The sequence below is a fragment of the Bacillus sp. FSL K6-1218 genome (genome assembly GCF_038006445.1).
GTDB lineage: Bacteria > Bacillota > Bacilli > Bacillales > Bacillaceae_G > Bacillus_A > Bacillus_A thuringiensis_S.
The window spans coordinates 3,554,661-3,612,331 of record NZ_JBBOVE010000001.1 but is presented as its reverse complement, the minus strand read 5'-3'; the positions used below and the strand labels follow the sequence as shown (position 1 = coordinate 3,612,331).

The window sequence follows — 57,671 nt, the reverse complement described above, 5'->3', positions numbered from 1 at the left end:
TCATCAATATAGAGATGCCTGTTAGCACCTCTGAAGATTTAAGAGGGAAATTCGAAATGGTTGTGGAGAAAAATACAGGGATTATATTGAAATTTCTTAGTTTTCAAGAAGGCTTGATTCAATATTCACTTACGACTGAATGGATACAAATAGATAAGGGATTGAAAGAAAGTATGTTTCAAAAGGATAGCGCTAAATATGAAAGAATGAAAAACATATTGGATGAATAGAAACAGGAGGAGAGTAAATGGGGAATCATTCATCTTTAAGAGAAGAGAAAAATAAGCAAAAATATAAAAAGAAAACGATAATAAGTTTACTACTAGCGGTATTGCTAATTGGTGGAATTGGCTATGGAGCCTATGTATATATGAAAACTTCTAGTCTCGTACAAAAATCTAATTTGAATTTAGCACGAGGTGAAAAATCTAATTTACGTGAGAAATCTGTAAAGCCAATTGCAAATCATGTTTCACTTTTAATTATGGGAATTGATGAAAATCAAGAACGACAAAAGGAGTATAATGGTGCATTTCATACAGATGCATTATTGTTAGCGACTTTTAATAAAGACGTTAAAACAGTGAAATTAACGAGCATACCGCGTGATACATATACATATGTTCCAGTTGAAAAGAAAAAAGATAAAATCACCCATGCATATGGAAGTGGTTTCGTTAAAAATGGTAAAGATGGAGGACCACAAGCTTCTGTAGAAGCGGTAGAAAAATTGTTACAGGTTCCTGTTGATTATTTTGTGAAATTTAATTTTGGTTCCTTTACTAAAATTGTTGATGGGTTAGATGGTATTGAAGTAGATGTCCCAGTTGAATTTACGGAGCAAAATAGTAAAGATGAACCTGATGCGATTCATTTGAAAAAAGGATTGCAAAAATTAAATGGGGAAGAAGCACTTGCACTAGCAAGAACGCGCCATATTGATAGTGATGCAATGAGAGGTCAGAGGCAACAACTTGTTATTGAATCGATTTTAAGTAAATTAAAAAGTGTAGGCTCGATTACGAAGCTAGAAAAAATGGTTGAGGCGGTTGACGGCGATTTTAAAACAAACTTAGTAATGGATGATATTTTATCTTTTTATAAATACGGTTTAAACGGTTCAGTTGAAAAAATACAACTAGCTGGTGATGATTTATATTTACCTAATGGTCCAAATGGGCAACGTGTATATTATTATAATCCTAATAAAAAAGATCTACAGAGTTTGAGTAATACTCTTAGAACACATCTAGGGTTAAGTGAAAAGCAAATTGAGGAGAATTGAAGCAGGCGAAATGTCTGCTTTTTTATTATGTTAAATAGTATGTCGTTTACTTTTAAATGTTATATACTATTTTAAAATTCGAGATAATAGTGTAACCTAATGTTAAGGTTCAAGTTAGATAGCAAGGGGGCTATTACATAGAATAAATGGTATTAATTATAATAGTTTGGGAGAAATGAAAAAACAGGGGAGTATTAAAAATGAGAATTGTAAAGAATTTAACATTCCAAGTTATCGTGGCAATTATTTGTGGTATTGCAGTAGGAGCAATTTGGCCGAGTGTTGGACAACAAATGAAGCCAGTTGGTGAAACATTCATCAATATGATTAAAATGGTTATTGCACCGATTATCTTTTTAACGATTGTGCTCGGTATTGCAAGTATGGGAAGTATGAAAAAGGTAGGCCGTGTTGGTGGGAAGGCACTATTATATTTTGAAATTGTTACAACAGCGGCTTTAATTATTGGTATCATCGTAGCGAATGTTGTACGTCCAGGAGATGGATTAGATCCCTCAAAACTAAAAGGCGGAGATGTTTCACAATATGTACAAAGCGGGCAAGAAATGAAATGGATGGATTTCTTTTTACATATTGTGCCGTCTAACATGTTTGAAGCATTTGCAAAAGGTGATATTTTACAAGTGTTATTCTTCTCCATTTTATTCGGCGCAGGGTTAACGATGTTAGGGAAAAATGGACAACCGATTATTGACTTTTTTGAAAGATTATCGAAAGTATTTTTTAATATTTTATCCATTGTTATGAAGTTAGCACCGGTTGGAGCATTCGGCGGAATGGCATTTACAATTGGTAAATATGGTTTAAGTACACTCATACCACTTGGTAAATTAATGATTTGTGTATATGCGACAATGGCATTATTTGTTTTTATTGTTTTAAATTTTATTTGTAAACTGTATAAATTTAGTTTGTGGAAATATTTAGCGCATATTAAAGAAGAATTACTCATTGTTCTAGGGACATCATCATCAGAATCAGTACTGCCGCGAATGATGACAAAGATGGAAGACTTCGGATGTTCGAAGCCGGTAGTAGGTTTAGTCATTCCGACGGGATATTCTTTTAACTTAGATGGAACAACGATTTATTTATCGATGGCTACTATATTTTTAGCTCAAGTCTTTCACGTCGATCTTTCACTAGGTCAACAATTAACTATAATAGCTATTTTGTTAGTTACATCTAAAGGAGCAGCAGCAGTAACAGGTGGAGGATTTATTGTATTAGCATCTACGTTGTCTGCAATGAATGTTATCCCGTTAGAAGGGTTAGCGCTATTACTTGGTGTAGATCGTTTCATGTCAGAGGCACGTGCTATCGTTAATTTAATTGGTAACGGTATTGCGACTGTAGTTGTTGCAAAAAGTGAAAATGAATTTGATGATGAGAAGTATACGAGAGTAATAGAGGAGATGAAAAGAGAAAAAATAGCCGGGTAAAAAAGTCAGCTTTGCTGACTTTTTTATTTTTGTAGAAAAGAGGTTTGTTACGATATACATTATTTATTAACAATAATTTACAAGTGTTTTGTAGTGGAGGGATATAAAGACTATTAAATCAATACATAGAATTCCATGAGGTATAGTGTTTCGAAAGGTTATGGAATTTTTATGAATATTACTGTAAAAAAATAATTTTTTAAAAATTTTCAATAATAACACTTTACAAAACTCAAAAAATTAGTAGAATAATAGTTAATAAGAATCTTCTGATAAATATATAAAGAAAAACAGAATTATCAGAAAATTCTTAAGTGAGAGCGTTAAGAATTAGGGAGGGTACAGAAAGTGAAAAAGAAAAAAATGAAAAAACTAACAGCAGTTGTAGCACCAGTTTTAGCAATGAGTATGGCATTAACAGCATGTTCTACATCAGGTGGAGATAAGAAGACAAGTACAAATTCTAGCTCTGGCGGAGATAGCAAATCAGAGGGGAAATTAGCAGCGAAACAAGTGTTCAATAAAACAGAAAATCAGGAAATTCCAACAATGGATACTTCAAAGAGTACAGATACTTTGGGTTCTCAAATTTTAGGGAATACAATGGAAGGCTTATACCGTTTAGATAAAGAGAATAAACCAATCCCAGCTGCGGCAGAATCAAGTACGAAGAGTGAGGATGGTAAAAAATATACATTTAAATTACGTAAAGATGCAAAATGGTCAAATGGTGATCCTGTAACAGCGAAAGATTTCGTATTTGCATGGCAACGTTTATTAGATCCAAAAACAGCTGCTGAGTATGCATTTATCGCATTCCCAATTAAAAATGCAGAAGTAATTAATAAAGGAGAAAAACCTGTAACTGAACTAGGGGTTAAGGCAGTAGACGATTATACGTTAGAAGTTGAATTAGAACAAGCAGTACCATACTTCTTAAATTTAGTAGCATTCCCATCGTACTATCCATTAAATGAGAAATTCGTAAAAGAAAAAGGGGATAAATACGGTTTAGAATCTGATACAACTGTATATAATGGACCGTTCGTTCTTACTGATTGGAAGCATGAGCAAGGTTGGAAACTGAAGAAGAATGATCAATATTGGGATAAAAAGACTGTAAAATTAGATGAAATTAACTATAGTGTTGTAAAAGAGCCAGCAACTAATGTGAATTTATATGATAGTGGTCAAATTGATTTCGCTTTATTAACAGGTGAATTTGTTGATAAATTTAGAAATAATAAAGAGGAATATGGGGTGTATAATGAACCAAGTACGTTCTTTATACGTTTAAACCAAAAACGTGGTGGACAAGATACACCATTAAAGAGTAAAAAATTACGTGAAGCAATTGCCCTATCAATTGATAAAAAGAATTTAACAAATGTTATTTTAAATGATGGATCAAAACCTGCAGATTATTTAGTGCCGAAAGGTTTAGCAGCTGGACCTGATGGGAAAGACTTCCAAGGAACGTTTAAAAACGGCATTAAACCAGATGCGAAAAAAGCAGCTGCTGCATGGGAAGAAGCGAAAAAAGAACTTGGAAAAGATCAAGTTACAATTGAGTTTTTAAACTATGATACTGGTAATGCGAAAAAAGTTGGGGAATATGTAAAAGATCAAATTGAGAAAAACTTAAAAGGTGTAACAGTAAATATTAAACTTCAACCGTTTAAACAAAAACTTAAATTAGAATCAGATCAAGATTATGATATTTCATATGGTGGATGGAGCCCAGATTATGCGGATCCAATGACATATTTAGATATGTTTGAAAGTAAGCACTCTCATAACCAAATGAGTTTCTCTGATCAGAAATATGATGAAATAATTAAAAAAGCTGGTGGGGAATTAATGACTGATGCGAAGAAACGTTGGGAGGAGCTAGGAAAAGCAGAGAAATTACTTCTTGAAGAAGATGTAGCCCTTGTACCTTTATATCAAAGTGCTAGATCTTATGTTATGAAACCGCATGTAAAAGGTGTTGTTAAGCATAATATTAGCCCAGAATACAGCTATAAGTGGGCATATGTTACTGAAAAATAATAAGAGTTGTGAAAGTGCTTCAAAGCAGTCTACCTGCTTTGAAGCACTTTTTTTATTGTACAATTCAATGCGAAAATGGAAGAGTAGAGAAAAAACGAAAGGTAGTAGATGGGGGATATCTGTAGTATGGTCATAGAAAACAGACTGTTAATGTTAAGCAAAATAAATTTTCTAAATATTTTAAAAATAACTTTACAAAACTAGAAAAAACGGTAGAATATTAATTAATAAGAATTTTCTGATAAATATTTATCAGAAAATCTCTCAAAATGAGTTTCGTACATATAATTGGGGGAGGGTACAAAAATGAAGAAAAAGATGAAAAAGTTCACGGCGGTTGTAGCGCCAGTTTTAGCGATGAGTATGGCGTTGACAGCGTGTTCTGGATCTGGTGGAGAAAAGAAAACAACTACGACGTCTAGTGGTGGGGAAGATAAAAAGTCTGATATTAAATATGCAGCGAAGCAAGTGTTAAATCGTACAGAGAATCAAGAAATTCCGACAATGGATACTTCTAAGTCTACAGATACGTTAGGGGCACAAATTTTAGGAAACACGATGGAAGGATTATATCGTCTTGATAAAGATAATAAGCCAATCCCGGCTGCGGCAGAATCTAGTACGAAAAGCGAGGATGGCAAAAAATATACATTTAAACTACGTAAAGATGCAAAATGGTCAAATGGTGATCCTGTAACAGCGAAAGATTTCGTATTCGCATGGCAGCGCTTACTTGATAAAAATACAGCGGCAGAATATGCGTTTATTGCCTACTATATCAAAAATGCAGAGGCAATTAATAAAGGTGAAAAACCTGTAACAGAATTAGGCGCAAAAGCGGTAGATGATTATACGCTAGAAGTAGAATTAGAAAAACCAGTACCGTATTTCTTAAACTTATTAGCATTCCCGTCATACTATCCGCTAAATGAAAAATTCGTAAAAGAAAAAGGAGATAAATACGGTTTAGAAGCTGACACGACAGTGTATAACGGGCCATTCGTTATGGCTTCATGGAAACATGAACAAGGATGGCAGCTAAAGAAAAATGATAAATATTGGGATAATAAAACTGTGAAATTAGAAGAAATTAATTATAGTGTAGTAAAAGAAGTTGCGACGAAAGTAAACTTATATGATACAGGATCAATTGACTTTACATTACTATCAGGAGAATTTGTAGATAAATATAAATCGAACAAAGATGAGTACGGTGAGTATTCAGAAGCAAGTACATTCTTCTTACGTTTAAATCAAAAGCGTAACGGACAAGATACACCGTTAAAGAGTAAAAAACTTCGTGAAGCAATTGCTTTATCAGTTGATAAAAAAGGATTGGCAAATGTAATTTTAAATAATGGATCAAAAGCAACTGATCAATTGGTTCCAAAAGGACTTGCGACAGGACCGGATGGTAAAGATTACCAAGATACATTTAAAAATGGTTTGAAATATGATCCGAAAAAAGGTGCAGCAGCTTGGGAAGCAGCGAAAAAAGAACTTGGAAAAGATCAAGTGACAATTGAATTACTAAGTTATGATGATGGAACTGCGAAAAAGATTGCTGATTATGTTAAAGATCAAATTGAGAAAAACTTAAAAGGTGTAACGATTAATACAAAGATTCAGCCGTTTAAACAAAAATTAAAATTAGAGACTGCACAAGATTATGAAATCTCTTATGCAGGTTGGAGTCCAGACTACGCGGATCCAATGACGTTTATTGATATGTTCGAGTCGAAGAGCCCATATAACCAAATGAGTTACTCAAATGCCAAATATGATGATATGGTATCAAAAGCAGGTAATGAATTAATGGGTGATGCGAAGAAGCGTTGGGAAACGTTAGGGAAAGCTGAAAAACTATTCCTTGAAGAAGATGCTGGGTTAGTTCCTTTATATCAAACAGGAAGAGCGTATGTAATGAAACCGAATGTTAAAGGAATTGTGAAACACAATATTAGTCCAGAATATAGCTTTAAGTGGGCTTATGTAACGGAAGGGAAATAATAAAAAAGAGCGTTTTAAAGGTAGATAAATGATTTTTAGAACGCTCTTTTACTATTGAATTAAATAGAGAAGAATAAGAAAAGTGGTACTTACATATAGTAGATGTGGGAGAATTCGTATAGTAGTAATAGATTGTTATTGAAGTAAATGAATTAATTATTATGAATATTATTAAAAATACTTTACAATTCAAGAAAAATTAGTAGAATAATAATTAGTGATAATTTTCTGATAATTTAAAATAGAAATCTCTCAAAGTTAGTTTCGTACATATAATTGGGGAGGGTACAAAAATGAAGAAAAAGATGAAAAAGTTTACGGCGGTTGTAGCGCCAGTATTAGCAATGAGTGTGGCGTTAACAGCATGTTCTGGATCTTCTGGTGGGGAGAAGAAAACGACTACGACGTCTAATAGTGGTGGGGAAGAGAAAAAATCCGATATTAAATATGCGGCAAAGCAAGTAATGAATCGTACAGAAACGAATGAAATTCCGACGATGGATACTTCTAAAAATACAGATACGTTAGGTTCTCAAATTTTAGGAAACACGATGGAAGGGTTATATCGTCTAGATAAAGATAACAAGCCAATTCCAGCAGCGGCAGAATCTAGTACGAAAAGCGAGGATGGCAAAAAATATACATTCAAATTACGAAAAGATGCAAAATGGTCAAACGGTGACCCTGTAACAGCGAAAGATTTCGTATTTGCATGGCAACGTCTAGTAGATCCAAAAACAGCTGCTGAGTATGCGTTTATTGCTTACTATCTTAAAAATGCAGAGGCAATAAATCAAGGGAAAGCAGAAGTTTCTACATTAGGTGTAAAAGCAGTAGATGATTATACACTTGAAGTCGAATTAGAAAGACCAGTACCATATTTCTTAAATTTAATGGCATTCGCGTCATACTATCCATTAAATGAAAAGTTCGTAAAAGAAAAAGGAGATAAATACGGTTTAGAGTCTGATACGACAGTTTATAATGGACCGTTTGTACTTACTGATTGGAAGCATGAGCAAGGATGGAAATTAAAGAAAAATGATCAGTATTGGGATAAAAAGACAGTGAAACTGGATGAAATCAATTATAGTGTAGTAAAAGAAGGGGCTACTAGAGTAAATTTATATGATACAGGTGCAATTGATTTCGCACTTTTATCAGGAGAATTTGTTGATAAATATAGAAACAATAAAGAGGAGTTTGGAGCATATTCAGAAACAAGTACGTTTTACTTACGTTTAAATCAAAAACGAGGTGGGCAAGATACACCGTTAAAGAGCAAAAAATTACGTGAAGCAATTGCTTTATCAATTGATAAGAAAGCTTTAACGAATGTCATTTTAAATGATGGCTCAAAACCAGTGGATTATTTAGTACCAAAAGGTTTAGCAGCTGGACCAGACGGTAAAGATTTCGCAGAAACGTTTAAAAATGGTTTAAAACAAGACTCTAAAAAGGCAGCAGCAGCCTGGGAAGAAGCGAAAAAAGAACTTGGAAAAGATCAAGTAACAATAGAGCTATTAAATTATGATACTGGTAATGCGAAAAAAGTTGGGGAGTATGTAAAAGATCAAGTTGAAAAGAATTTAAAGGGTGTAACAGTAAATATTAAACTTCAGCCATTTAAGCAAAAGCTAAAATTAGAATCAGACCAAGATTATGATTTCTCATATGGCGGCTGGAATCCAGATTATGCGGATCCGATGACATATCTTGATATGTTTGAGACAAAAAATTCGCAGAACCAGATGAGCTACTCAAATTCAAAATATGATGACATTATTAATAAAAGTAAGACGGAATGGATGGCTGATGCAAAAAAACGTTGGACAGAGTTAGGGAAAGCAGAAAAATTGTTACTTGAAGAAGATGTAGCGCTCGTACCTTTATATCAAAGTGGTAGATCGTATGTTATGAAACCAAATGTAAAGGGAATTGTGAAACATAATATTAGTCCGGAATATAGTTTCAAATGGGCGTATGTAGAAGAGAAATAGTAAAAGGAAAAAGCGTTTTCAAGTTGCAACATTGCACTTGAAAATGCTTTTTTTCTGTGCACTATTTTTTTCTGGATGAATATATGTATTATAGAAAACTTGAAGGAGAATCCCATGAAGCGAAACACATACATCGATTTCCTAGCTTATTACGGAATAGGAAGTGCTCATCCTGGTGGCTTTACGTTAACAAAACAATTGTTAGCACACCTGCCTTTTAAATATGGAGCGAATGTCCTTGAGATAGGTTGCGGTACGGGGAAAACAGCAGCGTATATGACAAGGGAATTTGGTTATAAAGTAACAACGGTTGAAAAGAATGAAATTATGATTCAAAAGGCAAAAGATAGATGGTTGTTTGAAGGGTTAGATATACAATTAATTGAAGGAAATGTAGAGAATTTACCGTGTTTGAATAACTCATTTGAGTTCGTACTTGGAGAATCAATCATCGCTTTTACAGACAAAGAAAGGGTTATCTCGGAGTGTTATCGTGTATTACAGCAGGATGGTAAGCTTGTTGTCATTGAAATGATTATTGATAGGCACATTGATAAGGGTGAGGAAGAAAAAATCGTCCAATTATATGGCATGAAAGAACTATTAACTGAGAATGAGTGGGTACAATTATTTCAGAAAGCAAATTTTAAAAGAATCACAATTGCTGGCGGTGGCACGATTGCAGAAACGATCTCTGGCTATGTAGAAGAGCCAGAATGGAATGTATCCTCACATATTCCGAATGAGTTATATGAGGCGTGGGTACAGCATGAAAATGTACGGCTTATGTACCAACACATTTTAGGGTATCGTATTTTTATATGTGAAAAATAAAGAAAAAGAGTTGGCTAAAGGTAGTCAACTCTTTACTATGTTAAATGAAAAATAATGCAGCTAATGTAATTCCGAAGATGAAACCAAATCCGAGTTCAACACCCCAGCCACAACCGCCGCCACCCCAGCCGCCGCCACCACAACTACCGCAACCACGGCCACCACATCCGCAACTGCTGAATCCACCACCGCATCCAAATCCGCAACTATCACATCTGCTAAGGCCGCCGCAAAGGTCACAACCACCGTTTGCATAAGCATCATAGTATCCGAATCCTGAATCAAAAGATGAGCGCTGTTGCACCGGTTCGATCCATACAGAGTTTTGTGTCAAATCGATTATTTTACCTAAATGTATACGGCCATCACGGTCTTCAATCCGAACAACTTTTCCGAAATAACGTTGGCATGTATCATAACATTTTTGTCTATGCATATTCTTTCCTCCTTCCGCATTACAGTAATACGATATGTAAGGGGGACAAGTGCGGCTTGTACGAATGCCCTATCTATCATAATTGTTATAGGAAAGGGGAAATATAAGAAGAGGATATATAAGGAGGAAAAGGCATGAAATCTACAGATCAGTTTCAGACATACGAAGTACCATGGGAAGATTTTATTGAAGCGTTACGAGAGGAAATGAAGAAGCAAGTAGGGGCAGATATTATTGATACAGTAGTTTGCAATTTAGAAGATGGTTTTGAAGTGTATACATATGTGCAGGGGGATTTAGATTTTGAATATAAGGAAGCGCTTGAGAGCAAATACGGAAGTGATGCGAAGACACCTAATGTGTTAACGATAATGTTATTAGCTAGTATTTATAATACAGGTGAAGAGAATATACGCTTGCATGCGGATAATAAAGAGAATCCGATTGTTGAAGTGTATGTAAAGCAATGAAACACGCTGTGAAAGGCGTGTTTTTTATTTGTCCCGCTATTTGTGGGCAGTAAGACCCCCACCTCAAAATTCAGCGGAAGCAAAGAAGTTAGGTAGGGGATCTACTGCCCGTAAATGCCCGATTGGTGAAGGCTAATAATCAGTGGGGGATGAACAAAACCCCATTGATTCAAGTTTCACTTTATATGATAAAATATTAGAAAATTGAGAAAGAAGGTGAAGGATTGGGAATTAAACATCTTAATTTAACAGTTACAGATGTAACAGCAGCTAGAGAGTTTTTAGAGAGGTATTTTGGTTTAATTTGTAGTGGAACAAGGGGGAATGCCTTTACAGTTATGCGTGATAATGATGGATTTATACTAACGTTAATGAAAGGAAAAGAAGTTCAGTATCCAAAAACATTTCATGTAGGATTTCCACAAGAAAGTGAAGAACAAGTAGATAAGATAAATCAAAGATTGAAGGAAGATGGATTTTTGGTCGAGCCTCCTAAGCATGCCCATGCGTATACGTTTTACGTTGAAGCACCTGGTGGATTTACAATAGAAGTGATGTGTTAAGTCAAAAATCAAACTTTTTGTTATGTGTTTTTAAAATAAAAAGTAGGAAAAGTCTGTTTTAAGTGTGGAGCTTAAACAGGCTTTTTTACTTATATAATTGGATAGAGAATGCTAGAAGGAATATTACCAAGTGTCTGATCTGTTTACATAATAAAGTTATGGTGGGTTAGTTGTCCTAAAATACAAGTCATATATCTTGTTTCCTCTCATAAATTTAAACATAGGAATTTGTCTACAAAGGTGGCGAAGCCTCATCATGAAAATCCGAATTTGTGCCACGTTCATGTTGTTTCTATTTATATGTTTACCTTTATCAGCTTTTGCAAAAGGAGAGGAGGCAAAGGAAAGGGTCGTTTCACTTGTATATGACGATTCGGGCAGCATGAGAAATAACGATCGCTGGAAATATGCCAATTATGCTTTGCAAAGTTTAGTTGCGCTATTAGATGAAAAAGATAAATTTTCTTACGTTCCAATGAGTAAGCCGAATGATCCATTAAACATTTCGTTAACGAAGGATAAAAGGCAAACAGAAATTGAGGGAATTGGAGCGTGGAAAACGTATTTAAATACTCCATTTAGCGCGGTAGAAACGGCGATGCAATCTATAAAAAAGGAAGCAGATATAGATGGAAAACGTGAATTTTGGCTTATTGTATTAACTGACGGGGCATTTAATGATTTAGAGAAAGATAAGGTTGGCGGAAAAGAACAAATTTTGCAGAAATTAGCCCAGTTTAAGAAAGAAATGGATGCAAAAAAAATATCGTTACATCCAGTCTTAATTACGATGGAAGAAGATTTAGGACAACAAGAAAAAGAACAATTAAACACGTTCAAAGAAATATGGAAGAAAGAGATAAATGGTGTTACGATGCCGTCAAGCGGAGAAGATGGCATTGTAAAAAGTGTAAATCAAGTGGCAGCATTAGTTGCAAATCGTGATCCATTCTCCTCTGTTGAATCGATTGTAAAAACGAAAGTAGTGGGGAAAAGAGTAGAGATTACAACACCGTTTCCATTAAAGCGTATGACGCTTGTACGACAATCGCCTTCTCTGCCCGATTATCAGGTCACACAAATTTCTAAACCATTACAATTACAATCTTCTTTTTCCATACATGCACCAGGAGAAGCAAAATTGTTCGGAAATATAGTTCATATAAGTACGGAAAATCAGGAAGTTATTAAACCAGGAACTTATACGATAGAAGTGGACCAGGACATTGAGAAAGAAGGACTACAAGTACTAGTTGAACCGGCGCTTAATTATACGGTTTCTACTTATGACAAAGATGATAGTAGTCAAAAAAATGTAGAGGAAATGTACGAAGGTGTTACTGCTGTTATTGAAGCGAAGCCTACGGAGTTGCCAGTTCAGTCTTCTTACTTTCAGGCAGAAGTAGAAATAGACGGAAAACAATATCCGATGAAGTGGGATGATAAAAGGCATGTGTTTTATTACGAAACTAAGCTTGGTAAAGGGTTAGTACGCGGGAAAGTTCATATGAATATAAAGGGGTTTTATAGACAGACGAAAGAATTTAAAATTGAAACAGCTGAGAAACCAAAATTATCACTTCAAACTGTTACAAAAGATTATGAAGAAAAAGTGACAAATTTAGAGAATAGTAAACCATTTGTTTTGCAGCCACAGTTAGATGGTAAGCCGATGACAGAAGAAGCTGTAAAAAAACTATTAAAATCTACTGGTGTCACATCTAAACAATCAATCAATTATGAAATAACGCAACATGGAAATCAGATCTATGTTTATCCTCGTCCCTATTACTCCGACACATTTAATTTTACAGATACCGGCACCGTAGAAGCTACCATCGTAATGCAGGATTCAAAATTACAAGAAGTAAAGAAAAACATAATATTCCATATTCAAGATGCTCCGTTTTATGAAAAATATGCGTTTATTTTTAAGTTTGTCATTCCTATCACTTTATTACTACTAGTAGTAGGAATCATTGTTTTAGGATGGATTGTTCGGCCAAGATTTCACCGGAAAGCACTACTGTATTATGAATGGGATCAAGAGGTAGCGAAAGATTGGCTATATCAATCTGAACCAGAATTACTTCGAAATAAATGGTGGAACCATTATTTTGGTATCCCATTTAGAGCAGAAAGAAAAACAGTGCAATCCGTTACGTTTATAGCGAAGAAAGGTTCGAAATCTGTCTTTGTAGCGAAAGAATCACAAGTAGTTGGAATGATTATTGATGGGATGTTTATAACAAAGGATGAAGTAGGAATGGAACATAAGACACTATATCCAAATGAACTTTTACTAATTGATAGAGGATATGGTAAGGAGATTTACAAGTACGAATGTGAATAGTAGATAGGGAAAAGAAGGGGATGGAGTATTGATTCTCTTTCCCTTTTTTCAAACAAGCAAGAATAGGAAGGTGGTTCACATGACATTACAAGTTCCAACAATATTAATTGGTTTAGGTGGAATCGGTAGTACTGTGACGCATCAAATATATGAAAAATTGCCTGAAGAGCGCCGGAAAAAGGTAGCAATGCACGTATTTGATACAGATGTGAATACATTGAGTAAATTTGATCATATTCGAAAGTTTAAGACACAAACGAGTTCTAGTAAAACGCCCAGGGAGTATATTGCAGGAGATCCAACAATCCCAGAGTGGTTTCCGATGGATCCGACTATACTTGATAAACCATTAACAGAAGGAGCAGGACAGTTACGCGTCATTTCACGTTTAGCGTTACGTGCTGCGATGAAAGAAGATAAATTAACGTCCTTTTGGCAAGAAATTGAGAAAATTTTTCCGGTTACAAGTGATCAAACAGAATATGGTGTGCGTGTCATTATAGTAACATCACTAGCAGGCGGAACAGGTTCGGGGATGTTTCTGCAAATTGCATTATATTTACGTGAAATGCTTCGGAAGAAATTGCAGCATCATAACATTTTAATACGCGGTGCGTTTTTAATGCCGGATGTTTTAGTAAAGACGAGAACAGTTAGTGCGAAAGAGTTTGAAACGGTGCAAGCGAACGGCTATGCATCGTTAAAAGAATTACATGCTATTACACTCGGTTCTACTGGGGAATTATCAAAACGCGGCGGTGTAACAATTGAATTAGAGTATCGCCCTGATCAAGTAGATGAAGACGGAAGAACGAATCATACAATTAAACAACATCATTTACCGTACAATTATTGTTTCTTATACGATTACGAAAACCTACATGGACACCATTTACACAATTTATCAGACTATATGGAACAGATGGCAAATACGATTTATTTACAGTTATTTAGCCCGATGTCCACAAGTCATTTTGCGCAGGAAGACAATCAAATTCAGCAATTGGCAGAATCGAGCGGAAAAGGGCGATATTGCGGAGCAGGAACGGCAAAGCTCATTTATCCATATGAACACGTGTTAAAATATTGTGCTTTAAAATGGGCTGTGCAAGGTTTAGATGAATCGTGGCTACATTTAGATCAACTATTTCAAGAGAAGAAGCAAAGATATGACCAAGATGTAAAACGTGGTATGCAGCGTGAAAAACCTGAACGTGGCAAAAGTTATTTAGAGGATTTGGAACATCTTGCTACCCGTCCAGAGCAAGCGCATATTTTCTATAGACAAATGTATAATGAAACGCGTGAAGGAGCAGAGGGTGGTAAGCTTGGAGTTGCGAAATCAAAACTATTTTTAGAGGCAGTAGAAAGTTATGTACAACGTACGGTGCAAAAAGATGAGGAATTAAATCGTCTGCAACATGAGTGTAAAATTTCAGCTGCGAAACTGAAAATGATGGAACAAATGAAAGGTGAAGTAGCAAGAGTGGATCATGCGGTTCGTTTATATGCCTATGCGATTCCGAGCCGTGTACATGAACATGTAACGACACTTTTATATGACATGATTGAATCAGATCGCTTTTCACCAAGTGGTTCTGAAGGGCAGTCCTATCAATTAAATACATGGTTTTTAAAAAAAACAGATCCAGTTCACCCAGTAGCAGCACGTTTTATGTTATATGAAATTCGAAAGCAGTTAGTAGAAAAAATGAATCGACTACATGAAAATAATGAACAAAAGCGTAATGTAATTCAAAACTACGATAAAAAATTTAATGTGGGTAATATTGATGGGACGGTAACGGCTGTACGCCGAGTGGAAATTGCTCAACAACAAGGCTGGTTTGGAAAAATGATTAATAATCAGCAACGTTTATTCAAAAGAGAATTTGAAGACATCGTAACGCAATATGTACACAAATTAAATGAATATCGAAAAGAAATGCTATTAGAACTTGTATATCAATCGCTATATCAAGCAGTGAATAAAATGATTCAATATTGGGAAAGATTTTTTGATAATTTACATGAAACACGTGAAAATTTACTGTTTGAAATCCAAAAGCGCAGTAAGGAATTTGAAGGAAAAACAAACCCGACGAATGTATATGTATTAGCTGAGGAACAGCTGCAAGAAAAGATATGGCAAGATATGCAGCAACATTTAAATTTAGGTGTATTACCGAAAGATATATCAGCGGAAATTTATATGAGTTTGTACGGGGAATATTGTCGTGATGCGAAAACAGAAGAGATTCAGTCGAAAAAGGTAGAGGATTTCTACCGCGAACATATACTGAGCTATTGTTATGACGAACTGCAAGTACGCTATCGTGATAAATTAGAACTGAATATTATTGAAGCGTTGCGAAAAGAAGCAGATTATAAGAAACGTGATCGCGATGAATACGTTCGTGAAAAAATTGAAGACCTGTTCCATTTAGCGAGTCCATTCGTTCCGAAAGTTGCTCATCATAGGGAATTACAATATTGGGGTATACATCCTTCTTTAAAGAAAGAGCTGCAAGAGGAATTAATTCAAGAAATGTTTAAAGAAAAAGATACAGTACATGAAGCCTTTTCACCATTTGAAGTGATCTGTTATCGAGCGCATTATGGCTTATCGCTGCAAGACTTTCCTAAATTATCATCAGGACATATTTCAAACGGATTTATGAATGATAAAGGTGACTATTTCCAATCGTATTATCGCCGTGTAAACAAATTAAATAGTAAAAAATCTAGTTTAACGCCGCATTTGGATAAGTATTGGCACTTACCAGCCTTTATGCCAGATTTAAACGCGACTCAAACAAAATTAGATTATGATAAATGTAATCGTGCATTACTATACGCATATATGTATCGCTGGATTAGTTTAGTTGCTGTTGATGGACAGTTTGTGTATCAATATAACGGTGTAGGACGTAGCTTTTTAATTCAGTCGATGGGGAAAAATATTTCAAGCGAAAGTTATAAATTACACAGAGCGTTGCTTCATAATCCGTTTATTTATGAAAACATCTTGTCACGATTTGAAGAAGAGCAAGAAAAGGCGATGATACAAGGTGGACATTTATATACACATCCGTTCGTATTAGGAGCCCAAGATGTAAGATGGCTTAGAAAAGAACATGTCCACAATCTTTTAGATATGATTTTAATGTATGACCGTGAAGCGAAGTATGATCCGACGTTAGAAGAAACATCAGATGAATTATTAAGACTATTCCTTGATGAAATCGAGTTGTATTTCCAGAACTATTACGGTACAGGTGCTGATATGGTGGCAAAGAAAGAGAAAGAAATGTTTATTAAACAATTGTGGGATCGCTCGCATGCGAAAGGATATGTAGATCCAAATAGCGCTCCGTATAAAAAATGGCAAAATTTATTAAGTGTTCAAGATGAAGAAGAAACGCCAAAAACGAATGTATAATGAATGAAAAGGGAATCCTTAAAAGTGGTAATACAACTTTAGAAAAGAGGGATTCTGATGCCGTTTTTAGGAAGTGTATATCAAATATTTGGGTTATATCCGGAACTTTATTATGGGATGATTTCAGCGGAGCTGCAAGAGGAAGCTCAGAAGGAGCATCTTGAAAATAGTAGTGCAGAAGCTGAAGTGGAAGAATAAAAAAAAGTGCAGATGAAAATCTGCACTTTTTTGTTAGTATTAAAATGGTGACATAACCCCAAACGAATTATTATTTTTAAATAATAATTCGTTTGGGGTTATTATGATTTTTATTGCATTGTATGTAATGAAAATTGTATGAAAATCAATGTAATAAAATGCGTATGAATATTAAGTTGGAAAACAACAATGTTTTCGAGAAAATAATTATGTATAAAAATAACATTTGATACATAATTAACTGATTATTTTTGAGTGATTTATTATTGACAATATAATTAATTGTATGATAAATTCAATCAGCATTCTTAATGGTTTTTTGGTACGATTAATATTTCGAAAATTCAATACGACATAAAAAGATTGATTTTTCTGTTTTTTGAGGTGGGTTACTAAGTCTATAGGGGAAGTGAACTATGTATATTTTTATTTTTAAAATAGAACAGTAATAAAGAATGTAACAAGTAAGAGATAAACTTGAAAAAGAGGTTTTAAAGAATGAGTCTTTTCATAAAGAAAGCAATGGATGAAGAAAAGAAAAAAGTATTGAATCAAACTTTAGGAGCGATTGATCTAACTCTTTTAGGTATTGGAGCAATTATTGGTACAGGTATTTTCGTATTAACTGGTATTGTAGCAGCGAAACATGCTGGTCCGGCGATTGTATTATCTTTTGTATTAGCGGCAATTATATGTGCATGTGTGGCTTTCTGTTATGCTGAATTTGCATCTACAGTTCCAGTTTCGGGAAGTGTATATTCATATACATATATGACACTAGGTGAGATTTTTGCATTTATAGTTGGCTGGTGTGTTATGCTGGAGTATTTATTAGCGACTTCTGCGGTTGCAGCAGGCTGGTCAGCATATTTTCAGTCATTGCTACTAGGTTTTAATATTCACATTCCTACGATTTTTGCTTCGGCACCAGGAATGGGGAAGGGTGGAATCATTGATTTACCAGCAGTTCTTATTATTTTAGTTGTTACATTTTTATTAAGCCGTGGTGCAAAAGAAAGTGCACGAATAAATAATATAATGGTTATTATTAAACTGGCTGTTATTGTAGGATTTATTGTTGTAGGGACACAATATGTAAGACCAGAGAATTGGCAACCATTTCTACCGTTTGGTTTTCACGGTGTGGTAGGGGGCGCTGCTACTGTATTTTTTGCTTTTTTAGGATTTGATGCAGTTGCAACAGCCGCAGAAGAAGTGAAGCGTCCACAACGTAACGTGCCAATTGGGCTACTTGTTTCCTTGTTCATTTGTACCGTTCTATATGTAGGTGTTTCATTCGTGTTAACTGGAATGGTTCCGTTTACGGAATTAAATGTTGCTGATCCGGTTGCATATGCGTTGCGCACTGTAGGAGAAGATAGAATTGCTGGGTTGTTATCGGTGGGAGCGATAGCAGGGCTAACAACAGTTCTGTTAGTAGCTATGTTTGCATTTGTTCGTGTATCTTACTCGATGAGTCGAGATGGATTGTTACCACAAAGACTTTCAAGTGTCCATAAACGTTTACAAACTCCATTTTTTAATACGTGGGTTACAGGTATACTAGCAGCTTTATTAGCAGGATTAGTGGATTTGAATTTATTAGCTAATTTAGTGAATATGGGAACGATAACAGCGTTTGTGTTTGTATCTATAGCTGTCATTGTATTAAGAAAGACACATCCTAATATGAAGAGGCCATTCCGTGCTCCTCTAGTACCTTTTTTACCTATCGTTTCGATAGTAAGTTGTATATATTTAGCTTTGAATCTTTCTAAGCTTACTTTAATTAGTTTTGTTGCATGGATTATAATAGGTGTTTTCATATATTTTGTATATGCTAAAAAACATAGTAATGTTAGAAATAGAAATAAAGTATAGTCCATTGAAATAATACTTGTAATGGAAATGCAAACACGCTACTTATTCATATAAGAACAAGTAGCGTGTTTTTGCTATTTAATAATCCCATTTTCTAAAATTTTAATAGTTGGTGCGACTTTCACATTAGCTTTTGAAAAGGCACTCGGCCAATCATCTTCAACTTGTTTCCATTCTTTATAGTGAAATGCTCTCGCATAATCACCAAATCCAAATGGATCAAGTTGCTGTTTTTGAATGTTGTGGATTAGATCGTTTAAATCTTTGTTTAGCTGTTTTGTAATAAGAGAAGTTAATTTCTTTCTATCTTTGTCTATATCCATGTTGAATGTAAGTTCAGATACGGAAACTTTAAAATCCATTGCAATATTAAATTTGAAGTGGTTATCGTTATAGCCTGTGTGAATGTCACGATTCATGCTAAGAACATTTATTGTTGCGAAATCTTTGCCGTCTGTATCTTTTAAATCACTATTATTTTCAACTTGAGTAGAAGGGATCTTCATTGTAAGAGAAACTGGTGTATTGGCCTTCTTTTGTAATAGAAGAAGGAGGGCACTTTCATATCGATTTAAAGACATCTTATAGATTCCGCGAGAAGTTAATAGTGCGGAACCGGTAACGATAATATCTTTCTTTCCTTTTTTTATTTCTGAGATAGCAGGTGTTATACCTTTATTAAAAGTTTGTCTATGAAATTCATGGAATGTCGTAAACACGGTCCGATTGTATAGTTTATTCGTATTAATTAAATCTGTTAAATATTCAGGAAGAGCAGGCTTATCTTTGAAATTATTATATATAACAGAAGAAATGGGGCCATCTACTGCAACCATGCGCATATTTCCTGTATTTTTAGGGTCGCGATACCAAACATCCAGATAAGGCATAGCTCCTTCTTGTTTTAAAAAATTCGTGCTAAACAATATGAGCTGTAACTTTTCTGTGGACACTAAACCGCTGCTTGAACTGTTAAACGTATCTTTTGCTTCTCGAGGTGTATGTACTTTCGCTTCATGAATTTCGTACTTTTTCTCTACATCTTCATTAAAAATAGGATTTACGTGATACACAATTAATTTTCCTTTTGCTTTTGCGTCAAAACCGTAAACTAATGAGATGGATTGTTTTTCTAAATCAAGCCGATCTTCACAACCTACTAAAAAAATTATGAGAAAACAAAATATAATAAAATGAATAAAGCGTCTCATTTAAACTTTTCTCCTTTTCCAATGCTGATAAAGTGTCATGTATAAGAGAAATACAACTGGGAATAGAAAAACGATAAAATAACTAGCAGTTCCCCAAAATTCCCGCAACGCACTTATCTGATAAGAAGAAGGGATATAAAAGAATAAGATGAAAATACACCCGAATAATAAAAAATAAATAGGTAATGAACTCCCTTTTTTGTTAAGTAATTGATTAATTCCATCTGAAGCAGTGAAAATATAAGGAATACAGGAATCAAAAATAATAAAGAGATAAAATGACAAAAAGATAATTTCAAATCGCTCAAGAAATGAGAAATGAAACGGTGTAACAAGAGAAAGAGTCGGCCATAAAAACTTTGTTATACCATCTGGACTAAAATAAATAAAAGAAACGAACGTGATTTGAAGATAAATAAATAACGTAATCAAATTCGCAATAATAATTCCTTTTTTTGCAGATGCTTTGTTAGTTAAATAAGGATAAAGGACAAATGCAAACTCGAATCCGAGAAACGCAATGATAGTTGATTTCACGGTGTTTAGAATTGGTAGCCATCCTTCCTTGATGAGAGGAAGAAGATATATGAAATACCCATCTTTAAGAGGAATAAATAATAATAATGGCATCCAAAGTGTAAAGATGACAGTAAAAACAGCAAAACGACTAATAATAAGTGCCCCTTTACATGCAAGCATAAGCATTGGAATAGATAACAAAATCATAATTAAAGACATAGGAGATCTAGGTAAAATCCAAATATGAATAACGTATAAGAGGGAAAAAATTAAGGAAACAGCTGCGAGTACGGCATATAAAATCCAAAAAATCATTACTACTCTTCCTAGCCATTTTCCAAGATAGCGTATCAGCACATCAAGTAAAGTATATCCTGGATGTTTTTCCATGATTTTTACAATACATAGACTGACTAAAGTAGTAATGACACATCCGATAATAATAGACATCCAGCCATCTGTATTCGCTCCTTGTGCAACTTCACGCGGAAGTGTAAGTACGCCGAACCCGACTTGAACACCACTAATAGTTAAAATGTATTGAAATAAAGTGATCTCCCTCTTTGCACGTTTTGTCACTTATTCTCCTCCTTTTCCTCAACATCTCTTTGCCGGTTATCTTGTTTTAATTGTAGAGATAGTGGCCGTTTCTTCATAATTTTCCATGGGAAACGTACAAGGGTATCTTTTAAATCCGAAGCATATGACGGAGAAAAAGGACTACCATATGGCACACCAAGTGATTCCATAGAAAGAATATGGATGATAATAATTGCCATTCCAACCATAATTCCAATGACGCCAAATAAAGAGGCGGCTATCATCATTGGGAATCGAAGAAGCCGAATTCCTGCTGACATTTCTAAGTTGGGAATAATGAAGGAGGCAACCGCAGTAATTGATACGACGATAACCATAACGTTACTAACAATCCCAGCTTGAACCGCAGCTTGTCCAATTACAATTCCTCCTACGACGCCGATTGTTTGTCCAACAGGCCCAGGAAGCCGAATCGCTGCTTCTCGGAGCATTTCGAGAACTAATTCCATTAATAAAGCTTCTAATATGGGGGGAAAAGGAATTTTGGCTCGAGATTCTCCAATCGTTAACAACAATTTGAGCGGAATCACTTCATAATGGAAGGAAATCATAGCAATATAAAGAGCTGGAGCAAATATTGCAATAAATAGCCCAGTGAAACGAAGGAGTCGTATAAAAGATGGAATCATAGGTCTGAAGCTGTAATCATCTATCGTCTGGAAAAAGGATGAAAAGGTCATAGGTCCTATTAATACGCCTGGTGAGCGATCTACAACAACAGCAATTCTCCCATTCAAAATATGATGTGCCGTTGTGTCAGGACGTTCAGTGATAGACAATTGTGGGAAGAGAGTATAAGAATTATCTTCAACAAATCCTTCTAATTCACCGGTAGTAAGAATAGCATCTACTTTGATTGATTCGATGCGGCATGCCATATCTTGTACAATATCTTCGTTTGCAACATCTGCAAGATAAAGTAAAAAAACTTTAGAGGTTGCTCGTTCGCCAACAGTGAATTCTTTCACTTTTAATTCGCGATTTGGAATATAGCGACGAATAAGTGCGATACTATCACTTGCCACTTCATTAAATCCTTCGTGTGAGCTTTTTATGGAAGTCTCTGTTGTAGGTTCTTCAATACTCCTTTTTGGCGCCGCTTGTGTATCTAGTTCTAAAGCTGATAATTGACCGTTTATAAATAAAATACTTTTGCCATGTAAGAGAGATTGCTCAATGTCTATCCACTTCTGAACTTTTTTAATATTCCCTATAGAAACAGAAGATTCCCAAAAATCATCTTCATTCCATTCTTTAAATAAGAGAGGCCGAAGAATATCTACATTAATAACAGTTTTATCTACAAGTCCTTCCATATATATAAGAGCAGCTTCTTTTCCGTTTTTTAACGGGAAAGTGCGTGTAATTAATTCTGGAATACCACTAAATAATTTGGATAAGTGTTTAAGATTAAGCGGCATGGAGGAAGAAATTTCTTTATTTAATACAGTTTCAGATTGCTCGTGTGTAGAGAAAGATTTTTCGCCCTTTATCCATTTTCGAAAAGATCCCATATATTCACCTTATTCCTCGTTGAACTTTATATGGGTTATTATGGATAGTTACATACAGACATATGCGCAGTTTAAAATTTATATTGTATATTTGTACATTTAACGCTATAATTATAGTGTTAAAGATGGAATCGTGATATGACCTGTTATGAATCTATCGTTTTATTTATGAATAAATGGATTGGTATTTTAGCAAGATGTGCTAATAAACTACTCCACCATGATGATAGCGTGCCCAAAATATGGTGCGTATATTTTCGTGGTGGAGTTTTTTTATTCTCAAAAAGGGGGAAAGACCATGAATGACAACATGGTTCATATTACAATTGACGGAAAAAAGTATACAGCGGAGCCTGGTTCGACGATATTGGGTGTTATTAATGAGAACGGGATTGAACATCCGCAAATTTGTTACGTGCCAGAAGTAGATCCTATTCAAACATGTGACACTTGTATTGTAGAAGTTGACGGAAAGTTAATGCGTTCTTGTTCGACGATAGCAACGGAAGGTATGAACATTGAACGTGCTTCTGTTGGCGCAAAAGAAGCACAAACAGAGGCGATGGATCGGTTACTAGAAAATCATTTATTATACTGTACAGTATGTGACAACAACAATGGGAACTGTAAACTGCATAATACAGCAGAATTAATGGAAATCGAACATCAAAAATATCCTTATGAACCGAAAGTTGATGTAAGTGAAGTTGATATGACGCATCCGTTTTATCGCTATGACCCTAATCAATGTATTGCATGTGGTCAATGCGTTGAGGTGTGTCAAAACTTACAAGTAAATGAAACGTTATCGATAGACTGGGAAGCGGAACGCCCACGAGTTATTTGGGATGAAGGAGTAAATATTAATGATTCTTCATGCGTTAGCTGTGGTCAATGTGTAACGATTTGCCCTTGTAACGCTTTAATGGAGAAAACGATGCTCGGTGAAGCTGGATTTATGACGGGATTAAAGCCAGATATTCTTGAACCGATGGTAGATTTAATTAAAGAAGTTGAGCCTGGGTATAGCGGTATTTTTGCGGTATCAGAAGTGGAAGCGGCTATGCGTGATACTCGTACGAAGAAAACGAAAACAGTATGTACATTTTGTGGTGTAGGTTGTTCATTTGAAGTGTGGACGAAGGGGCGTAAAATCCTTAAAGTACAGCCATCTTCAGATGCACCAGTTAACGCAATTTCCACTTGTGTAAAAGGGAAATTTGGTTGGGATTTCGTAAATTCTAAAGAACGAATTACAAAACCTTTAATTCGTAAAAATGGAACGTTTGTTGAATCTACATGGGAAGAAGCACTGAATGTAGTTGCAAATAAATTAGGCGCTATTAAAGAAGAGTACGGTAAAGGTTCTATCGGATTTATTTCTTCCTCTAAAATTACAAATGAAGACAATTATGTAATTCAAAAATTAGCTCGACAAGTATTTGGAACGAATAATATTGATAACTGCTCACGTTATTGCCAATCACCAGCAACGGATGGTTTGTTCCGTACAATTGGTATGGGCGGTGATGCCGGAACGATTAAAGATATTGCGCAATCTGGTCTTGTTATTATTGTAGGATGTAATCCAACGGAAGGTCATCCTGTTCTAGCTACACGTATTAAACGTTCACATAAATTACACGGACAAAAGTTAATTGTAGCTGATCTTCGTAAAACCGAAATGGCAGAGCGATCAGATGTCTTTATTAGTCCAAAACAAGGAACAGATCAAGTTTGGTTAATGGCTGTTACGAAATATATGATTGATCAAGGTTGGCATGATCAGGAATTTATTAATGAGAATGTAAACTTCTTTGAAGATTTCAAAGAAAGCCTAGAAGAATATACACTTGAATATGCAGAAGAAGTAACAGGTATTTCAAAAGAAACACTTATTCAAATGGCTGAAATGATTCGTGATGCAGATGGTACATGTATCCTTTGGGGTATGGGGGTAACACAAAATACAGGTGGTTCTGATACTTCCGCTGCAATTTCAAACTTACTTCTTGCGACAGGGAACTATCGTCGTTCAGGAGCAGGTGCATACCCACTTCGAGGTCACAATAATGTACAAGGTGCTTGTGATATGGGTACTTTACCAGGATGGCTTCCAGGATATCAGCACGTTACTAACGAAATGGAACGTGCGAAATTTGAAACTGCTTACGGAGTGAAAATTGATAGTGAACCAGGTCTTAATAATATTGAAATGCTTCACGCAATTGACGAAGGAAAAATGAAAGCAATGTATCTTGTCGGAGAAGATATGGCTCTTGTAGATTCTAATGCAAATCATGTACATGAAGTGTTATCGAGCCTTGATTTCTTCGTTGTGCAAGATGTTTTCCTTTCTAAAACTGCTCAGTATGCAGATGTTGTATTACCAGCAGCGCCATCTCTTGAGAAAGAAGGTACTTTCACAAATACAGAGCGCCGTGTCCAAAGATTATATCAAGTTCTTCCTACGCTAGGAGACGCGAAACCAGACTGGTGGATCGTCCAGGAAGTTGCGAATAAACTAGGTGCAAACTGGAATTATAGCCACCCAAGTGAAATCTTTGCTGAAATGGCAAGTTTATCACCATTGTTCTCGCAAGCGAGCTATGAAGTGCTTGAAGGATGGAACAGTTTCCATTGGGGAAGTTTTGATGGAACGAATACACCACTTCTGTTCCAAGATGGATTTAACTTCCCAGATAAAAAAGCTCGTTTTGCGATTGCTGACTGGGTACGTCCAGCTGAATTTCCAGCCGAGTTTGACCTTCACATTAACAACGGTCGTATGCTTGAGCATTTCCATGAAGGGAATATGACAAATAAATCAACAGGTATTCAAACGAAAGTACCTGGTGTTTTCGTTGAAATCTCTCCAGACCTTGCAAAAGAACGTGGCGTAAAAACAGGTTCGTTAGTTCGTCTTGTCTCTCCTTTTGGAGCATTAAAATTACGTGCACTCGTTACAGATCGTGTAAAAGCGAATGAGTTATATTTACCGATGAACTCTACAGATAACGAAACAGCAATTAATTTCTTAACAGGTCCTGCTGTGGACGTACGTACGAATACACCTGCGTATAAACAAACGAAAGTACGTATGGAAGTGTTAGAAGTTGATGGCGAAAATCCGATGCCAAAAGCGAACCCACGCAATAAAAAACGTCACCCTCAAGCTGGCATTGAGGTACATCGTAAGTGGGCACGTCCAGGGTATGTGCATTTAACGGATAAGTAGGAGGAGAAAACTATGGCTGCACCTATAAAAATGATTCAAAAACAAGAATTAACTGAGGAAGAAATAAAACAGCAAAAATTAGATGATTTAAAAGAGCTTCTAACTAATAATGAAGAAGCTCTAAATCAGATGTTTAATATAGTAGGGGAATTAAATGACATTGGAATGCTAGAAGCTGCAAATTCTATGCTAAAAGCGAAAGAACCAATTGCAAAGATTGTTCTAGGTCAAGTAACTCGTGAGCCTGTTACAAATTTAATTAATAATATGATGGGCGCTGCAGGTGCGTTAACTGAACTTGACCCAGAACTTACGAAAAAGCTTATAGGTAGTTTATTAGTCGGGCTAGAAGAAGGTAATGAACATCTAGAAAGTAATAAAAAAGTAGGGGTATTCGATCTTATGAAAGTATTGAAAGACCCAGATATTAACCGTGCTATCGGGTTTGGGCTTCATTTCTTAAAAGGTATGGGGAAAGGGTTAAAAGACGAATAAACTTCATGAAGTGAACCTTTTCGCCCAAATATTTGTACGAAATAGTTTGGGCGGAAGGCTCATTTTGGTAAAATATATAATAAAGTAAAATGAGGCTTTTGGGAGGTATGATTGTATGTCAAAAAAAGTACATGAATTTAATGATATGATACGAAAACTTCGAAAGGAACTTTTCGGAAAAGGACCAGAACGAATTCATACTGTTTTTGCAGAAAATATGGCTATAGCGACTCTTTATGGAAACTTAACACCTACTGAAAAATTCATTTCAAGTACGATGGACGGTGCGGAAATGGTTCATATGGCTAGAACGAAAATGATTCAAGAAGTGTATGCTGCGAATTCCCGTGAACATTTGGAGGAACTTGTTGGAGCGAAATTAGTGAATTTGTTTTCAGATATGAAAGTAGAAGAAGATATTGCAGTTTCGGTATTTGTTTTTGATAAAAATATAACGTGAGAGAAGGATACTGATCGTGAAACCGATACAGGTAGAAAGAGAAATCTTTCGTTATGAACAAGGGGCATTTAAACATATAGAGGACAGCATTGTAACAGAGTTTCCTGTCACCATTAAAATGAACGGACAGGAGTTTGTTACAATGGTTAGTACTCCAGAATATATAGAAGATATGGTGATAGGCTTCTTAGCGTCTGAAGGAATCATTCGGAAGTATGAGGATATTGATAGCATATGGGTACAGGAAAAAGAAGGATTTGTACATGTAACAACGACAAAAGTAAATCCGTATTATGAACAAATACAGAATAAACGATATATTACGTCTTGTTGTGGTATGAGTAGGCAAGGATTTGTTTTTGCCAATGATGCACTAAGTGCAAAAAAAATGCAGGGTGTCCATGTACAGGTTGCGGCAGAGGATTGTTTTCGGTTAATGAAAGAAATGCAGCAATCTGCGGATACGTTTCATCATACTGGCGGGGTTCATAATGCAGCTTTATGTGATGTGAATGGTATTATTTTAAGCCGAATGGATATTGGTAGGCATAATGCACTAGACAAAATTTACGGTTATTGTTTAAGAAACGATATTTCTATAAAAGATAAAATCATTGTTTTTAGTGGTCGTATTTCTTCGGAAATATTATTGAAAGTTGCAAAAATCGGTTGTGAAATTATACTATCAAAATCAGCTCCAACTGAGTTAGCTTTGCAACTAGCGGAAGATTTAGGTATTACGGCAATAGGATTTATTCGTAATCACGCCTTAAATGTATATACCCATTCAGAACGTGTTTTAAATATAAAATAAAAGTGAGGCAATGAAGATGAAATCAGTTACATTAGACAAGTTGCAACGTCCGTTAAAGGATTTACGTATTTCAGTTACTGACCGCTGTAATTTTCGTTGTCGGTATTGTATGCCAGAAGAAATATTTGGTCCTGATTACTCGTTTTTGTCTAATGACAAAATTTTATCTTTTGATGAAATTGAAAGGATAACTCGTATTTTCGTATCTTTAGGTGTGAGAAAATTACGGATTACTGGCGGGGAACCGTTACTTCGAAGAGATCTTCCGCAGCTTATTGAGCGGCTTCATAAAATAGATGGTGTGGAAGATATCGGTTTAACAACAAATGGTTCACTACTGAAAAAGTTTGCTCCTGATTTATATAAGGCGGGACTATCACGTGTAACAGTTAGTTTAGATTCCCTGGAAGAAGAGCGGTTTTTCTATTTAAATGGTAATAGGAGCAAAGTGCAAAGGGTTCTGGAAGGAATACAGGCTGCAGCTGAAGTTGGAATGAAAATTAAAATAAACATGGTCGTTCAAAAGGGAAAAAACGAACAGGACATCTTGCAGATGGCGCAATATTTTAAGGAAAACAAGCATATTCTTCGTTTTATTGAGTATATGGACGTTGGAAATTATAATGGGTGGGATTTAAAAGAGGTCGTCTCTAAACAAGAAATAGTAGATACGATTCATCAAGTTATGCCGTTAGAACGGATAGAAGCAAATTATTCTGGTGAAGTGGCTACTAGGTATCGTTATATAGGAAGCGATGAGGAAATAGGTATTATTTCATCAGTAACAGATTCTTTTTGCTCATCATGTACGAGAGCTCGTATTTCTGCAGAAGGAAAATTATATACTTGCTTATTTGCTTCTAAAGGAAATGATTTAAGAGAATTGCTTCGTTCTGAACATACAGATGAGGACATTACAGATGTAGTACGCGATATATGGAATAATAGGGAAGATCGTTATTCAGATGAACGCTTAAATCATACAAATAAGAAAACAATACCTAAAATTGAAATGTCACATATCGGTGGTTAATATATAAAGCTAGCGTCATAGTGAAAAATGGAAAATTTACAAGAGTTGTGGATTTTCTATTTTATAGTAAAAGTGATGATTGATATCTCTGTAAAAGATGTGCAGAGAAATTAAGCAGCATTCAAAAACCTTTATTTTGAGGAGGTTTTTTGAAGCTGCTTTTTTATTTGGAGAAAATGGAGGAATGGGTAATGGCATTTCATAAGCCGGAACAAATTGCTGAGCTTGTCATTGAGGCCGGTGTTCAAAAAGTAAGACAGACATTGCCAGCGATGCTTATTCTCGGTTTTTTAGGAGGAGCGTTTATTGCGATAGGTTTTTTACTTAACATTCGAGTTTTAGGGAATTTACCTGAGCGCTGGGGGAGTCTAGTGAATGTTTTAGGAGGAGCAGTATTTCCTGTTGGACTCATGCTCGTAGTATTAGCAGGAGGAGAATTAATTACGGGAAATATGATGTCACTGTCTATGGCGCTTTATGCAAAGAAAATTACATTGATAAGTGTACTGAATAACTGGGTTTGGATTACTCTCATGAATTTTATTGGGGCAATTTTCGTTGCGTATTGCTTTGGACATCTTGGTGGATTAACAGAGGGAGAGTATTTAAATAAAACGGTAGCGATAGCGGAAGGGAAGTTACATGAATCATTTGGGAGAACTTTAATTTTAGCAATTGGTTGTAATTGGCTCGTTTGTCTTGCTCTTTGGCTCGCTTACGGGACGAGTGATTTTGTCGGAAAAATCATCGGAATTTGGATTCCAATTATGGCATTTGTAGTGATTGGATTTCAGCAAGTAGTAGCAAATATGTTTGTCATTTCCGCTGTTATTTTTGCTGGTCATCTAACGTGGATGGATTTGGCTAAAAATTTTGTTCCTGTTTTTATTGGAAATGTAATTGGAGGAGCTGGGTTTGTTGGTTTTGCTTACTTTGCTTGTTATCAGAAACAACATTCTAATATGAAATAGAGTTCTTGAGAGGAAGGGTATGTAATGGCTGATCGGTATTCACGACAACAGTTGTTCAAACCAATTGGGAGTAAAGGACAAGAAAAAATTCGAAATAAACATGTGTTAATTGTAGGGGCAGGCGCATTAGGAAGTGCAAGTGCCGAAAGTTTCGTACGTGCAGGTGTTGGCAAGTTGACGATTATTGATCGTGACTACGTTGAATGGAGTAATTTACAAAGGCAACAATTGTACTCTGAACAAGATGCGAGAGAGAAAATGCCGAAAGCAATTGCTGCAAAAAATCGGTTAGAACAAATTAATTCGGAAGTACAAATACATGCTTTCGTAATGGATGCAACTTCAGAAAATATGGAAGGTCTATTAAAAAATGTAGATGTAATCATTGATGCAACAGATAATTTTGATATTCGATTTGTAATAAATGATTTATCACAAAAACATAATATTCCTTGGGTATATGGTTCTTGCGTTGGATCGTATGGTATGAGTTATACAATTATTCCACAAGAGACACCGTGTTTACATTGTATGCTGAAAAATATTCCTGTTACAGGTGTGACATGTGATACCGCTGGAATTATTAGCCCGACTGTTCAAATCGTCGCAGCATATCAAGTGGCAGAAGCACTCAAAATTTTAGTGGAAGATTTCTCAGCAATTAGCAAAACATTTTTCATGTTTGATATATGGAGTAATCAAAATCATTTTATAAAATTAGGGAAAATAAAAACAGACGCTTGTCTCTCATGCGGTTTGAATCGAACTTATCCTTATTTATCATACGAAAATCAAACGAAAGCAGCTGTTTTATGCGGAAGAAATACAGTTCAAATTAGAACAGTAGACAATAGGAAATACAATTTTGATGATATAGAAAAAGTATTACAAAAACTGGGGAAAGTAGATCGGAATCCGTATTTACTATCTTGCCAATTCGATGATTACCGCATCGTTGTTTTTCGGGATGGTCGTGTTTTTATTCATGGTACAAATGATATTTCGAAAGCGAAACAACTATATTATCGCGTATTCGGCTAATAGAAAGGGTTGTCAACAATGGAAAGAAGAGTAGCAATTACGGTTGAAGAAGCTGTTCGTAAAGTGATGGGATTTGCTGATAAAGGCTTAAAGGAGCTATTACCGATTGAATTAGCTTATGGGCGTATATTAGCAGAGGATTTAGTAGCTGACCATGATGTACCGTCATTTAATCGTTCGCCGTATGATGGATTTGCTATTAGAGCAGAAGATACTAATTTAGCAAGTTATGAAACGCCAATTGTATTTGAAGTAGTGGGTGAAATTGGTGCAGGATCGCTATTCCATGAGAAAGTAGGTCCGTTTCAAGCAGTTCGAATTATGACGGGAGCACAAATTCCGAATGGGTGTGATGCAATCGTTATGTTAGAGCTGACTCGTCAATATGAGGAGGCAGGCAACAATTACATGGAAGTGAAGCGATCATTCAAAACAGGCGACAATATTTCTTTTCAAGGTGAAGATGCTCGTAAAGGAACGGTTCTTGCAAAGAAAGGATCGTACATTAATCCAGGTATTTCAGCTCTTCTTGCTACATTCGGTTATAGTGAAGTACCAGTTGCGAGAAAGCCTGTAATTGGACTGTTAGCAACTGGGAGTGAATTACTGGATGTCAATGATTCATTACAGCCAGGGAAAATCCGAAATAGTAATACGTATATGATATTGTCTCAAATTCGAAGAGCGGGCGGCAGAGTAAAATATTTTGGGAAGTTTAGTGATGATTTTAATACGTGTTTTACAGCTGTGAAAGAAGCGCTTGGCCAAGTAGATATGTTAATTACAACGGGCGGTGTATCAGTAGGAGATTACGATTATTTACCAGCTATTTACGAAAAGCTAGGTGCCTCTGTTCTTTTCAATAAAGTTGCAATGCGGCCAGGAAGTGTTACGACTGTAGCGCAATTACATGGCAAGTTATTATTTGGTTTATCAGGAAATCCATCTGCTTGTTACGTAGGATTTGAATTGTTTGTAAGGCCTTGTGTTCGGACGTATATGTTTAGTGAAAAAGCACATATGAAAAGAGAAAAAGCGTTATTAGGAGAAGATTTTCTAAAACCAAATCCATTTACAAGATTTGTGCGAGCAAAACTGACATATAAAGAAGGGCAATTAATTGCTTATCCGTCAGGGTTTGATAAATCTAGCTCGGTTTCTTCCCTAGCAGAGACAAATATATTTATTGTACTTCCAGGTGGTACGAGAGGTTATAAAAAAGATATGTTCGTAGATATTCTCTTGCTGGAAGATAATGAAGGTAGTGAATGGCCTTGGACATTTTATAAAGTGAGAGGTGTTTCTAATGGGACAAGCACTATTTGAAATCGTAGATATTCCGATTTTAGTTGAAGCAGTAACGAATAAAGTCGCAAGAAGAGAAGCAGGTGCAATTACAACATTTATTGGTACCGTGAGAGAACTTACAAAAGGAAAACGAACGCTACATTTAGAGTACGAAGCATATAAACCGATGGCAGTAAAACAACTTACAAGAATTGGTGAAGAAATAAATGAAAAGTGGCCGGACGCAATAGTAGCAATTACGCACCGTGTAGGGCGGCTAGAAATCATGGATATTGCGGTAGTCATTGCAGTTTCATCACCGCATCGTAAAGTAGCGTATGAAGCGAATGAATACGCGATTGAACGTATAAAACAAATCGTCCCAATTTGGAAAAAAGAATTTTGGGAAGATGGAATGATGTGGATTGGAGACCAGCTTGAAAATACGGCATATCCAGAAGGAAAACCGAAGAAGGAAGAATGAGAAGATGATTACAATTTTATTGTTCGCAAATTTGCGTGAGGAAGTCGGATCGGATCGATTCGTAATTTTAGAAGAACAAGAAATGACAGTTCAGCAAGTAAAAGAATGGCTGAAAGCAAGTTATAGTTTACAATCGCTTGATAAAGTGATGGTGGCTGTGAATGAAGAGTTTGTAACAAATGAAGAGATGATAAAAGCTGGAGATATAGTCGCATTAATCCCGCCTGTTAGCGGGGGATAATAAGCTTTTTCGCCAAGAAAATGTTGTATATAAATTCGAATACGAGAAAGGATGAGTGCTATGATTACGCAAGAACAAATAATGAATGCATTAAAACATGTAGAGGATCCGGAGTTACACAAAAGTATTGTAGAATTAAATATGGTTAGAAATATACAAATGAATGGAACAGAGGTTAAACTTGAAGTAGTGCTAACGATTCAAGGTTGTCCATTAAAGGCAAAAATTCAACAAGATGTGGAAGAGTCTCTTCAGGCAGTTGGTGCATCTAAGGTAGATTTGAAATTTGGTTCTATGACACAAGAAGAACGAGCTGCGCTAACAGAGAAGTTAAAGAAAAATAGTAGAACAGAAACTGGTATGCCGAGCATGCTTCGCCTTGATTCAGGGGTACGATTTATTACTGTAACGAGTGGTAAAGGTGGAGTTGGGAAATCAACAGTGACAATTAATCTTGCAACTGCTTTAGCTCGTATGGGCAAAAAAGTGGGGATATTAGATGCAGATATATATGGTTTTAGCATTCCAGCTATGATGGAAACGAATCAAAAACCGACGATGATTGATCAAACAGCAATTCCGGTCGTTAGTCACGGTGTTAAAATTATGTCGATGGGATTTTTTACGGAAGGAAATAACCCGGTTATGTGGCGCGGACCGATGTTAAATAAATGGATTCAAAATTTCCTTGCGAATACGCACTGGGGAGAATTAGATTATTTACTTCTTGATTTACCACCTGGTACAGGAGATGTTGCTATTGATGTTGCAGCAATGATCCCGCAGGCGCAAGAAATTATCGTTACAACACCACACAATGTAGCTTCGTTCGTAGCATCTAGAGTAGGTGTTATGGCAAAGCATACGAAACACGAGATTTTAGGGATTGTAGAAAATATGGCTTATTATGAAGAGCAAGATGGATCGAAAAACTATCTCTTCGGAAAAGGTGGCGGCGAAATGCTTGCAGAACAATTGCAAACAGAAGTAATTGCCAAAATACCTTTTGCAAAACGTGAAGAAAATAACGGTTCATCTGTATATGATGAAGATTCTCTTGTTGGAGAAGTGTTTACATCGTTAGCTGAGGATATTATTTATAGAGGATAGAGGGGGAAGTTTAGTATGGCGTGTAACATTGATCATTCTATTGAAGATGTGATGAATAAGCTTGAAAGTCAAAAGGATTTTTTACCGGAAGTGATTTTTAAAGAGTTAAAGGGATTTTTGCAAGGGAATCATTCACAGGAAATATTAAATGATGTCTTTCATCTTCTAAAGAAGTATGACTTAGTGAGTGAAGAAGAACGAGAGACGAGAAATACTAAATTATTGCTGATTATAAAATAAATACGCTTTGGCTTTTGTTTTTTTGCAGAAGGGGTGAATGTAATGAATATGAAAAAGATGATTGAAATGGTAGAAGCAACTAAAGTGACTGACGAAGAATTATCGATTTCTACTTTACATCAAAAGCTTGTGAAGTTGTATAGTCAAAAAGATTGTGCAGAGTATACAGAGTTATTAAAATATATTTTATCATTATCCGTGCAGCTGAAGCTGAATCTCGTATTGAAATATTTTGGTGTGCGTCCGGTTGTTGCTGCAGACGAGCGTATGCAATTTCAAGAGATATTTAAATGCTTAGCTAAGAAAGATGAGAATGGGGAATGTTTTCTAAATTTTGTTTCTTTATATGTAGGGCTAATTGTAGTTCTTCATTTTGATGAGAAAGTGATTGAGAGCAGTTTTTTTGATGATATGGTAGTGGGTGAATGTAATGAAATATAAGATTTTGCTCATAACATTTTTCTATTTAAATGCTTTAATTGCGATTTTAGTTGGTTATGTAAATATGAAGGTAACTAATTAAGAAAAAGGAATGAAACTAGTTTAATAAAAAGAGTTCTTCAGTTGTTTCCGTCGTTTTTTCGTGTTACCATTAAGCGAATTTTTCATAAGGAGAGAAAGCGATGAAATGGATTTATTTTCTTATTATTAACGTTATAGCTTTTAGCCTTATGGGGCTTGATAAACGAAAAGCAAAGAAGAAACAGTGGAGAACGCCAGAAAGTACGTTGTTTTTATCAGCGGCAGCTGGGGGAGCAGTTGGAGCTTGGATCGGTATGTATATGTTTCATCATAAAACTCATAAAAAGAAATTTGTTTTCGGCATACCGTTACTTGTTGTAATAACGGTATATTTATTATTCGTTGTATGAGAAATGTCGAAAGAAATGCAGATTGATTATTGGTAAAGTGAGTATGTGAGACCGTATAATGGAGAAAAAATGAGAAGAGGAGAAAAAGGAAGATGGGGAGTCAATCAGCAGAGCAAAAAAAAGGGATACTATATGCGGCTGGTGCTTATACGATGTGGGGAATTCTACCGATTTATTGGAAATGGGTTGAGGAAGTTCCAGCAGATGAAATATTAGCACACCGCATCGTTTGGGCGTTTGTTTTTATGTTACTTGTATTAGGTGTTACGAAGAGGTTTCGCCAGTTTATTGGGGAATTTGTGAATCTTTTTAAACGACCTAAATTATTAATGTCATTAACAATAGCTTCAGTCTTGATTAGCGGAAACTGGTTTGTTTACATATGGGCCGTTAATCATAATCATGTTATTGAAGCGAGTCTTGGCTATTATATTAATCCGCTTATTAGTATTTTACTTGGTACAGTCGTTTTAAAGGAAAAGTTAAACTTTTGGCAATATGTTGCAGTTGGTTTAGCAGGAGTAGGGGTTGTCATTTTAACAGTACGTTTCGGATCTATTCCGTGGGTTTCTCTTTCACTTGCCTTTTCATTTGGATTATACGGATTAACGAAAAAACTGTTAAACTATGATGCTACAATTGGACTTACGATGGAAACGATGTTAGTGACACCGTTTGCAATCATTTACCTTGTTATGACAGGAGCACATGGTTTCGGCTCATTTGGATCTATTTCAATGTTATCAACGTTACTTTTAATAGGAGCAGGTATTGTAACAGCATTACCACTATTTTATTTTGCAAAAGGAGCACAACTTATTCCGCTTTATATGGTGGGATTTTTACAATATATTGCGCCAACAATTAGCTTAATTTTAGGTGTATTTGTATTTGGTGAACATTTCACATCTACACATATGATTGCATTTTTCTGTATATGGGTTGCTTTATTTGTATTCTCGGTAGCGAAAACCAAGTTTTTAGTGCAGAAACAACCGAAATTTATAAAAAATAAATCAGCAAAAGTATCATAATGCGTAGTATTTTCTACGCATTTTTCTTTATACTTATATTATATAGAATTTCCATTATAGTCAGTAAGGAGCTGAGAACATGGAAACAATTTTACATAATGATCCGCTTATGGCAGCTGTAATTTCATGGTTTTTAGCACAATTAACGAAAGTAGTCTTTAAATTAGTTAAAACGGGTGAATTTGATTTTGCAAAGTTTTTTGCTTCAGGTGGGATGCCAAGTTCTCATGCTTCAACAGTTACAGCGCTTGCTACAGGAGTTGGAGTAGTGGAAGGTGTGGAAAGCTCGATGTTTGCGGTTGCTGCTATTTTTGCCATTATTGTTATGTATGATGCTTCAGGAGTAAGGCTTGCAGTAAGTAAACAAGCAAAAATATTGAATGACTTTTTTCATGGTAGAGAAACAGAATATAAGAAGTTAAACGAACTTGTTGGGCATACACCGTATGAAGTAGTAGTCGGTGCTTTATTAGGGATTATTGTCGGAGTAGGATATTGTTTATGAGCAGAACATTTTATATGTTCTGCTTTTCTTTGTTTTTATACATATTCAGCTACCTTTTTGAATATCGTTATACGGATTTCGAAAGGGTGGGTGAGTAACTTGTTATTATATGAAAAAGTGCATGAAGAAATAGCGAGAAGAACAACTGCACTTCAAACGATGCAACGGCAAGATGGTACTTGGCGGTTTTGTTTTGAAGGAGCGCCACTAACAGATTGTCATATGATTTTTTTATTAAAATTATTAGGTAGAGATAAAGAGATAGAACCGTTTGTAAAAAGATTAGCATCACTCCAAACAAATGAAGGAACATGGAAATTGTATGAAGATGAAGTGGGTGGTAATTTATCTGCTACAATTCAATCTTATGCTGCCTTACTTGCATCGGAAAAATATACAAAAGAAGATGCGAATATGAAGCGAGCGGAAATGTTTATAAATGAGCGCGGGGGGGTGGCGCGTGCTCATTTTATGACGAAGTTTTTATTAGCGGTTCATGGAGAATATGAATATCCTTCTCTCTTTCATTTGCCAACACCAATTATGTTTCTGCAGAATGATTCCCCCCTCAGTATATTTGAATTGAGTAGCTCAGCACGTATTCATTTAATTCCGATGATGTTGTGTTTAAATAAAAGATTTCGAGTAGGGAAAAAGTTATTGCCAAATTTAAATCACATTGCAGGCGGGGGCGGAGAATGGTTTCGGGAGGACCGATCTCCAGTTTTTCAAACGTTATTAAGTGAGGTGAAGAAAATTATAACGTATCCACTTTCTTTGCATCATAAAGGATATGAGGCAGTAGAACGTTTTATGAAAGAGCGTATTGATGAAAATGGAACATTATATAGTTACGCAACTGCCTCGTTTTATATGATTTATGCTTTACTTGCATTAGGGCATTCTATTCAATCACCAATTATTCAGAAGGCTATAACGGGAATCACATCTTATATATGGAAGATGGAGAGAGGGAGCCATTTGCAAAACTCTCCGTCAACTGTATGGGATACAGCTTTACTCAGTTATGCTTTGCAAGAAGCTCAAGTTCCGAAAGCAAGTAAAGGAATTCAAAATGCATCAGCGTATTTACTAAGAAAACAGCAAACGAAGAAAGTAGATTGGAGTGTACATGCACCGGATCTATTCCCAGGTGGTTGGGGCTTTTCGGATGTGAATACGACGATTCCAGATATTGATGATACAACTGCTGTGTTAAGAGCATTGGCGCGAAGTAGAGGGAACGAAAATGTAGATAATTCTTGGAAGAGAGCGGTTAATTGGGTTAAAGGATTGCAAAATAATGATGGTGGTTGGGGGGCTTTTGAAAAAGGGGTAACGAGCCGTATATTAGCAAATTTACCAATCGAAAATGCAAGTGATATGATTACAGATCCTTCTACACCAGATATTACAGGAAGAGTGCTAGAGTTTTTCGGGACATATGCGCAAAATGAATTGCCCGAGAAACAAAAACAAAGTGCGATAAATTGGTTAATGAATATACAAGAGGAAAATGGATCATGGTATGGGAAATGGGGAATTTGTTATATATATGGTACATGGGCAGTGTTGACTGGTTTACGGTCACTAGGAATACCATCTAGCGATCCATCATTAAAACGAGCAGCTTTATGGCTTGAACATATACAGCATGAAGATGGTGGCTGGGGAGAATCTTGCCAAAGTAGTGTGGAAAAAAGATTTGTTACTTTGCCGTTTAGTACACCATCACAAACGGCATGGGCGTTAGATGCTCTCATTTCGTACTATGAAAAAGAAACACCAGTCATTCGCAAAGGTATTTCATATTTGCTCTCCAACCCTTATGTAAATGAAAAATATCCTACTGGAACAGGTTTACCAGGTGGGTTTTATATTCGTTATCATAGTTATACTCATATATATCCGTTGCTTACTTTGGCTCATTATGCAAAAAAATATAGAAAATAAACCGAGAGATGTCTCTCGGTTTATTTTGTTGGGTAGTAGGTCCCTTTTGAAAAGAATAAGGTTGTGATGTACCTTATTTTTCGGTTGATTGGCGTTTTTGACGTGCATCAGCGGCATTTGCACGTGCGTTTGCTTCTAAGTCATTGTGGTCAGCGAGTTCGCGAGAGAACTCAACATCAATGCCATCAGTTGCTTTGTTTTGTTTGAAATTCTTTTTGTTCATTCGACACAATCTCCTTGCACTTTATCCCGCATAACGGGTAGTAAAATTCCCACCTCAAAATTCAGATGGAACAAAGAAGCTAGGTGGGAGATTAACTGCCAGTAAATGCCCGATTGGTGAGGGCTGATAATCAGTGGGGATGAACAAACTTCCCACTGATTAAAGTTTCACTTTATGCGACGTTGCAAAGTTAGTTTGACACAAATAGACTTTTTTATACAAAGAGGAAATGGAAAGCAAGGAGCCGAAATATACAGTATAAGTAATAGAAATGGGGGATAGGAATGGAGTTTTTAAATGGGAAAACAGCTGTTGTAACAGGAGCTGCACAGGGAATTGGAAAAGAGATTGCAAGGGTTTATGCAAAACTAGGGGCGAAAGTATTAATTAGCGATGTAAATGAAGAGAATCTACAAAAAACGACACGTGAGTTATCAGATGAAGGATATGAAGTGTGCTCATATCGATGTGATGTGAGTAATCAAAATGAAGCAAAGTCGTTAATTGAATATGGGGTTCAAAAATTTGGTACATTACATATTTTGGTGAATAATGCTGGAATTACAAGAGACGCAATGTTACATAAAATGGAGAAGTCTGCTTGGGAACAAGTATTACAAGTGAACTTAACTGGAGTTTTTTATTGTATGCAACCAGCGCTTCTTTACATGAGACAACAAGGGTATGGACGCATTATTAATATATCTTCAATTAGTAGAGAAGGAAACATAGGTCAAGCAAATTATGCGGCTACAAAGGCAGGAGTTGTAGGTTTAACGAAAACAGCAGCGAAAGAAGTTGGAAGTTTCGGTATTACTTGTAATGCGATTTGTCCGGGGTTTATGGATACAGATATGACCAAAACGATACCAGATAAAGTGAAAGAAAAGATGGTTGGCGCTATTCCAGTTGGTAGAATTGGAACGCCAGAAGATATTGCGAACGCAGCAGCCTTTTTAGCATCAGAATACGCATCCTATATTACAGGTGAAGTATTAAATGTGAGCGGAGGACTGCAAGTTTAAAGGAATACATAATGAAAAGAACCTGACCAGGTAAGTCAGGTTCTTTCTCATTAATTTAAGTTAAGCCAAACGCTCTTCACTTCTGTATAGTTATTTAATGCGTAAGACCCCATTTCACGGCCGAGGCCAGATTGTTTAAATCCTCCAAATGGAGATGCTGCATCAAAGACGTTATAACAGTTTACCCATACTGTACCTGCACGTACTTTACTTGCAACATAGTGTGCAGTTTTAACATTTTCTGTCCATACACCAGCAGCTAAGCCAAATTGCGATTTATTCGCACGTTCAATTACTTCATCAATATCGTTAAACGGTATTGCAGAAATAACTGGACCGAAAATTTCTTCTTTTGCGATCGTCATTTCATCATTTACGTCAGCGAATACTGTAGGAGAAACGAAGTAGCCTTGATCGAATGGATTACTTCCTCCGCAAAGTACTTCAGCGCCTTCTTCAATCCCTTTTTCAATGTAGCCCATTACACGTTTTTGTTGTTCTTCGGAAACGAGAGGACCAATTGTTGTTTCAGGGTTAAGACCAACACCTTGATTTAGTTTTTTAGAATAGAGGACGAGATCAGCCATGACATTATCATACATTTTCTTCGGAACAAATAAGCGTGATCCAGCAGAGCATACTTGTCCTTGGTTAAACATAACACCAGAAAGTGCACCAGGAATCGCGCGAGATAAATCAGCATCTGGCAAGATGATATTTGGTGATTTACCGCCTAACTCAAGTGTAACTCGTTTTAATGATTCGGATGCTTGTCTCATAATTTGTTTACCGACAGGAGTAGAACCGGTAAATGCAATTTTATCAACGAGTGGATGATTAACGAGAGCTTGTCCAGCTGATTCACCAAATCCAGGTACGATATTAATAACACCTTTCGGGAATCCAGCTTCTTCAATTAATTCAGCTAAGTATAGAGCAGATAGTGGAGTTTGTTCTGCAGGTTTTAAAACGATTGTACATCCTGTAGCAAGCGCTGCTCCCATTTTCCACATTGCCATAAGAAGCGGGAAGTTCCAAGGGATAATTTGACCAACGACACCAACAGCTTCATGGCGTGTATAGTTAAAGTAATCACCGGAAACAGGAATTGTTTGACCAACGATTTTCGTAGCCCAGCCAGCGTAATAGCGCATATGCTCAATTGCAAGTGGTATGTCTGCTGCCATTGTTTCACGGATTGGCTTTCCGTTATCTAATGTTTCGAGCTGTGCAAGCTCTTCTTTATGTTCTTCCATTAGATCAGCTAACTTGTACATGAGACGGCTTCGCTCAGCAGTGCTCATACGAGACCAAGGACCTTCGTCAAAAGCCATACGAGCTGCGACTACAGCTTTATGAATATCTTCGCGACCAGCTTCAGAAACGACGGCAAGTGTTTCACCAGTTGCTGGGTTAGGTGTTTTAAATGTTTTTCCGGAAGCGCTTTCAATGAAAGATCCATTCACATATAACTTTTTTGTACCTTGAAGAAACTTTTCTACCTTTTCATGAAGATTTACAGCTAGTTGACTCATTGTATAACCCCCTTGAAAATATAATGTAAACGCAGTACGAGACGGCGCTTATTCCGAAATCAGGGATGCGGAAACTAGATGGAAAGCCTCTAATTAAAATCATAATTAATAAATACTGAAAATTCAAATTTCATTTGTGTTACAATTGTAAAAAATATGTAATGTAAGAGAATCTTCTATATGATTATAAAAAATCCTGCTTGTTTTTGCTTTCTAGTAGGAAAAACTAGAAGAACAATGGTACAATAATACATCGTGAGAGGAGGGGTGAAAATGAAAGATTATCATGATGATCCACGCTTTCGAATAGCCCATAGAGAAGCGTTAATTGGTCTTGGACTTGCTATTATTAATTTTATAATATGGTACGGATTTGCTTATGGGCTTGGTAGTAAAAATCCGAATGAATATACATATGTATTAGGTTTTCCCGCATGGTTTTTTTATAGCTGTATCGTTGGATTTATCGTTATGGTTATTTTACTTAGTTTAGTTGTTCGTTTTGTATTTCAAGATATTTCACTCGATGAGGAAGAAAAAAGTGAGGAATAGTAGATGAATTGGTATGTAATCATTCCAATGATAATTTCGTTTATCGTTGTATTTTTAATTGGTGTATATGCTTCAAGACGCGTGCAAGCAACTGCTCATAATAAATTTTTACAAGAATATTTTCTTGGTGGGCGTGAGCTAGGCGGTTTATTATTAGCGATGACAATGATTGCTACGTACGGTAGTGCAAGTAGCTTTATTGGTGGCCCTGGTATTGCTTACAATATGGGGCTTGGATGGGTACTGTTATCTGCGATTCAAGTTGTAACAGGGTATATCGTTTTAACGGTTATCGGTAAAAAGTTTGCAATTATCGCTAGGAAGATGGAAGCAATTACTCTTATCGATTATTTAAAAGGGAGATACAATAATAAAGCAGTTGTTATACTCTCTGCGTTATGTATTATTATCTTTTTATTTTCAGCGACAGTAGCCCAGTGGGTTGGCGGTGGTCGATTAATCGAGTCACTAACGGGTCTATCGTATACAACAGCACTATTTTTATTTACTTTTTCTGTACTTGTGTACGTATTAATTGGTGGATTTCGTGCAGTTGCTCTATCAGATACATTATTAGGAATCATTATGTTAGTTGGAACAACAATCATTTTAATTGCTACTGTCATTGCTGGTGGTGGAATTGAAAAGATTATGCAGGAACTTGTTCAAATTAATCCAAAGTTAATTACACCATTCGGAGCAGATGGCAGTTTAACAAAATCATATGTTACATCATTTTGGATTTTAATTGGAATTGGCGTTGTAGGCTTACCGCAAATTAGCGTGCGTGCCATGTCTTATAAAAATTCAAAAGCTATGCACCAAGCTTTAATAATTGGAACCGTTGTCGTTGGCACAATTATGATCGGTATGCATTTAACAGGTGTATTTGCAAGAGTAGTACTTCCAGGTATAACGGTACCAGATAAAGTAATGCCGCTACTTGCGATGGAAGTGTTACCACCGTGGTTAGCTGGAGTTTTTTTAGCCGCACCAATGGCAGCGATTATGTCTACAGTAAACTCTTTATTATTACTTGTAAGCTCGTCAATTATTAAAGATATATACGTAAATTACATAAATAAAGATGCAGCAGACAGTACGATAAAAAAAGGAAGTTTGTGGATTACTGGTATTGTAGGACTACTCGTTTATGCAGCGGCGATTAAACCACCAGATTTTTTAATATGGCTAAATTTATTTTCTTTCGGTGGATTAGAAGCAGCATTCATTTGGCCAATCGTATTAGGGTTATATTGGAGAAAAGGAAATGCTACAGGAGCGCTTGCTTCCATTTTCGTTGGAGTAGGTTCATATATGTGTATTCATCTTTTCTATCCAAATCCGTTCGGTATACATACAGTTGTCTTCCCAATTTGTTTTGCATTTATCGCTTATGTTATTGGAAGTATGAGTGCTGTAAAAAAAACAGTATAGGTTAGCTGAAAAACGTAGTCCTTATAAGACTGCGTTTTTTCGTATGAATTTGTTCTTTTTTATTCTGTATATCCACGTTTATTCATAAGTTAATAACAACTGAGGAGATGGAGTTGAGGTCGATGAAAAAAGTGTTATTTTTAGGAGACCCAGGAATTGATGACTCTTTAGCGATTATGTATGGATTGTTGCATCCTGATATTGATATTGTTGGGGTAGTAACGGGATATGGGAATGTAACACAAGAAAAGGCGACAAGTAATGCCGCATATTTATTGCAAATGGCAGGACGGGAAGATATACCTGTTATTAATGGTGCGAAAATTCCTTTATCCGGAGATGTTACAACGTATTATCCAGAAATTCATGGGACAGACGGTTTAGGACCAATTAAACCTCCAAAAACTTTTTCGCCAAATATAAAGCCTTTTTGTACATTTTTTGATCTTCTTGAAAAATATAAAGGAGAATTAATAATAGTCGATGCTGGTAGATCAACAACATTAGCGACAGCATTTATTTTAGAAAAGCCGATGATGAAGTATGTGAAAGAATATTATATAATGGGCGGTGCTTTCTTAATGCCTGGCAATGTAACACCAGTCGCAGAGGCGAATTTTCATGGTGATCCCATTGCGTCACAATTAGTTATGCAAAATGCCAAAAATGTGACATTAGTGCCACTTAACGTTACATCTGAAGCAATTATTACGCCGGAAATGGTAAAATATATTACGAAACACTCTAAAACGAGTTTTAATAAGTTAATCGAGCCGATATTTACGTATTATTATAAAGCTTATAGAAAGTTAAATCCGAAAATAAAAGGAAGTCCAGTGCATGACGTCGTTACAATGATGGTTGCGGCAAATCCATCCCTTTTAGATTATGTATATCGTCGTGTCGATGTAGATACAGCTGGAATTGCAAAAGGAGAGAGTATTGCTGATTTTCGGCCTCAACCTGATGCAAAAGCATTAAAAAATTGGGTGCGAATTGGTTGGTCGTTACACTATAAAAAGTTTCTTGAGGATTTTGTGAAATTTATGACGTAGACATAATAGGAGCATACAAGTTAAAATAATGGAGATGGTTATTTAAATGACCATCTCCATTATTTTGTTTTTAAATGATAAATAGAGAAGAGTTACACAATAGGAGAGGAATTTTACTTGAAAAAAACTATAGTATGCGCAGTAATTGTGGGTATTTTTGTTTTGCTAATATCGGGTAACTTTTTAGTGAAAAAAGTATGGAGTTCAAATAATGATGATGCACAGTATATTGCATCTTTTATTGAAGAACATAAAGATGAAAAAAATAGTGCGCTTCTAGTAAAGAGAAATGATAAAGTTGTTTATTCTGTAAACCCAAATGTTGTATTGCCAGTTGCTAGTACGATGAAATTAATTGTGGCGCTTGAATATACGAAACAAGTTACTGAAGGGAAAATTGATTCGTCTAGTTTCGTGTCGATTAATGATGTGAATCGCTATTATGTACCGAATACAGATGGTGGTGCACAAGATAGATGGCAAAAGTATTTGGAGAAGACGGGCAAGATAACTGAAGGAGCGGTTTCTTTAGAAGAAGTGGCAAAAGGAATGGTTAAGTTTAGTTCGAATGCAAATGCTGAATACTTAATGGAATTGTTAGGATTAGATAACATCAATCGAAATTTACAAAGTTTATCACTTCCTGCACATCAACCACTATTTCCAATCGTTTCATCTTTGTATATCCCAGGATATTTGCATAAAGAATTACATGTTCCAAAATATAAAATAGAGAAAAAGTTAAAAGAAATGTCTCAAGAGCAATATCGTGAATATGCGATGATTATTCATGAACGCTTAAAGAAGAAGGGACCATTATTACAGAAGGAAATTCCGCTTTATTTAGAGGAACGTTACGACAAAATTTGGTCAGATAGATTACCAGCAGCTTCTGCAAATGATTATATGGTATTACTTCAAAAGGCAAACCATAAAGGTGGCTTGACAGAAGCTGAAGAAAAAGTGTGGGCGAATATCGTTGAAACAGATATGAGCGCTAAAAAATATCGTAAAACATTTAGACATGCAGGGCAAAAAAATGGCTATACGCCATGGACAGTTACAAAAGCAGTTTATGCGATGGATAAACGCGGGAACTGTACAGAAATAGTGTTTTTAGCCAATAATTTAAATGAGGACGACAGTGCAGAAATACGGAAACATTTAGCAAACTTACATTTCCAAGTGTTGCAAAGTGATAAGTATGATGCAACTTTTATTAAATAAACTCGGTGCAGAGAGCACCGAGTTTATTTTTATCCCGCTTTAATGGGCAGTAAGACCCCCACCTCAAAATTCAGGGAAAGCAAAGAAGTTAGGTGGGGGATCAACTGCCCCTAAAAGTCCGATTGGTTCAACTAATAATCAGTGGGGGATGAAGAAAACCCCCACTGATTAAAGTTTCACTTTATGTACAAGCACTTTTTTCCTATCTCTGGGTATGATGGGTAGTAATACTTAGGTGAGAGGGGAAAAGGTGATGAAACAGAGTAAGGAAGAGTTTATAAAGAGTGAAGGCGCTGATTTCCCTGGAAAAACATATGTGGATTGTGTATTACAACATGTATTTGATTTTCAACGAAATTACTTATTGAAAGATATGTTTCAAGTGCATAAAGCACATATTACGATGCTGACTGAAGAAAGTCTAATGAAAAAGGAAGAAGCTAAAGTTATATTAAACGCTCTTAAAAAGGTAGAGGGAATTCCAAAAGATCAATTGCTATATACAAAGCAGCATGAAGATCTCTTTTTTTTAGTCGAACATTTAATTTCTCAAGAAGCGAAATGCCATTTTGTAAGCAATATGCATATTGGTAGAAGTAGAAATGATATGGGGGTAACGATGTATCGCATGAGTTTAAGGCGATATGTATTACGATTAATGGAACATCATTTGGTATTGCAAGAAAGTGTACTGCAACTTGCTGCTGATCATAAGGAAACGATCATGCCAGCTTATACACATACACAACCAGCACAGCCAACAACATTTGGTCATTATACTTTAGCAATTTATGATACGATGCAAAGAGATTTAGAAAGAATGAAAAAAACGTACCAGCTTTTAAATCAGTCTCCAATGGGGGCGGCTGCACTCTCTACAACAAGTTTCCCGATTAAACGAGAACGAGTTGCTCATCTACTTGGATTTACAAATGTAATTGAGAACTCATATGATGCTGTTGCCGGAGCAGATTATTTATTAGAAGTTAGCTCGCTACTTATGGTAATGATGACGAATACGAGTAGATGGATTCATGACTTTTTGTTGTTAGCAACGAAAGAATATGACGGTATTACTATTGCAAAGCCATATGTACAAATAAGTAGCATTATGCCGCAAAAGCGAAATCCAGTTTCCATTGAACATGCCCGTGCGATTACGAGTAGCGCTTTAGGAGAAGCATTTACAGTATTTCAAATGATTCATAATACACCATTTGGTGATATTGTCGATACGGAAGATGACTTGCAGCCATATTTATATAAAGGGATTGAAAAGGCAATTCGTGTTTTTTGTATGATGAATGCAGTGATCCGAACGATGAAAGTAGAAGAAGAAACGTTAAAAAGTCGTTCCTATAAACATGCAATAACGATAACGGATTTCGCCGATGTTTTAACAAAAAATTATGAAATTCCATTTCGGCATGCTCATCATGCAGCAAGTGCTATTGCAAATATGTCATTGGAGCAGAAAAAAGAACTACATGAATTACACTTCAAAGAGGTAAATATGTATTTGCAAGAACATTTTAAAATAAATTTATTAGAAAAAGAGTGGAATGAAATTATATCGCCAGAAGCATTTATTCAAAAAAGAAATGTATACGGTGGACCGAGTAAAAAAGAAATGGAGCGTATGATTAAAAATCGAAAAGAGTCATTTCAAAAAGAAGAAGAGGTATTTGAAAAAGAAAAACAGAGAATTTTACAAGCTGAAACTGATTTGAATATGTTAACTTCGCATAGTATTGAATCGTAAAAGAGGGATTTAATGAATTAATCGCCAATACTTAATGAAACTATAAATAGAGGGAAGAGATTGTCGATGATTCAATTACATGTATACGAAGAGATTCTTAATTTTAAAGAAGAGGTTACACCATTTTTAGAAAAGAATGAGCAGGAAAATAATCTCATATTAGGTGTATTACAAATGGTCCAACAACCGATATTTATGGGGATAGCGAAACAAGGAGAAGAAATTGTAGTTGTATTTCTTCAAACAGAAGAAAAGAAACAAATCATTGTTGCTACGTCTGAAATTGAGGAAGAGGATATCGTGGAACTTGCAAAAAAATTAACGAAAGTATATTCAAATGTTCCTGGATTGATTGGTAATAAGAAAATTGTACAGAAATTAGCGGAAGAGATTGCCGTGTTAGAAAATAAGAAAACGAATGTTGTAATGGAGCAAGGTGTGTATGCATTACAACAAGTTAAGAAGAAGTGGACCGAGGATGGGGCTTTTCGAGAAATAGGTAGTGATGAGCTACTATTAATAGAACAGTGGATTTATCAATTTTGCGAAGATGTGAATCTTCCTATTACGAAAGAAGAAGCAAAACAAACGGCACATACACTAATCATTACTCATCGTTTATTTGGTCTAGAAGTAGACGGAAAACTCGTTTCTGTAGCTGCAAAAACGAGACCAACTAAAAATAATATAACAGTTAATTTTGTATATACGCCGAAAGAAGCAAGGAAAAAGGGATACGCATCTAAGTGTGTAGCGGCACTTAGTCAACGTTTGTTAGATGAAGGTTACAAGACGACTACGTTATATACTGATCTAGCGAATCCGACATCTAATAAAATTTATCAAGAAATCGGTTATGAACAGATTGCGGAGTCTGTGCTCATATTTTTAGAAAAGTAGAACAAAAAGGCGTGCTAAAATAGCACGCCTTTTTGTTATTCATCAATTCTAATAACCTCGCCTTGAGGGAAGTCCTCAGTTTCTAGTAAGTTACGAATAGCTTTCGCAACATATTCAGGTGATAATAGTTTTCCTTCTTCTTTTAATGCAATGAAGCGGTCCGAATTTATGAAATCTTCTTTATTTGTTTCACGAATTTGTGCTTGCATACTTGTATCAACAACACCAGGTGCAAAAGCGACGATTTTTACTGGATATTCTTTTTCTGCTTCCTCGGTTGCTACGCACTGTGTAAACATATTTACACCAGCTTTCGTTGTACAATAAGCGCCCCATCCAAAATAAGGATTTTTTCCTGCACCAGATGAAATGTTTATAACACGTTTAGCTACTTTCCAGTCTTTCGTATGTTTCATAAACGTAGATGTAAGAATCATAGGTGCAAGTAAATTAATGTGAACGTTCGTAATGAATTGTTCGCTTTCAGCTTTTTCAATTGGCTTCATAGGTGCAACTGTACCCGCATTATTAATTAAATGAATAGAGGATACATTGTCTTTTTTAATAGATGAAATGATCTCTTTAAAGTTAGTTTCTAAGTTATGTACATCTTGAAGATCTAGGGAATGAAAAATACAATTGCTGTTATATTGCTCTGCAAGTTTAGTAAGCTCTTTATTTTCTCTTCTAGAAATAGAGATGACAGTTGTATTTTTTTCTAACAATTGTGTGGCAATAGCCTCCCCTAAACCTTGTGAAGTTCCTGTTATAATAACGTAGCGCATAGTTTTATAAACTCCTCTCATATGTGCGGAATTTTGTTGGACAACGTACATCCCATAGGTTGTCTACATTTTATAGTATAGAGCACTTTTTACTATAAATGAAATGAGATGATTGTGTGCCTTTTATAAATCGTTTTACGACAACAGTACCTGGTGCCGTCACGTTCACTGGGAATACGCTGGGACTTAGCCCTACATCACCTGCACCAGGTAATATTTTTGGTACACTTGCTGTGTTTACGACAGTAAATACAGCGCTACAAGTACCAGGATTCCCAGCAGGGACAACAGATGAATGGCAATTGAATTCTTCAAGTGCAATTTTAAATCTTCCAGCGGGAAGCAGTGTGTTATATGCAGAATTAGTTTGGGCTGGTACTTTCCGGACTGATACGGAAGATGTGTTACCATTTTTAAATGATAACATTACATTCACAACGCCAGCAGGAACGTTTTCTGTTACGCCAGATCCTGTTACCGCGCAGCAAGGTTCAGTAGGAAATCAGTTTTATTATGCTCGCTCTGCCAATGTAACGAATCTTGTTAGTGCAGGTGGAGCAGGAACATATACAACGGGTGCTGTGCCAGCTGCAAGAACTTCAGCCGACCCAACAATCAGTCGTTCAGCTGGATGGACGCTTGAGGTTGTGTATCAAAATGCCAGTTTACCACTTCGAAATTTGTCAGTATATGCAGGTCAAGAAATTATTGATGCTTCATCACCACCAGTTGATGCTACTATTTCAGGATTTGCTACTCCAGCTACAGGAGCTGTAACAGGACGAGTGCTCGTAACTGCTCAAGAAGGTGATTCTAACATTGTTGGAGATCAACTTCGCTTTGGACCGAATGCAAATGCTACAGTTGCATTATCCGGCCCGAGAAACCCCGCAAATAATTTCTTTCAGTCACAAATTTGTAACGACATTGGAGAGTTAGATACCACTGGAACGTTTGGAGATTTGAATCAGCCTTTAGGGATAGCTTTAGCCGTTCGAAGACAAGGGTGGGATATTACAAATGTAAATGCCTCTGCATCATTAGTAAATAATCAAACGTCAGCAACGGTTCGATTCGTTACTAATGGAGATGGATATGCTGCAGCTGGTTTTGGGGTTCAAATTGATGCAACGGGGCCAATTATTAATCCTGTTAAATCGGTCAATAGAACAGTTGCAGGAGTTGGAGATATTCTTACCTACACAATTACAGTTCCTAATACAGGTACAGGAAGCGCAGAAAATGTTATATTACAAGACAGTATTCCGAACGGAACGACGTTTGTTACAGGTAGTGTAACAGTAGGTGGAGTAACACAGCCGAATGCGAACCCTGCTAATGGAATTAATTTAGGCACACTCCCAAATAACACGCAAAGAGTTGTTACATTTCAAGTGCGAATAACATCGTTCCCAAACCCAAATCCTATTTCAAATCGTGCAATGGTGTCATATCAATTCCGTCCTTTTGTAGGTAGTCCACCTATTACTAGTATGTCTTCTTCAAATACAGTACAAACGACAGTGAATCAAGCAACTATAAGTATGCAAAAATCTGTAGATTTACAGACCGCAACAATTAATGATGTATTAACGTACACAGTTAATGTCACAAATAATGGAAACGTTACTGCAAACAATGTTCTTTTTGTTGATAGTATACCTGCTGGAACAACATTTGTCGCAAATAGCGTTACAGTGAATGGCGTAGCACGTCCAGGAGCGAATCCAGCAAGTAGTATTAATCTAGGAAGTATTAATGCTTCGCAAACGACTGTAGTGCGCTTTCAAGTTCGAGTAACATCTAATCCTCTTGTCAATCCAATTCCCAATCGTGCAAGTGCAACATTTACCTTTACTCCAGTTCCTGGTCAACAACCAGTTTCAGGGCAAGCGACAAGTAATACTGTAGTTACGACTATCAATATAGCTGATATAAGAACGAGAAAAACAGTGGATAGAGCTTTTGCGACAGTGAATGACGTTCTTACGTACACTGTTACAATTGAAAATACAGGAAATGTACTTGCGACGAACGTTATTTTTCAAGATCCGATTCCAATTGGAACGACATTTATCGCAAATAGTGTGACTGTGGACGGGGTTTTACAACCTGGGGCAAATCCAGCGACTGGGTTTACGGTAGCCAATATATCTCCTGCTGGAAGTAGGACTGTTACATTTCAAGTACGAGTAACATCTACGCCGTCAGGCGGTACGATTGCGAATCGCGGAAATGTGTCTGCTAATTTCGTCGTTATTCCGAACCAGCCGCCAGTGACGATTAATAGACTAACGAATACGGTTGTGACACAAGTTAATACAGGAAGTTTAAATGTAATAAAAGAAGTGAATACAACACAAGCGGCAGTAGGGGACACTTTAACATATACCATTGCCGTTCAAAATACAGGAAACGTTCCGTTAACAAATGTGGTTTTCCAAGACGCCATTTCTACCGCTGTCTCATTTGTTGCAAATTCTGTAACAATTAATGGAGTAACACAAAGTGGATTGAATCCGAATACTGGATTTCCTCTTCCTAATATTCCTGCGGCTCAAACAGTTGTAGTCACATTTGACGTATTAATTGTACAGGATCCAGAAAATGAAGATATTTTAAATCAAGCAAATGTAACAGCAAGTTTTCAAGTGAATCCGAGTGAACCACCCGTAACAATCAATGTTCCGAGTAATATTGTGAATACAACTGTACAATCAGGGAACTTTGAAGTTGTGAAATCAGTGAATACGGATGTTGCAACGGTAGGGGATGTTTTAGTATATACAATTGAAATCATAAATGCAGGTAGTGTACCAGCTACAAATGTATTTTTCCAAGATTCAATTCCGCAAGGGACATTATTTATTGAAAACAGTGTATTTGTTAATGGTGTTTTACAAGAAGGAGTAGATCCAGAACTTGGATTCCCATTAAATGATTTGCCTACTGGCACGAATCTAATTGTTACGTTTGAAGTGTTAATTGATGAAATTCCCCAAGGAAATAATGTTGTAAATAATGCGAATGTCACTGGAGATTTCCTTGTAAATCCAACAGAGCCACCAATTACTGTGACGGTTCCAAGTAATACTGTTATGACAGTTGTGAATTCCTCAGGGCTAAATGTAATGAAGAGTGTAAGTGCTACTGAAGCAGGTGTAGGAGATACACTAACATATACAGTTGCTATACAAAATAGTGGAACGGTAGTAGCGACAAATGTATCATTCCTTGATCCGATTCCATCTGGAACAACGTTTGTAGCGAATAGTGTAACAATAAACGGGACACCTCAACCAGGTTTAAACCCAACAACTGGATTTCCACTTGCTAATATTCCAGTAGGAGGTATGGTGACGGTCACTTTTCAAGTGACAATCACGAGTGTACCACCAAATAGGGCGCTTCCGAATAATGCAAATGTCACTGCCGATTTTCAAGTAAGCCCGTTGCAGCCGCCAATTACAATTGTAACAATTAGTAATACCGTTGTGACACGAGTGAATGTAGGATCAATTAATGTAATAAAAAGTGTAAATACACCACAAGCAGGTGTAGGAGATACGTTAACGTATATGATTCTTATTCAAAATACAGGAACTGTTTCTGCAACGAATATTGTTTTTCAAGATCCAATTCCGTCTGGTACTGCCTTTGTAGCAAATAGTGTGACGATAAATGGAGTCGTACAGCAAGGCGCGGATCCTATGGCAGGTTTCCCGGTACCAAATATTCCGGTCGGGCAAACGGCTACGATTACGTTTCAAGTTACAGTGACGAGTGTTCCGAGCGGTGGAAATATAAGAAACCAATCGAACGTTACTGCAAGTTTTCTTATAAATCCAGCAAACCCTCCAATAACGACTGTTACAAATAGTAATTTTGTAGTGACGCAAGTAAACACAGCACAGTTAAATATACAAAAATCTTCATCTGTACAACAAGCAGCACTTGGAGAAACTTACACGTATTCTGTTGCCATTCGAAATAACGGTACAGTAACAGCAACGAATGTCTCTTTTATTGATCCAATTGCGTTAGAAACAACATTTGTAGCAAATAGTGTAACGATAAATGGAACGCCACAACCTGGATTTGACCCAAATGTTGGTTTCCCACTTCCTAATATTGTAGCTGGAACATCCTTGACAGTAACGTTCCAAGTTACGGTAGTTGCACCGTCTACACGTGGAGCAGTATTAAATACAGCATCTGCTACAGCCACTTTCTTATTAAATCCTTTACAACCACCTGTAACAACAACGAACTCAAGTAATACAACGGTAGTTACAATCCCATTACCTCCTCCTGGTGAAGTAACAGCAACAAAAACAGTTGATGTTGCAACTGGGGCTGTTGGGGATGTATTAACGTATACTGTGCTAATAACGAATGTAGGGATTATCCCTGTTACAGATGTGTTCTTCCAAGATGTCATTCCAGAAGGAACAACATTTGTCGCAAATAGTGTAACGATAGGTGGAGTGCAGCAACTTGGTTTAAATCCAGAAATAGGATTTGCAGTTACGCCATTATTAATTGCTGGTGGAAGTATTGAGGTAACATTCCAAGTGACGATTACAGAAATTCCAGATAATGAAGTCATATTAAATGATGCAGACGTTACATTTACTTCACAACCAAATCCGCAGGAACCACCGATTACGGAAACGATATTAACGAATTTAGTCGTTACGACAATTAATATAGCTTCGATTTTTCCATTGAAACTAGTAGATAAAGAAGTAGCGACTGTAGGAGAAATATTAACGTATGATGTATTGATTTTTAATTTCGGAACAGTGCCAGCGATGAATGTTCAATTTATCGATACTACTTCCGCCGGTGTAGCATTTGTACCAGGAAGCGTGAGCATAAACGGGGTACCAGCACCAGGATTAGATCCTTTCATTGGTTTTACAATTCCAGATATACCTGTAGATGATTTTGTACTCGTCACATATCAGGAAGTGGTTACAAGCATACCAGAAGGTGGAACGATTGTTAACTTTGTAGACGTTACAGCTACTTTTTCTGTAAGTGAAACAGAACCGCCTATTACGGAAACAACGACAAGTAATACGACATTAACAGAAATCAATGAGCCTGGTTTGAATGTTTTAAAATCAGTAAGTCAGCCGGTTGTTGCAGTAGGCGATACAATCACATATACAACAGTTGTTCAAAATACAGGGACAGTGCCAGCAACGAATGTTCAATATAGTGATGTATTACCTTCCTCTATAGCATTCGTGCCGAACAGTGTAACGATAGACGGTGTGTTACAACCTGGATTCAATCCGAATAATGGATTCCCGCTTCCAGATATAAATCCAGGTGAAAGTGTAGAAGTCACATTCCAAGTAACTGTTGTTAGTGTGCCAACAAACGGAACAATTGCCAATACGGCAAATGTAACGGGAAGTTTTGTATTAGTACCAGGAGAACCACCAGTTATAGTAAACCAACCGAGTAATACAACGCTTACAACTGTAAATAGAGGGCAATTTAATGTTATTAAACAAGTAAATAGGGTTGCTACTCTCGTTGGAGATATATTAACGTATACGATTCAAATAACGAATACAGGAACAGTAACAGCTAATGATGTTCAGTTTGTTGATACCATTTCAGCAGGGGCGTCATTTGTACCAAATAGTGTAACGATAAATGGAGCCCCGCAACCAAACTTAAATCCGATTACTGGATTTGGAGTTGGAGATATACCGGTAGGTGAAACAGTTATAGTGACGTTTCAAGCGACAGTTACAAACATCCCGTCATCAGGAACAATTACGAACGTTGCAAATATAACAGGAAGCTTTACTTTAGTGCCAGGAGAGCCACCGGTTGTAGTAACAGAGCCGAGTAATACGACGATAACTAGAGTGAATAGAGGACGATTCAGCGTTATAAAATCTGTAAATAAAGAAGCGACACGATTAGGAGATACGTTAACGTATAGTGTGCAAGTTACAAATACGGGAACGGTAACAGCAACGAATGTTCAGTTTATCGATGTTCCATCACCTAGTTTAGAATTCGTTCCTGGAAGTGTACAAATAAATGGGATTCCGCAAGTAGGTTTAGATCCATTTGTAGGCTTTGCATTGCCTGATCTTGCAGTAGGGGATAGCGTATTAATTACATTTGAAGTAAATGTAATCGCAGTTCCGCCTTCTAGTAGCATTATGAATACAGCAAGAGTAACGGGTGATTTCGAATTGATTCCAGGAGAACCTCCGTCTACAATTACAAATTCAAGTAATACGACGGTTACGCCGGTAAATAGAGGCAGCTTAGATATGCTAAAAGAAGTAGATCATTCAGTTGTTGGCGTAGGAGAAAAGGTAACGTATACTGTTCGTATATTAAATACTGGTACTGCTGATGCAATGAATGTTCAATTTATCGATGTGCTATCTCAGGAAGCTGATTTCGTCCCAAATAGTGTAACGATAAATGGGGTTCCGCAACCGGGGTTAAATCCGCAGATTGGATTTACGATACCTGATATACCAGTTGGTGAGACGGCACTTGTAACATATGAAGCTACGATTACAAGTTTTCCGGATGGTGGAACAGTAGTAAACGTTGCTGGAGCGTTAGCAGAATATATTTTAGTACCAGGAGAGCCGCCAGTTACAGTGATGGACACGAGCAATACAGTTATTGTAACGGTAAATACTGCAATCTTATTTGTTGCAAAAGGAGCAAACTTTGAAGTAGCAATGATAGGGGATGTTGTCACTTACGGAATCGCTGTTATAAATGATAGTACAGTTCCTGTGACCAATATTGTGTTAACAGATATCATTGATCCGAATACGCTATTTATAAATGGTACGGTAACGGTAAATGATGTACCTCTTCCATTTGCTAATCCGAATACTGGTATTCCGTTAGGTGATTTTCAGCCAAATGATGCAGCAATTATTAATTTCCAAGTTGTAATAACAGGAGGGCAAGTAAATAATTTAGTTACAAATACTGCTACAGCGAATGGGCTCGCAACTGTAAATCCGAATGAGCCGCCAGTAGTAGTTGAAGGTGATAGTAATACAGTTGTTATCCCGTTTATTCCTCAAAATGTCTCAACGACAGTCGTAAAAACGGCAGATTTACAGGCAGCAACAATTGGAGATGTCATTACGTTTACGACAGTCATCACAAATACGGGTGATACTGTAATGCAAAATATTCGTTTTCAAGATATGTTAGATAGTAGTGTTCGATTTGTTCCTGGAAGTGTAACGGTTGATAATACGCCAGTGCCGAATGTAAGCCCGGCAGTAGGGTTTCTTATCGGAAGTTTAAATCCTGGTGAAGCAAGGACAGTTTCGTTCCAAGTAGCAGTACAGAGCGCGCCAAATGGTTCAGGAAATTATATAAATCAAGCGAGTATTCGTTTTGAACATCAAGTAGGCACAGTATTGCCACCTGTTACACAAATAGTAGAAAGTAACATAGTTGTCATTCCATTTGTTCCAACGATTGAACAAATTTGCGAAACAAACTTTAATTGCTTAGATAAAATTCCATTTCAATGTTCTCCGTGTAATCATTTGCAAATAAATAAAAAATAAATAAAAAATAAATACAGAAAGAGCATCCTTTTTTCCGGATGCTCTTTCTGTATTTATCATGTAGATTCTTTTTCGGGCGAGGTGAAAAATTCGTCGATTTTGTCGGAGAGTAGTAATGGAATGGCTCCTTTTATAACAGAAATGTCCCAGTCCCACCATGCGAGATTCTCTAGTTTGTCAATCGTTTCTTGCGGGAAACGATATCGAACAAATTTTGCAGGATTACCAGCTACAATTGCATACGGGGGTACGTCTTTTGTAACAACGCTTCTGGCGCCGATAATGGCCCCGTTACCAATTGTAACACCAGATAAAATGCAGGATTGATAACCAATCCATACATCATTGCCGACTACGATATCACCTTTTGAAGAAGGGTGACCAGTAATATGTGCTCCTTCATCAAAAAGTGCATTAAATGGATAAGTTGTTATCCAGTCTGCGCGATGTTCACCGCCAAGTATGAAAACGACTTCTTCTGCTAATGAACAAAACTTACCTATTTTTAATTTTGTTTCATCGTTCCAAGAAAAAATGGTTGGCCCTACTTTACTATAAGTATAATCACCAATATCATATTTATTATATTCAGGTTTTTGATTTAAATATAACACGCTTCTTCAGCCTCCTTTCTCAATTAAGCGATACGTATGGAATATTATATGCAAGATGTAGTAATGTGAACTGTATTTATAGGTGAAATGAACAAAAGGGAGTGGGATGTATGCGATACGAAATGGGTTTATATAATAAACCGTTTCAGTCAATTCAATCAGGAAAAAAAGTATATGAAGTACGCCTATACGATGAAAAACGTCAACTAATAAACAAAGGCGATGAAATCGTATTTACGAATCTTACGACAACAGAAATGATGACGGTAAAAGTAACGGAAATAAAGCGATACGAGAGCTTTAAAGCTATGTATGAACAAATCGATAAAAAATTATTGGATTGTGAAAATGATAGTTT

General features: G+C 36.3%; 47 protein-coding genes (2 of these 47 cut by a window edge). 39 read left to right on the top strand and 8 right to left on the bottom strand.

Annotation, left to right across the window (positions count from 1 at the left end):
- The 7 genes from MHI26_RS18230 to MHI26_RS18200 all read left to right on the top strand — a co-directional run.
- Positions 1–230, top strand: the end of a protein-coding gene (locus tag MHI26_RS18230) for a hypothetical protein (RefSeq protein ID WP_061665771.1). It extends 769 nt beyond the left edge of the window; only the last 230 of its 999 coding nucleotides appear in the window; its start codon lies beyond the left edge, outside the window; it ends in the stop codon at positions 228–230.
- Positions 231–247: 17 nt separating this feature from the next.
- Complete coding sequence (locus MHI26_RS18225; protein WP_061665770.1) at positions 248–1,285, top strand: LCP family protein; 1,038 nt, start codon at positions 248–250, stop codon at positions 1,283–1,285.
- 200 nt (positions 1,286–1,485) lie between these two features.
- Positions 1,486–2,748, top strand: a complete 1,263-nt coding sequence (locus tag MHI26_RS18220; RefSeq protein ID WP_061665769.1) for a dicarboxylate/amino acid:cation symporter — start codon at positions 1,486–1,488, stop codon at positions 2,746–2,748.
- A gap of 348 nt (positions 2,749–3,096) precedes the next feature.
- Positions 3,097–4,800: a peptide ABC transporter substrate-binding protein gene (locus tag MHI26_RS18215; RefSeq protein ID WP_000727527.1), complete on the top strand. Its 1,704-nt coding sequence runs from the start codon at positions 3,097–3,099 to the stop codon at positions 4,798–4,800.
- Between the two features lie 306 nt (positions 4,801–5,106).
- Complete coding sequence (locus MHI26_RS18210; protein WP_000728456.1) at positions 5,107–6,810, top strand: peptide ABC transporter substrate-binding protein; 1,704 nt, start codon at positions 5,107–5,109, stop codon at positions 6,808–6,810.
- Between the two features lie 293 nt (positions 6,811–7,103).
- Complete coding sequence (locus MHI26_RS18205) at positions 7,104–8,810, top strand: peptide ABC transporter substrate-binding protein (protein WP_000728480.1); 1,707 nt, start codon at positions 7,104–7,106, stop codon at positions 8,808–8,810.
- Positions 8,811–8,924: 114 nt separating this feature from the next.
- Positions 8,925–9,644, top strand: coding sequence for a class I SAM-dependent methyltransferase (locus tag MHI26_RS18200; RefSeq protein ID WP_000828237.1), 720 nt, complete (start codon positions 8,925–8,927; stop codon positions 9,642–9,644).
- 40 nt (positions 9,645–9,684) lie between these two features.
- On the opposite strand, the gene MHI26_RS18195 is transcribed toward MHI26_RS18200, so the two are convergent.
- The gene (locus tag MHI26_RS18195; protein WP_000554969.1) at positions 9,685–10,080 is read right to left on the bottom strand and encodes a hypothetical protein; all 396 of its coding nucleotides are present in this window, start codon (positions 10,078–10,080) and stop codon (positions 9,685–9,687) included.
- 134 nt (positions 10,081–10,214) lie between these two features.
- Here MHI26_RS18195 and MHI26_RS18190 point away from each other — a divergent pair, with 134 nt between their 5' ends.
- The 6 genes from MHI26_RS18190 (at position 10,215) to MHI26_RS18165 (ending at position 18,987) form a co-directional block, all read left to right on the top strand.
- The gene (locus MHI26_RS18190) at positions 10,215–10,550 is read left to right on the top strand and encodes a hypothetical protein (protein ID WP_000842886.1); all 336 of its coding nucleotides are present in this window, start codon (positions 10,215–10,217) and stop codon (positions 10,548–10,550) included.
- Positions 10,551–10,774: 224 nt separating this feature from the next.
- On the top strand, positions 10,775–11,113 hold the full coding sequence (locus MHI26_RS18185; protein WP_061665768.1) for a VOC family protein: 339 nt from the start codon (positions 10,775–10,777) through the stop codon (positions 11,111–11,113).
- A 256-nt stretch (positions 11,114–11,369) separates the two neighbouring features.
- Positions 11,370–13,466, top strand: a complete 2,097-nt coding sequence (locus MHI26_RS18180) for a vWA domain-containing protein (RefSeq protein ID WP_061665767.1) — start codon at positions 11,370–11,372, stop codon at positions 13,464–13,466.
- Between the two features lie 79 nt (positions 13,467–13,545).
- Positions 13,546–16,908 (top strand): tubulin-like doman-containing protein, encoded by a 3,363-nt coding sequence (locus MHI26_RS18175; RefSeq protein ID WP_061665766.1) that lies wholly within the window; start codon positions 13,546–13,548, stop codon positions 16,906–16,908.
- Positions 16,909–16,965: 57 nt separating this feature from the next.
- Positions 16,966–17,106: a hypothetical protein gene (locus tag MHI26_RS18170; RefSeq protein ID WP_001116193.1), complete on the top strand. Its 141-nt coding sequence runs from the start codon at positions 16,966–16,968 to the stop codon at positions 17,104–17,106.
- A 498-nt stretch (positions 17,107–17,604) separates the two neighbouring features.
- Positions 17,605–18,987, top strand: a complete 1,383-nt coding sequence (locus MHI26_RS18165) for an APC family permease (protein WP_061665765.1) — start codon at positions 17,605–17,607, stop codon at positions 18,985–18,987.
- A gap of 74 nt (positions 18,988–19,061) precedes the next feature.
- On the opposite strand, the gene MHI26_RS18160 is transcribed toward MHI26_RS18165, so the two are convergent.
- Genes MHI26_RS18160 through MHI26_RS18150 form a run of 3 tightly spaced genes read right to left on the bottom strand, consistent with a single transcriptional unit; the run spans position 19,062 to position 22,831 of the window.
- The gene (locus MHI26_RS18160) at positions 19,062–20,198 is read right to left on the bottom strand and encodes a Ger(x)C family spore germination protein (RefSeq protein ID WP_001252188.1); all 1,137 of its coding nucleotides are present in this window, start codon (positions 20,196–20,198) and stop codon (positions 19,062–19,064) included.
- Positions 20,199–21,296: an endospore germination permease gene (locus tag MHI26_RS18155; RefSeq protein WP_000166529.1), complete on the bottom strand. Its 1,098-nt coding sequence runs from the start codon at positions 21,294–21,296 to the stop codon at positions 20,199–20,201. It lies immediately after the preceding gene.
- On the bottom strand, positions 21,293–22,831 hold the full coding sequence (locus MHI26_RS18150) for a spore germination protein (RefSeq protein WP_000534544.1): 1,539 nt from the start codon (positions 22,829–22,831) through the stop codon (positions 21,293–21,295). The genes MHI26_RS18155 and MHI26_RS18150 overlap by 4 nt, the downstream gene beginning before the upstream one ends.
- Positions 22,832–23,129: 298 nt before the next feature.
- Here MHI26_RS18150 and fdhF point away from each other — a divergent pair, with 298 nt between their 5' ends.
- The 17 genes from fdhF (at position 23,130) to MHI26_RS18065 (ending at position 38,609) form a co-directional block, all read left to right on the top strand.
- On the top strand, positions 23,130–26,069 hold the full coding sequence (gene fdhF / locus MHI26_RS18145) for a formate dehydrogenase subunit alpha (protein ID WP_061665764.1): 2,940 nt from the start codon (positions 23,130–23,132) through the stop codon (positions 26,067–26,069).
- Between the two features lie 12 nt (positions 26,070–26,081).
- Positions 26,082–26,564 (top strand): DUF1641 domain-containing protein, encoded by a 483-nt coding sequence (locus tag MHI26_RS18140; protein WP_000729897.1) that lies wholly within the window; start codon positions 26,082–26,084, stop codon positions 26,562–26,564.
- A gap of 115 nt (positions 26,565–26,679) precedes the next feature.
- Positions 26,680–27,024, top strand: coding sequence for a DUF2294 domain-containing protein (locus tag MHI26_RS18135; RefSeq protein WP_000039582.1), 345 nt, complete (start codon positions 26,680–26,682; stop codon positions 27,022–27,024).
- A gap of 16 nt (positions 27,025–27,040) precedes the next feature.
- Positions 27,041–27,838: a formate dehydrogenase accessory sulfurtransferase FdhD gene (gene fdhD / locus MHI26_RS18130; RefSeq protein WP_000802682.1), complete on the top strand. Its 798-nt coding sequence runs from the start codon at positions 27,041–27,043 to the stop codon at positions 27,836–27,838.
- Between the two features lie 16 nt (positions 27,839–27,854).
- Positions 27,855–28,871, top strand: coding sequence for a GTP 3',8-cyclase MoaA (gene moaA / locus MHI26_RS18125; protein ID WP_000844113.1), 1,017 nt, complete (start codon positions 27,855–27,857; stop codon positions 28,869–28,871).
- A 191-nt stretch (positions 28,872–29,062) separates the two neighbouring features.
- Positions 29,063–29,842, top strand: coding sequence for a formate/nitrite transporter family protein (locus tag MHI26_RS18120; RefSeq protein WP_000863998.1), 780 nt, complete (start codon positions 29,063–29,065; stop codon positions 29,840–29,842).
- A gap of 24 nt (positions 29,843–29,866) precedes the next feature.
- Positions 29,867–30,883 (top strand): molybdopterin-synthase adenylyltransferase MoeB, encoded by a 1,017-nt coding sequence (locus tag MHI26_RS18115; RefSeq protein WP_000785265.1) that lies wholly within the window; start codon positions 29,867–29,869, stop codon positions 30,881–30,883.
- 18 nt (positions 30,884–30,901) lie between these two features.
- Positions 30,902–32,209 (top strand): molybdopterin molybdotransferase MoeA, encoded by a 1,308-nt coding sequence (gene moeA / locus MHI26_RS18110; protein WP_000442168.1) that lies wholly within the window; start codon positions 30,902–30,904, stop codon positions 32,207–32,209.
- Positions 32,190–32,654, top strand: a complete 465-nt coding sequence (moaE, locus tag MHI26_RS18105; protein WP_061665763.1) for a molybdopterin synthase catalytic subunit MoaE — start codon at positions 32,190–32,192, stop codon at positions 32,652–32,654. The genes moeA and moaE overlap by 20 nt, the downstream gene beginning before the upstream one ends.
- Before the next feature lie 4 nt (positions 32,655–32,658).
- Complete coding sequence (gene moaD, locus MHI26_RS18100; RefSeq protein ID WP_000628493.1) at positions 32,659–32,895, top strand: molybdopterin converting factor subunit 1; 237 nt, start codon at positions 32,659–32,661, stop codon at positions 32,893–32,895.
- A 60-nt stretch (positions 32,896–32,955) separates the two neighbouring features.
- Positions 32,956–34,005, top strand: coding sequence for a P-loop NTPase (locus MHI26_RS18095; RefSeq protein ID WP_061665762.1), 1,050 nt, complete (start codon positions 32,956–32,958; stop codon positions 34,003–34,005).
- 15 nt (positions 34,006–34,020) lie between these two features.
- Positions 34,021–34,245, top strand: coding sequence for a hypothetical protein (locus tag MHI26_RS18090; protein ID WP_000752367.1), 225 nt, complete (start codon positions 34,021–34,023; stop codon positions 34,243–34,245).
- 42 nt (positions 34,246–34,287) lie between these two features.
- A complete protein-coding gene (locus MHI26_RS18085) occupies positions 34,288–34,686 on the top strand; it encodes a hypothetical protein (RefSeq protein ID WP_061665761.1) in 399 nt (132 codons plus the stop codon).
- Between the two features lie 182 nt (positions 34,687–34,868).
- Positions 34,869–35,117, top strand: a complete 249-nt coding sequence (locus tag MHI26_RS18080; protein WP_000871350.1) for a DUF1294 domain-containing protein — start codon at positions 34,869–34,871, stop codon at positions 35,115–35,117.
- A gap of 92 nt (positions 35,118–35,209) precedes the next feature.
- Positions 35,210–36,151, top strand: coding sequence for an EamA family transporter RarD (rarD, locus tag MHI26_RS18075; protein ID WP_000535541.1), 942 nt, complete (start codon positions 35,210–35,212; stop codon positions 36,149–36,151).
- A gap of 79 nt (positions 36,152–36,230) precedes the next feature.
- The gene (locus MHI26_RS18070) at positions 36,231–36,656 is read left to right on the top strand and encodes a divergent PAP2 family protein (RefSeq protein ID WP_000447819.1); all 426 of its coding nucleotides are present in this window, start codon (positions 36,231–36,233) and stop codon (positions 36,654–36,656) included.
- 99 nt (positions 36,657–36,755) lie between these two features.
- On the top strand, positions 36,756–38,609 hold the full coding sequence (locus tag MHI26_RS18065) for a terpene cyclase/mutase family protein (RefSeq protein WP_061665760.1): 1,854 nt from the start codon (positions 36,756–36,758) through the stop codon (positions 38,607–38,609).
- Positions 38,610–38,682: 73 nt separating this feature from the next.
- Here the strand turns inward: MHI26_RS18065 and MHI26_RS18060 are convergent, their stop codons facing one another.
- Positions 38,683–38,832 carry a YfhD family protein gene (locus MHI26_RS18060; protein ID WP_001035808.1) on the bottom strand — a complete coding sequence of 50 codons (150 nt, stop codon included), beginning with the start codon at positions 38,830–38,832 and terminating at the stop codon, positions 38,683–38,685.
- Between the two features lie 284 nt (positions 38,833–39,116).
- On the opposite strand from MHI26_RS18060, the gene fabG reads away from it, so the two are divergent.
- A complete protein-coding gene (gene fabG / locus MHI26_RS18055; RefSeq protein ID WP_000395040.1) occupies positions 39,117–39,857 on the top strand; it encodes a 3-oxoacyl-ACP reductase FabG in 741 nt (246 codons plus the stop codon).
- Positions 39,858–39,907: 50 nt separating this feature from the next.
- Here the strand turns inward: fabG and dhaS are convergent, their stop codons facing one another.
- A complete protein-coding gene (gene dhaS / locus MHI26_RS18050; protein WP_000080279.1) occupies positions 39,908–41,392 on the bottom strand; it encodes an aldehyde dehydrogenase DhaS in 1,485 nt (494 codons plus the stop codon).
- A 273-nt stretch (positions 41,393–41,665) separates the two neighbouring features.
- Here dhaS and MHI26_RS18045 point away from each other — a divergent pair, with 273 nt between their 5' ends.
- From MHI26_RS18045 to MHI26_RS18020, 6 genes are all read left to right on the top strand, one after another.
- Positions 41,666–41,944, top strand: a complete 279-nt coding sequence (locus MHI26_RS18045) for a YhdT family protein (protein WP_000656239.1) — start codon at positions 41,666–41,668, stop codon at positions 41,942–41,944.
- A gap of 3 nt (positions 41,945–41,947) precedes the next feature.
- Positions 41,948–43,381, top strand: a complete 1,434-nt coding sequence (gene panF / locus MHI26_RS18040; RefSeq protein ID WP_001104816.1) for a sodium/pantothenate symporter — start codon at positions 41,948–41,950, stop codon at positions 43,379–43,381.
- A gap of 122 nt (positions 43,382–43,503) precedes the next feature.
- Positions 43,504–44,436, top strand: coding sequence for a nucleoside hydrolase (locus tag MHI26_RS18035; protein ID WP_061665759.1), 933 nt, complete (start codon positions 43,504–43,506; stop codon positions 44,434–44,436).
- Between the two features lie 117 nt (positions 44,437–44,553).
- Positions 44,554–45,663 carry a serine hydrolase gene (locus tag MHI26_RS18030; RefSeq protein ID WP_000751366.1) on the top strand — a complete coding sequence of 370 codons (1,110 nt, stop codon included), beginning with the start codon at positions 44,554–44,556 and terminating at the stop codon, positions 45,661–45,663.
- Between the two features lie 253 nt (positions 45,664–45,916).
- Positions 45,917–47,425, top strand: a complete 1,509-nt coding sequence (gene argH, locus MHI26_RS18025; RefSeq protein ID WP_000813975.1) for an argininosuccinate lyase — start codon at positions 45,917–45,919, stop codon at positions 47,423–47,425.
- 66 nt (positions 47,426–47,491) lie between these two features.
- The gene (locus MHI26_RS18020) at positions 47,492–48,325 is read left to right on the top strand and encodes a GNAT family N-acetyltransferase (RefSeq protein WP_000615388.1); all 834 of its coding nucleotides are present in this window, start codon (positions 47,492–47,494) and stop codon (positions 48,323–48,325) included.
- Between the two features lie 35 nt (positions 48,326–48,360).
- Here MHI26_RS18020 and MHI26_RS18015 read toward each other — a convergent pair whose 3' ends face one another.
- Positions 48,361–49,110, bottom strand: a complete 750-nt coding sequence (locus tag MHI26_RS18015; protein WP_001271055.1) for a (S)-benzoin forming benzil reductase — start codon at positions 49,108–49,110, stop codon at positions 48,361–48,363.
- 116 nt (positions 49,111–49,226) lie between these two features.
- Between MHI26_RS18015 and MHI26_RS18010 the strand changes: the two genes are divergently transcribed.
- Positions 49,227–56,699: a DUF7507 domain-containing protein gene (locus MHI26_RS18010; RefSeq protein ID WP_061665758.1), complete on the top strand. Its 7,473-nt coding sequence runs from the start codon at positions 49,227–49,229 to the stop codon at positions 56,697–56,699.
- Between the two features lie 56 nt (positions 56,700–56,755).
- On the opposite strand, the gene MHI26_RS18005 is transcribed toward MHI26_RS18010, so the two are convergent.
- Positions 56,756–57,313 (bottom strand): CatB-related O-acetyltransferase, encoded by a 558-nt coding sequence (locus MHI26_RS18005; RefSeq protein ID WP_000966307.1) that lies wholly within the window; start codon positions 57,311–57,313, stop codon positions 56,756–56,758.
- 110 nt (positions 57,314–57,423) lie between these two features.
- On the opposite strand from MHI26_RS18005, the gene MHI26_RS18000 reads away from it, so the two are divergent.
- Positions 57,424–57,671, top strand: the 5' portion of a protein-coding gene (locus MHI26_RS18000; RefSeq protein WP_001268349.1) for an ASCH domain-containing protein. 94 nt of this gene lie beyond the right edge of the window; the window shows 248 of its 342 coding nt (coding positions 1–248); it begins with the start codon at positions 57,424–57,426; the stop codon falls past the right edge of the window.

Bases quoted from the DNA above. Each gene is read 5' to 3' on its own strand.
- MHI26_RS18095 (WP_061665762.1), top strand. From the start codon at position 32,956: ATGATTACGCAAGAACAAATAATGAATGCATTAAAACATGTAGAGGAT.
- MHI26_RS18120 (WP_000863998.1), top strand. From the start codon at position 29,063: ATGGCATTTCATAAGCCGGAACAAATTGCTGAGCTTGTCATTGAGGCC.
- MHI26_RS18175 (WP_061665766.1), top strand. From the start codon at position 13,546: ATGACATTACAAGTTCCAACAATATTAATTGGTTTAGGTGGAATCGGT.
- moaE (WP_061665763.1), top strand. From the start codon at position 32,190: ATGGGACAAGCACTATTTGAAATCGTAGATATTCCGATTTTAGTTGAA.
- MHI26_RS18085 (WP_061665761.1), top strand. From the start codon at position 34,288: ATGAATATGAAAAAGATGATTGAAATGGTAGAAGCAACTAAAGTGACT.
- MHI26_RS18205 (WP_000728480.1), top strand. From the start codon at position 7,104: ATGAAGAAAAAGATGAAAAAGTTTACGGCGGTTGTAGCGCCAGTATTA.
- MHI26_RS18140 (WP_000729897.1), top strand. From the start codon at position 26,082: ATGGCTGCACCTATAAAAATGATTCAAAAACAAGAATTAACTGAGGAA.
- moeA (WP_000442168.1), top strand. From the start codon at position 30,902: ATGGAAAGAAGAGTAGCAATTACGGTTGAAGAAGCTGTTCGTAAAGTG.
- moaD (WP_000628493.1), top strand. From the start codon at position 32,659: ATGATTACAATTTTATTGTTCGCAAATTTGCGTGAGGAAGTCGGATCG.
- MHI26_RS18150 (WP_000534544.1), bottom strand. From the start codon at position 22,831: ATGGGATCTTTTCGAAAATGGATAAAGGGCGAAAAATCTTTCTCTACA.
- MHI26_RS18035 (WP_061665759.1), top strand. From the start codon at position 43,504: ATGAAAAAAGTGTTATTTTTAGGAGACCCAGGAATTGATGACTCTTTA.
- MHI26_RS18015 (WP_001271055.1), bottom strand. From the start codon at position 49,110: ATGCGCTACGTTATTATAACAGGAACTTCACAAGGTTTAGGGGAGGCT.
- dhaS (WP_000080279.1), bottom strand. From the start codon at position 41,392: ATGAGTCAACTAGCTGTAAATCTTCATGAAAAGGTAGAAAAGTTTCTT.
- MHI26_RS18190 (WP_000842886.1), top strand. From the start codon at position 10,215: ATGAAATCTACAGATCAGTTTCAGACATACGAAGTACCATGGGAAGAT.
- fabG (WP_000395040.1), top strand. From the start codon at position 39,117: ATGGAGTTTTTAAATGGGAAAACAGCTGTTGTAACAGGAGCTGCACAG.
- MHI26_RS18060 (WP_001035808.1), bottom strand. From the start codon at position 38,832: ATGAACAAAAAGAATTTCAAACAAAACAAAGCAACTGATGGCATTGAT.
- MHI26_RS18210 (WP_000728456.1), top strand. From the start codon at position 5,107: ATGAAGAAAAAGATGAAAAAGTTCACGGCGGTTGTAGCGCCAGTTTTA.
- fdhF (WP_061665764.1), top strand. From the start codon at position 23,130: ATGAATGACAACATGGTTCATATTACAATTGACGGAAAAAAGTATACA.
- MHI26_RS18200 (WP_000828237.1), top strand. From the start codon at position 8,925: ATGAAGCGAAACACATACATCGATTTCCTAGCTTATTACGGAATAGGA.
- MHI26_RS18115 (WP_000785265.1), top strand. From the start codon at position 29,867: ATGGCTGATCGGTATTCACGACAACAGTTGTTCAAACCAATTGGGAGT.
- moaA (WP_000844113.1), top strand. From the start codon at position 27,855: ATGAAATCAGTTACATTAGACAAGTTGCAACGTCCGTTAAAGGATTTA.
- MHI26_RS18045 (WP_000656239.1), top strand. From the start codon at position 41,666: ATGAAAGATTATCATGATGATCCACGCTTTCGAATAGCCCATAGAGAA.
- MHI26_RS18160 (WP_001252188.1), bottom strand. From the start codon at position 20,198: ATGAGACGCTTTATTCATTTTATTATATTTTGTTTTCTCATAATTTTT.
- MHI26_RS18170 (WP_001116193.1), top strand. From the start codon at position 16,966: ATGCCGTTTTTAGGAAGTGTATATCAAATATTTGGGTTATATCCGGAA.
- MHI26_RS18135 (WP_000039582.1), top strand. From the start codon at position 26,680: ATGTCAAAAAAAGTACATGAATTTAATGATATGATACGAAAACTTCGA.
- MHI26_RS18020 (WP_000615388.1), top strand. From the start codon at position 47,492: ATGATTCAATTACATGTATACGAAGAGATTCTTAATTTTAAAGAAGAG.
- MHI26_RS18165 (WP_061665765.1), top strand. From the start codon at position 17,605: ATGAGTCTTTTCATAAAGAAAGCAATGGATGAAGAAAAGAAAAAAGTA.
- argH (WP_000813975.1), top strand. From the start codon at position 45,917: ATGAAACAGAGTAAGGAAGAGTTTATAAAGAGTGAAGGCGCTGATTTC.
- MHI26_RS18220 (WP_061665769.1), top strand. From the start codon at position 1,486: ATGAGAATTGTAAAGAATTTAACATTCCAAGTTATCGTGGCAATTATT.
- MHI26_RS18080 (WP_000871350.1), top strand. From the start codon at position 34,869: ATGAAATGGATTTATTTTCTTATTATTAACGTTATAGCTTTTAGCCTT.
- panF (WP_001104816.1), top strand. From the start codon at position 41,948: ATGAATTGGTATGTAATCATTCCAATGATAATTTCGTTTATCGTTGTA.
- MHI26_RS18090 (WP_000752367.1), top strand. From the start codon at position 34,021: ATGGCGTGTAACATTGATCATTCTATTGAAGATGTGATGAATAAGCTT.
- rarD (WP_000535541.1), top strand. From the start codon at position 35,210: ATGGGGAGTCAATCAGCAGAGCAAAAAAAAGGGATACTATATGCGGCT.
- MHI26_RS18070 (WP_000447819.1), top strand. From the start codon at position 36,231: ATGGAAACAATTTTACATAATGATCCGCTTATGGCAGCTGTAATTTCA.
- MHI26_RS18195 (WP_000554969.1), bottom strand. From the start codon at position 10,080: ATGCATAGACAAAAATGTTATGATACATGCCAACGTTATTTCGGAAAA.
- MHI26_RS18180 (WP_061665767.1), top strand. From the start codon at position 11,370: ATGAAAATCCGAATTTGTGCCACGTTCATGTTGTTTCTATTTATATGT.
- MHI26_RS18225 (WP_061665770.1), top strand. From the start codon at position 248: ATGGGGAATCATTCATCTTTAAGAGAAGAGAAAAATAAGCAAAAATAT.